At 61.1% G+C, this 57,277-nt stretch carries 49 protein-coding genes and 1 pseudogene (2 of these 50 cut by a window edge); 29 read left to right on the forward strand and 21 right to left on the reverse strand.

What is annotated here, in order from left to right:
• Positions 1-1,229, forward strand: the 3' portion of a protein-coding gene (locus tag PspCFBP13528_RS12925; protein WP_137200351.1) for a mechanosensitive ion channel family protein. It extends 61 nt beyond the left edge of the window; only the last 1,229 of its 1,290 coding nucleotides appear in the window; its start codon lies beyond the left edge, outside the window; its stop codon occupies positions 1,227-1,229.
• A 44-nt stretch (positions 1,230-1,273) separates the two neighbouring features.
• On the opposite strand, the gene PspCFBP13528_RS12930 is transcribed toward PspCFBP13528_RS12925, so the two are convergent.
• The 8 genes from PspCFBP13528_RS12930 to PspCFBP13528_RS12965 form a co-directional block, all read right to left on the reverse strand.
• A complete protein-coding gene (locus PspCFBP13528_RS12930) occupies positions 1,274-1,831 on the reverse strand; it encodes an alpha/beta hydrolase (RefSeq protein WP_065949746.1) in 558 nt (185 codons plus the stop codon).
• A gap of 22 nt (positions 1,832-1,853) precedes the next feature.
• The gene (locus tag PspCFBP13528_RS12935) at positions 1,854-2,180 is read right to left on the reverse strand and encodes an AzlD domain-containing protein (protein ID WP_137200352.1); all 327 of its coding nucleotides are present in this window, start codon (positions 2,178-2,180) and stop codon (positions 1,854-1,856) included.
• A gap of 1 nt (position 2,181) precedes the next feature.
• Positions 2,182-2,967 carry an AzlC family ABC transporter permease gene (locus PspCFBP13528_RS12940; protein ID WP_083217916.1) on the reverse strand — a complete coding sequence of 262 codons (786 nt, stop codon included), beginning with the start codon at positions 2,965-2,967 and terminating at the stop codon, positions 2,182-2,184.
• Positions 2,968-2,976: 9 nt separating this feature from the next.
• The gene (locus PspCFBP13528_RS12945) at positions 2,977-8,046 is read right to left on the reverse strand and encodes a non-ribosomal peptide synthetase (RefSeq protein ID WP_137200353.1); all 5,070 of its coding nucleotides are present in this window, start codon (positions 8,044-8,046) and stop codon (positions 2,977-2,979) included.
• 16 nt (positions 8,047-8,062) lie between these two features.
• Complete coding sequence (locus tag PspCFBP13528_RS12950) at positions 8,063-11,713, reverse strand: non-ribosomal peptide synthetase (protein WP_161594759.1); 3,651 nt, start codon at positions 11,711-11,713, stop codon at positions 8,063-8,065.
• 2 nt (positions 11,714-11,715) lie between these two features.
• Positions 11,716-14,661: an amino acid adenylation domain-containing protein gene (locus PspCFBP13528_RS12955; protein ID WP_206666794.1), complete on the reverse strand. Its 2,946-nt coding sequence runs from the start codon at positions 14,659-14,661 to the stop codon at positions 11,716-11,718.
• Between the two features lie 72 nt (positions 14,662-14,733).
• Positions 14,734-15,558, reverse strand: a complete 825-nt coding sequence (locus PspCFBP13528_RS12960) for an SDR family oxidoreductase (protein WP_065949750.1) — start codon at positions 15,556-15,558, stop codon at positions 14,734-14,736.
• On the reverse strand, positions 15,545-16,276 hold the full coding sequence (locus tag PspCFBP13528_RS12965; RefSeq protein WP_065949751.1) for an alpha/beta fold hydrolase: 732 nt from the start codon (positions 16,274-16,276) through the stop codon (positions 15,545-15,547). The genes PspCFBP13528_RS12960 and PspCFBP13528_RS12965 overlap by 14 nt, the downstream gene beginning before the upstream one ends.
• 645 nt (positions 16,277-16,921) lie before the next feature.
• Between PspCFBP13528_RS12965 and PspCFBP13528_RS12970 the strand changes: the two genes are divergently transcribed.
• From PspCFBP13528_RS12970 to PspCFBP13528_RS12990, 5 genes are read left to right on the forward strand one after another with little or no spacing between them, the layout of a single operon-like run.
• The gene (locus tag PspCFBP13528_RS12970; protein WP_241669085.1) at positions 16,922-18,301 is read left to right on the forward strand and encodes an iron-containing redox enzyme family protein; all 1,380 of its coding nucleotides are present in this window, start codon (positions 16,922-16,924) and stop codon (positions 18,299-18,301) included.
• A gap of 11 nt (positions 18,302-18,312) precedes the next feature.
• The gene (locus tag PspCFBP13528_RS12975) at positions 18,313-18,627 is read left to right on the forward strand and encodes a Rieske 2Fe-2S domain-containing protein (protein WP_065949752.1); all 315 of its coding nucleotides are present in this window, start codon (positions 18,313-18,315) and stop codon (positions 18,625-18,627) included.
• Between the two features lie 5 nt (positions 18,628-18,632).
• A complete protein-coding gene (locus PspCFBP13528_RS12980; RefSeq protein WP_065949753.1) occupies positions 18,633-19,814 on the forward strand; it encodes an MFS transporter in 1,182 nt (393 codons plus the stop codon).
• Positions 19,815-19,817: 3 nt separating this feature from the next.
• Entirely contained in the window at positions 19,818-21,044 is a 1,227-nt protein-coding gene (locus PspCFBP13528_RS12985; protein WP_241669086.1) for an ATP-grasp domain-containing protein, read from the forward strand.
• 4 nt (positions 21,045-21,048) lie between these two features.
• Positions 21,049-21,732 (forward strand): phenylalanine--tRNA ligase beta subunit-related protein, encoded by a 684-nt coding sequence (locus PspCFBP13528_RS12990; RefSeq protein WP_065949755.1) that lies wholly within the window; start codon positions 21,049-21,051, stop codon positions 21,730-21,732.
• Positions 21,733-21,768: 36 nt separating this feature from the next.
• On the opposite strand, the gene PspCFBP13528_RS12995 is transcribed toward PspCFBP13528_RS12990, so the two are convergent.
• From PspCFBP13528_RS12995 to PspCFBP13528_RS13010, 4 genes are all read right to left on the reverse strand, one after another.
• Positions 21,769-22,185, reverse strand: a complete 417-nt coding sequence (locus tag PspCFBP13528_RS12995; protein ID WP_065949756.1) for an Lrp/AsnC family transcriptional regulator — start codon at positions 22,183-22,185, stop codon at positions 21,769-21,771.
• Between the two features lie 81 nt (positions 22,186-22,266).
• A complete protein-coding gene (locus tag PspCFBP13528_RS13000) occupies positions 22,267-23,127 on the reverse strand; it encodes a carboxylate/amino acid/amine transporter (RefSeq protein ID WP_137200355.1) in 861 nt (286 codons plus the stop codon).
• 203 nt (positions 23,128-23,330) lie between these two features.
• A complete protein-coding gene (locus tag PspCFBP13528_RS13005; RefSeq protein ID WP_065949758.1) occupies positions 23,331-23,930 on the reverse strand; it encodes an FMN-dependent NADH-azoreductase in 600 nt (199 codons plus the stop codon).
• 150 nt (positions 23,931-24,080) lie between these two features.
• Complete coding sequence (locus PspCFBP13528_RS13010) at positions 24,081-24,395, reverse strand: 3-phosphoglycerate kinase (protein ID WP_065949759.1); 315 nt, start codon at positions 24,393-24,395, stop codon at positions 24,081-24,083.
• Positions 24,396-24,444: 49 nt separating this feature from the next.
• Here PspCFBP13528_RS13010 and PspCFBP13528_RS13015 point away from each other — a divergent pair, with 49 nt between their 5' ends.
• From PspCFBP13528_RS13015 to PspCFBP13528_RS13030, 4 genes and pseudogenes are all read left to right on the forward strand, one after another.
• Positions 24,445-25,368, forward strand: coding sequence for a LysR family transcriptional regulator (locus PspCFBP13528_RS13015; RefSeq protein ID WP_065949760.1), 924 nt, complete (start codon positions 24,445-24,447; stop codon positions 25,366-25,368).
• A gap of 63 nt (positions 25,369-25,431) precedes the next feature.
• Positions 25,432-25,656 (forward strand): annotated as a pseudogene (locus tag PspCFBP13528_RS13020) (alpha/beta hydrolase); the annotation flags it as partial.
• Between the two features lie 3 nt (positions 25,657-25,659).
• Entirely contained in the window at positions 25,660-26,223 is a 564-nt protein-coding gene (locus PspCFBP13528_RS13025; RefSeq protein ID WP_065949761.1) for a peptidylprolyl isomerase, read from the forward strand.
• A gap of 82 nt (positions 26,224-26,305) precedes the next feature.
• A complete protein-coding gene (locus PspCFBP13528_RS13030) occupies positions 26,306-28,138 on the forward strand; it encodes an ABC transporter ATP-binding protein (protein ID WP_065949762.1) in 1,833 nt (610 codons plus the stop codon).
• Between the two features lie 204 nt (positions 28,139-28,342).
• Here PspCFBP13528_RS13030 and PspCFBP13528_RS13035 read toward each other — a convergent pair whose 3' ends face one another.
• The 3 genes from PspCFBP13528_RS13035 to PspCFBP13528_RS13045 form a co-directional block, all read right to left on the reverse strand.
• The gene (locus PspCFBP13528_RS13035; protein WP_065887908.1) at positions 28,343-28,591 is read right to left on the reverse strand and encodes a BrnA antitoxin family protein; all 249 of its coding nucleotides are present in this window, start codon (positions 28,589-28,591) and stop codon (positions 28,343-28,345) included.
• The gene (locus PspCFBP13528_RS13040; protein ID WP_065949763.1) at positions 28,569-28,847 is read right to left on the reverse strand and encodes a BrnT family toxin; all 279 of its coding nucleotides are present in this window, start codon (positions 28,845-28,847) and stop codon (positions 28,569-28,571) included. Before PspCFBP13528_RS13040 ends, PspCFBP13528_RS13035 begins: the two co-directional genes overlap by 23 nt.
• Before the next feature lie 77 nt (positions 28,848-28,924).
• Positions 28,925-30,049, reverse strand: coding sequence for a GNAT family N-acetyltransferase (locus PspCFBP13528_RS13045; protein WP_137200356.1), 1,125 nt, complete (start codon positions 30,047-30,049; stop codon positions 28,925-28,927).
• A 286-nt stretch (positions 30,050-30,335) separates the two neighbouring features.
• Between PspCFBP13528_RS13045 and PspCFBP13528_RS13050 the strand changes: the two genes are divergently transcribed.
• A complete protein-coding gene (locus PspCFBP13528_RS13050) occupies positions 30,336-31,658 on the forward strand; it encodes a putative porin (protein ID WP_065949765.1) in 1,323 nt (440 codons plus the stop codon).
• A gap of 103 nt (positions 31,659-31,761) precedes the next feature.
• Here the strand turns inward: PspCFBP13528_RS13050 and PspCFBP13528_RS13055 are convergent, their stop codons facing one another.
• The 4 genes from PspCFBP13528_RS13055 to hrpA all read right to left on the reverse strand — a co-directional run bounded on the left by PspCFBP13528_RS13055 (position 31,762) and on the right by hrpA (position 38,262).
• Entirely contained in the window at positions 31,762-31,995 is a 234-nt protein-coding gene (locus PspCFBP13528_RS13055; RefSeq protein ID WP_065949766.1) for a zf-HC2 domain-containing protein, read from the reverse strand.
• A complete protein-coding gene (locus PspCFBP13528_RS13060; RefSeq protein WP_065949767.1) occupies positions 31,989-32,603 on the reverse strand; it encodes an RNA polymerase sigma factor in 615 nt (204 codons plus the stop codon). Before PspCFBP13528_RS13060 ends, PspCFBP13528_RS13055 begins: the two co-directional genes overlap by 7 nt.
• 119 nt (positions 32,604-32,722) lie before the next feature.
• On the reverse strand, positions 32,723-33,844 hold the full coding sequence (locus tag PspCFBP13528_RS13065; RefSeq protein ID WP_065949768.1) for a beta-ketoacyl-ACP synthase III: 1,122 nt from the start codon (positions 33,842-33,844) through the stop codon (positions 32,723-32,725).
• A 506-nt stretch (positions 33,845-34,350) separates the two neighbouring features.
• On the reverse strand, positions 34,351-38,262 hold the full coding sequence (gene hrpA / locus PspCFBP13528_RS13070; RefSeq protein WP_137200357.1) for an ATP-dependent RNA helicase HrpA: 3,912 nt from the start codon (positions 38,260-38,262) through the stop codon (positions 34,351-34,353).
• Between the two features lie 303 nt (positions 38,263-38,565).
• On the opposite strand from hrpA, the gene PspCFBP13528_RS13075 reads away from it, so the two are divergent.
• A complete protein-coding gene (locus PspCFBP13528_RS13075) occupies positions 38,566-39,300 on the forward strand; it encodes a hypothetical protein (protein WP_137200358.1) in 735 nt (244 codons plus the stop codon).
• A gap of 192 nt (positions 39,301-39,492) precedes the next feature.
• Positions 39,493-40,575, forward strand: a complete 1,083-nt coding sequence (locus PspCFBP13528_RS13080) for a hypothetical protein (protein ID WP_137200359.1) — start codon at positions 39,493-39,495, stop codon at positions 40,573-40,575.
• Positions 40,576-40,787: 212 nt separating this feature from the next.
• Here PspCFBP13528_RS13080 and aceK read toward each other — a convergent pair whose 3' ends face one another.
• Positions 40,788-42,503 carry a bifunctional isocitrate dehydrogenase kinase/phosphatase gene (gene aceK, locus PspCFBP13528_RS13085; protein ID WP_065949773.1) on the reverse strand — a complete coding sequence of 572 codons (1,716 nt, stop codon included), beginning with the start codon at positions 42,501-42,503 and terminating at the stop codon, positions 40,788-40,790.
• 153 nt (positions 42,504-42,656) lie between these two features.
• Between aceK and PspCFBP13528_RS13090 the strand changes: the two genes are divergently transcribed.
• The 3 genes from PspCFBP13528_RS13090 to PspCFBP13528_RS13100 all read left to right on the forward strand — a co-directional run bounded on the left by PspCFBP13528_RS13090 (position 42,657) and on the right by PspCFBP13528_RS13100 (position 46,124).
• A complete protein-coding gene (locus PspCFBP13528_RS13090) occupies positions 42,657-43,562 on the forward strand; it encodes a DMT family transporter (RefSeq protein ID WP_065949774.1) in 906 nt (301 codons plus the stop codon).
• A 103-nt stretch (positions 43,563-43,665) separates the two neighbouring features.
• Positions 43,666-44,457: a CPBP family intramembrane glutamic endopeptidase gene (locus PspCFBP13528_RS13095; RefSeq protein ID WP_137200360.1), complete on the forward strand. Its 792-nt coding sequence runs from the start codon at positions 43,666-43,668 to the stop codon at positions 44,455-44,457.
• A 101-nt stretch (positions 44,458-44,558) separates the two neighbouring features.
• Positions 44,559-46,124: a PAS domain-containing methyl-accepting chemotaxis protein gene (locus tag PspCFBP13528_RS13100; protein WP_065949776.1), complete on the forward strand. Its 1,566-nt coding sequence runs from the start codon at positions 44,559-44,561 to the stop codon at positions 46,122-46,124.
• A 95-nt stretch (positions 46,125-46,219) separates the two neighbouring features.
• On the opposite strand, the gene PspCFBP13528_RS13105 is transcribed toward PspCFBP13528_RS13100, so the two are convergent.
• A complete protein-coding gene (locus PspCFBP13528_RS13105; protein WP_137200361.1) occupies positions 46,220-46,912 on the reverse strand; it encodes an alpha/beta family hydrolase in 693 nt (230 codons plus the stop codon).
• Between the two features lie 79 nt (positions 46,913-46,991).
• Here PspCFBP13528_RS13105 and ccoN (PspCFBP13528_RS13110) point away from each other — a divergent pair, with 79 nt between their 5' ends.
• The 13 genes from ccoN (PspCFBP13528_RS13110) to PspCFBP13528_RS13170 all read left to right on the forward strand — a co-directional run.
• The gene (gene ccoN / locus PspCFBP13528_RS13110) at positions 46,992-48,416 is read left to right on the forward strand and encodes a cytochrome-c oxidase, cbb3-type subunit I (protein WP_065949778.1); all 1,425 of its coding nucleotides are present in this window, start codon (positions 46,992-46,994) and stop codon (positions 48,414-48,416) included.
• 10 nt (positions 48,417-48,426) lie between these two features.
• Positions 48,427-49,035 carry a cytochrome-c oxidase, cbb3-type subunit II gene (gene ccoO / locus PspCFBP13528_RS13115; RefSeq protein ID WP_057721245.1) on the forward strand — a complete coding sequence of 203 codons (609 nt, stop codon included), beginning with the start codon at positions 48,427-48,429 and terminating at the stop codon, positions 49,033-49,035.
• A gap of 3 nt (positions 49,036-49,038) precedes the next feature.
• The gene (locus PspCFBP13528_RS13120; protein WP_065949779.1) at positions 49,039-49,239 is read left to right on the forward strand and encodes a cbb3-type cytochrome c oxidase subunit 3; all 201 of its coding nucleotides are present in this window, start codon (positions 49,039-49,041) and stop codon (positions 49,237-49,239) included.
• Positions 49,236-50,147, forward strand: a complete 912-nt coding sequence (ccoP, locus tag PspCFBP13528_RS13125; protein ID WP_065949780.1) for a cytochrome-c oxidase, cbb3-type subunit III — start codon at positions 49,236-49,238, stop codon at positions 50,145-50,147. Before PspCFBP13528_RS13120 ends, ccoP (PspCFBP13528_RS13125) begins: the two co-directional genes overlap by 4 nt.
• Positions 50,148-50,568: 421 nt before the next feature.
• On the forward strand, positions 50,569-52,011 hold the full coding sequence (ccoN, locus tag PspCFBP13528_RS13130) for a cytochrome-c oxidase, cbb3-type subunit I (protein ID WP_101218414.1): 1,443 nt from the start codon (positions 50,569-50,571) through the stop codon (positions 52,009-52,011).
• Positions 52,011-52,619 (forward strand): cytochrome-c oxidase, cbb3-type subunit II, encoded by a 609-nt coding sequence (ccoO, locus tag PspCFBP13528_RS13135; RefSeq protein ID WP_025854274.1) that lies wholly within the window; start codon positions 52,011-52,013, stop codon positions 52,617-52,619. The genes ccoN (PspCFBP13528_RS13130) and ccoO (PspCFBP13528_RS13135) overlap by 1 nt, the downstream gene beginning before the upstream one ends.
• A gap of 5 nt (positions 52,620-52,624) precedes the next feature.
• Positions 52,625-52,810, forward strand: coding sequence for a CcoQ/FixQ family Cbb3-type cytochrome c oxidase assembly chaperone (locus PspCFBP13528_RS13140; RefSeq protein ID WP_003193169.1), 186 nt, complete (start codon positions 52,625-52,627; stop codon positions 52,808-52,810).
• Positions 52,807-53,769 (forward strand): cytochrome-c oxidase, cbb3-type subunit III, encoded by a 963-nt coding sequence (gene ccoP, locus PspCFBP13528_RS13145; protein ID WP_065949782.1) that lies wholly within the window; start codon positions 52,807-52,809, stop codon positions 53,767-53,769. The genes PspCFBP13528_RS13140 and ccoP (PspCFBP13528_RS13145) overlap by 4 nt, the downstream gene beginning before the upstream one ends.
• A gap of 189 nt (positions 53,770-53,958) precedes the next feature.
• Positions 53,959-54,213, forward strand: coding sequence for a type II toxin-antitoxin system Phd/YefM family antitoxin (locus PspCFBP13528_RS13150; RefSeq protein WP_043048997.1), 255 nt, complete (start codon positions 53,959-53,961; stop codon positions 54,211-54,213).
• Entirely contained in the window at positions 54,213-54,623 is a 411-nt protein-coding gene (locus tag PspCFBP13528_RS13155) for a type II toxin-antitoxin system VapC family toxin (protein ID WP_065949783.1), read from the forward strand. Before PspCFBP13528_RS13150 ends, PspCFBP13528_RS13155 begins: the two co-directional genes overlap by 1 nt.
• A 207-nt stretch (positions 54,624-54,830) precedes the next feature.
• Positions 54,831-56,234: a cytochrome c oxidase accessory protein CcoG gene (gene ccoG / locus PspCFBP13528_RS13160; RefSeq protein WP_065949784.1), complete on the forward strand. Its 1,404-nt coding sequence runs from the start codon at positions 54,831-54,833 to the stop codon at positions 56,232-56,234.
• Positions 56,235-56,249: 15 nt separating this feature from the next.
• Positions 56,250-56,789 (forward strand): FixH family protein, encoded by a 540-nt coding sequence (locus tag PspCFBP13528_RS13165; protein ID WP_065949785.1) that lies wholly within the window; start codon positions 56,250-56,252, stop codon positions 56,787-56,789.
• A gap of 112 nt (positions 56,790-56,901) precedes the next feature.
• Positions 56,902-57,277, forward strand: partial view of a heavy metal translocating P-type ATPase gene (locus tag PspCFBP13528_RS13170; protein ID WP_137200362.1) — the 5' end (the start) only. The gene runs 2,069 nt beyond the window's last position; the window shows 376 of its 2,445 coding nt (coding positions 1-376); the start codon lies at positions 56,902-56,904; the stop codon falls past the right edge of the window.

The raw sequence follows: 57,277 nt of genomic DNA on the forward strand, positions 1-57,277 counted from the left end.
CGGTCCTGCATTCCAGCCTCGGCTTGCTGGTACTGCTGGTGGTGGCCTTGGTGGTAGGGCGTGTGGCACGTTACCTTATCCTGCACGCGGTCAAGTTACTCGGCCGGCAACCGGCGCTGCACTGGCTTAACGATCTGCGGCATAACAAAGTCTTCCATCGCCTGGCGCAGATGACGCCGTCCCTGGTGATCCAGTTCGGCCTGTACCTGGTGCCGGACCTGAGCAAGACCGCCATCCTGTTCATCGGCAACGTGGCCCTGGCGATCACCATCCTGTTCATGGTGCTGGCGATAAGTGCCCTGCTCAACGCGCTGCTGGATATCTACGCACGCACCGAACATGCGCGCACCCGCTCGATCAAGGGCTATGTGCAGCTGGCAAAGATGGTGCTGTTCGTGTTTGGTGCAATCATCATCGTCGCCACCCTGATCGACCGTTCGCCGCTGTTGCTGCTATCGGGCCTGGGTGCGATGTCGGCAGTGATCCTGTTGGTGTACAAGGACACGCTGCTGTCGTTCGTCGCCAGTGTGCAATTGACCAGCAACGACATGCTGCGGGTCGGCGACTGGATCGAAATGCCCCAGGTCGGTGCCGACGGGGATGTGGTGGATATCACCCTGCACACGGTCAAGGTGCAGAACTTCGACAAGACCATCGTCTCCATTCCCACCTGGCGCCTGATGTCCGAGTCGTTCAAGAACTGGCGCGGCATGCAGGCCTCCGGCGGCCGGCGCATCAAGCGCAGCCTGTTCATTGACGCCAGCGGCGTGCGCTTTTTGCGCGATGACGAAGAAGAGCGCATGACCCAGGTGCACCTGCTCACCGGCTACATCGGTCGCAAACAGGCCGAACTCAAGGCCTGGAACGAGGCCCAGGGCCACAGCGCGCAACTGTCGGCAAACCGCCGCCGCATGACCAACCTGGGGACCTTTCGCGCCTATGCCCTGGCGTACCTGCAAAGTCACCCGGACATCCAGCCGAACATGACCTGCATGGTGCGCCAGATGCAGACCACCGCCCAGGGCGTGCCGCTGGAAATCTACTGCTTCACCCGCACCACGGCGTGGGCGGACTACGAGCGCATCCAGGGGGATATTTTCGATTATTTATTGGCGGTGTTGCCGGAGTTCGGCTTGAGCCTGTATCAGCAGCCGAGCGGCACGGACCTGCGCGGCGGGCTGTTTGCGATGACGCAAAATGCCAACGCCGCGCAAACCCTGGAGCACTGACAACCTGAGCTGCGAGGGGCTTGACCGGCCCCTCGCAGTGGCCGCTACTTAAGTTGGAACTGCGGGTCACCGGTCAATTGGTAAAGGTACTCCACACCCTTCGGCCAAGGCCCATACCCCGCGTCGCCGCTGATATGGCCGGCGTCCTGCTCCCACACCAGTTCACTGCCCCATGCCTCGCCGAACGCTTTCGCCCGCTCCTGGGTGACGTAGGGATCGTTGGTGCTCGCCACCAGGATCGTGCGAAAAGGCAGGCGCTGCATCGACATCGGCGTAAAACCGGTGGTGCCCGACGGATACGAGTCCGCCTCGGTATCGCTCGGCGCCACCAGCAAGGCGCCCTTCACCTTGTTCGACTGCGGATACTGCGCCGCCCAGCGGGTGATCAGGGTAATCGCCAGGCTGTGCGCGACCAGCACAACGTCGCTGTCGGCCGCCTCTATCGCCTGATTCAGGCGCGCCACCCAATCGGCAGCGACCGGTGTTTCCCAGTCCTGCTGCTCCACCCGCTGCAAACCGTGGAACTGACGCTCCCATTGCGATTGCCAATGGGCTTCACCGGAGTTGAACAGGCCCGGCAGGATCAAAACGTTGACTGTCATCTTCCCTCTCCCTCAAGACCTTTCATACACGACCAAAAAACCACTGCACTGCAAAAAACACCAGCACACCGATAAAACTCGACAACAACATACGCCGAGTCAGGAAAAACAACATAAACACCGCTACAGACCCTAGCAGATAAGGGTTTTGCACACTGAAATCGATGGCCGTCCCGGTGGGCACCAGCATCGCCGGCACCACCAACGCCGCCAGCACCGCCGGAGGCACCGCGCCCAATACCGTCTTGGCCAGCGGTGACAGCTCGCGCTGCCCCCATAGCACCAGGGGCAGGTAGCGTGGCAGGAACGTGCAAAGGCCCAAACCGAAAATCAAGATCCAGGTAGTCATTTCACAGCTCCTTGGCGCGACGTTTTTCCAACACTTCACACAGCACACCCATCGCGGCGCCCGCGACGGTGGCGATCAACAAGCCCAGGTTGTAAGGCAGCGCGACAAACAGCAGCGCCACCACCCCGGCACAGCTCACCGTGGCCCATACCTTCCAGTTGACCAGGGTGGACGCCAGCATGGCGACGAACACTGCGATCATCGGGAAATCCAGCCCGTGCTGAATCAGGTCGGGCAACGAGGCACCGATGGCGATACCGATCACGGTCGCCACCATCCAGTTCACATACATGGCCAGGGAAGCACCCGCATAGAACCATTGCCAACCCGGATAGGCCTCGTGGTGTTTCTTGAATCGATCCAGCATCACGAAGAACACCGCGTCGATCATGCCGAAGGCCAATACCGCACGCCAGCGCTGCGACAAGTGGCGGGTGCTGGAACGCAATACCGTGCTGTAGATCAACAGGCGCAGGCTGAGCACCAGGCCCGTCAGGAGTAACACCGACGCGGCCGCATCCTGCTGCAGCAACTTGATGGCAATGAACTGCACCGTGCCCGAGTTCAGGACCATGGCGAGCGCCAACGTCTTGGCTTCCCCCAGGCCGCTGGTCATGCCGAAGGCACCGCCCAGCAGCCCCATGGGAAATGCCGACACCAGAAACGGAATCATCGCCTTCGCCCCGGCGGTCAACTCTTCCCGGCGATTGGGCATCGGGCCGGCATTGAGCGCGACGGCGCCCGCTGCCACCGCCGCGTCCTGTACAAACGACTCTTTATGGGTCATGTCGATTCCTTATTGATGAGTACGTGGGCTGCTGGTCGGGCAGGCCGCGTTGATCACGGCAGCCACCGCTTCGGGGCGAGTCCGGCAGAAGTAATGCCCACCGTCGTCGATCACCTGCAGCGACACGTCCTGACTGAACAGACTCCAACGCTGATAGCGCTCGGCGAAGTCAGCAGTCATGCCATCGTCACGCGTCACCACCACGGTCAGCGGCGCCACCAGGGTTCGGTCGCGCCACGCCTCCTCGGCATCGGCCAGGTACAGATTGGCCACCGTGGCGTCATGGCGGAAAGCACGGATCAAGGTGGCCGACTGTTGCTCATTCATCTGTGCCAGTTCCTGGTAGCCCGTTTCGCCGACCATCCAGTTCAACACTTGCTCATGGCTCAGCGCCTGGGTTTGCGCGGTGCGCTGGCGCGTCGACTCGGCGTCGTCGAGTAACTTGCCACCAATGAACAGCCGGGAAATCGTGCGCCCCAGCCCTTCAAGCAATCGCGCGGTTTCCAGCATCAGCGCCGCACCGACGCAATGCCCCCAGAACAACAGCGGTACACCCGGCGAAGTCTGCTCAATGGCGCGGGCGATGCGTTGCGCCGCTTCCTGCACATCCAGCAGCGGCTCATCGGCACGGGTGATGTCGTGCCCCGGCAGTTCGACCGCAAAGAGATCCCGCTCAGCGCCATCCGCCGCCAATGCCTGGCCCAGGTCGCGGAAGTTGATGGCGTTGCCGCCCGCATAGGGGAAACACACCACCGCAGCGCTGGCGTGACTGCACGGTGGTGCCAGGCGCTGCAACACGCTCTGTACATCCCCCGCGCCGGCATCGATGGCGTCGGCCAGGGGCTTGAGCGTGGAGTGGCGCATCAGGTTGGGAATCGAGATCAAGCCTTCAGACACCAGCGCGACGCGAATCGCCGCCATCGAGGTACCGCCCAGCTCGAAGAAGTTGTCCTCAAGCTGGATGCTCTCTACCGGCACTCCGAGCACTTGCGCCCACACCTGGGCAATACGCCGCTCGGTGGGTGTGTGCGGGGCCAATGGCGTGGCGCCTGACCCGGCACCCTGGGACTTGCTCGCCCGCGCAAAGGTCATGACCTCGACGGCCCGGGCCTGATTCAACAACTGCGCCTGTTCAGGGCTCGGCAGCGGGATGGCATCGTGGGGCGCCTGACGGTCACGGGTCATCAGTTCGAACGCCTGACGGTAGTAATCCCCCATCTGTTCGACGTATTGCGCACTGAAAACGTGGTCGTGGTAGTGCAGGCTCAGATGGACCTCGTCGGTGGAGAAATGCCGGGAGAATTCGGCACGCAGCACGAACTCGGTTTCAGAGTTGGCGCGCACGTCCAGCAGGTCGAACTCCGGCAGGCTCTCCAGGTCCTTGAGCAGATAGAAGTGGGTGTAGTTGAACGCGGTTTCGAACAGCGGTTGTTGGGTGCCCATGTCTTGCTTGATCTGCGCCATCGGGTAACGGCGGTGCGGCAGCAGGTCGGTTTCGGCGTTGTACACCTGCTGGATCAATTGCGCCCACGACCCCTTGGCGATCTTCACCCGCAGCGGCAGGGTATTGAGGAACAGGCCAATCGCCCGCGTCGCCCCATCCACCTCGGGACGCCCACTGTGCTCATAGCCGACCAGCACGTCATTGTCGGCGGTCAGTTCGCTCAGGACCTTCAGGTGCGCGGCCATCAACACGGTTTTGACCGGCACATTCAGGGCATCGGCCAACGCAATGATGCGCTCCGACAGCCCGGTGTCGATCTTCACTTCATGGAACACCACCGATAAGCCGTCCGTCGGCTGCTCAGCTTGCAGGCGCGGCAGTTGGGTAAACCGCGCCTCCTCCATCAGGTCGTGCCAGAATTGACCGTCGGCAACGCTGGCCAGCGACTGCTGCTCCAGGCCCATGTAGTTGCGCAGGTGGTTATCGACCAGCGGCTTGTCGTACGTGTTGCCCTTGAGCAGGCTGTAGTAGATGTCGAACAACTGCGTGTGTACCAGCGTGATGCTCCAGCCATCCAGGGCCGAGTTGTGCTGGCTGAGCACATAACGATACAGCGTGTCGCTCAGCACATGCACATGCAGGCGCACCAGTCCGGCATTTTCCCAGACAAAACGGTGGGCCTTTTCGTCTTCCAGCCATTGCTGGTACCACTGTTCCTGGGCCTGCTCGTCCATGCCACGCAGGTCCGCCATCGTCAGCGGCAGCTCCACGTCCCGATTGACCATCTGGATGAACTGGTCGAAGCCGGACAAATGATAACTGGTGCGGAAAATCGGATTACGCTGCACCAGAATCCGCACGGCTTGCTCGAATACGGCCAAATCAATTGCGCTTTTGATCGTGTAGCTGATGATGTCGTGATACTGCGCAGTGCCGAAACTGAGTTCGTTCTGGAAGATCAGTCCGGCCTGCAGCATGGACAACGGGTAGGCGTCTTCGGCGCTTTCGGGCAAGCGTTCGCGGTCCGCCGGGCTCAGCAGTTCATAAGGTTCAAACGTATGGCGAACCTGTTCGCCGCCAGTGCCGGACGCCAGCCCCTCCACCAGTTGAGCGACGGTCGGACGGGCAAAGAAGTCCTGGAAGGTGAAGTCCATGCCTTGGGTACGCGCCCGGGCCAGGATAGTCACGAAGTGGATGGAGTCACCCCCCAGTGCGAAGAAGTTGTGATGCACGCCAATCGGGCGCACGCCCAGCACGTCTTCCCAAATGCCCACCAGCAAGGTCTCACTGGCGTTGCGCGGCGCCACGTACTCCGTGTCGTCGGCGTTGGTCAATTGCGGGTCCGGCAGTGCTTTTCGATCCAGCTTGCCGCTGGGTGACAACGCGAAGGCCTCAAGCACGGTCAGGTGGGTGGGCACCATATAGTCGGGCAAAAACTGCCCGAGGAAGCTGCGCAGTTGCGCCAGGTCCAGGGTGTGCGGCGCCTCGACATAGCCGCACAGCGATTGGGTCTCGCCGAGGGTGCGTACCACGACCACCGCCTCACGCACCTGGGGAAAAGCGCGCAGGCGGCTTTCGATTTCACCTAATTCGATGCGCAGGCCGCGCAGTTTGACTTGGTTATCGATACGCCCCAGGTATTCGATTTCCCCGTTCGGCAACCAGCGTGCAAGGTCGCCGGTGCGGTAGATACGCGACTCGCCCGCCACCGGCTGCTCGACAAAACGCTCGGCCGTCAACGCCTCGCGCTGATGATAGCCACGGGCCAAACCGGCACCGGCAATGCACAGCTCGCCGGGCACACCGACCGGCAGGGGCTGAAGGTTCGCCCCCACAATGTGCAGGCGCGTGTTATCGATGGGTTTGCCGATGGGCACCAAGTGACTCAGGTTGCGCCCGCAGCAGTTGAAGTAAGACACATCCACCGTGGCCTCGGTAGGCCCGTACAAGTTGATCAGGGCCGTGGCGTGGGTGTCGAACAGCAGCGTTTCAAACAACCGCACCTGGTGCACGCCAAGCGCTTCGCCACTGGCGAACACCTGGCGCAGGCTCGCCAACCGGGCGCCGGAACGGGCGCTCTGCACATACCCGAGGAACGCGTTCAACATCGACGGCACGAAGTGCAGCGTCGTGACCCGATGGGCCTCAATAGTGCTGACCATCGCCTCCGGGTCACGCTCCGCGCCCGGTGCCAGCAGGCACACCGTCGCGCCCTCGATCATCCACCAGAACAGTTCCCATACCGATACGTCGAAGGCAATCGGGGTCTTCTGCAAAATCACATCGCCAGGGCCGATAGGATAGGCACGCTGCATCCAGGCCAGGCGATTGACCACCGAGTGATGCTCCACCATCACGCCCTTGGGCTGACCGGTAGAACCGGAGGTGTAGATGACGTAGGCGAGGTTGCGCGAATCGCCCACCACCGCCAGCGCCTGGTCGTCGGCCGCGTATACAGCGGCATCGGCCAGGTCGATGACCTGCTGTTCGCGGTCCGCCGACTCGCTCAGCAGGTGCGTCTGCGCCAGAATCAGCAGGGCGCCACTGTCATTGAGTACATAGTCAATCCGCGACTGCGGATAGTTCGGGTCGATGGGCAGGTACGCCCCGCCCGCCTTGAGCACAGCCAGAATCGCCACCAGCATTTCGTTGGAGCGCTGGGCCACCACCGCCACCACCTGGTCACGGCACACGCCGCGCTCGACGAGGGTGCGGGCCAGTTGGTTGGCCCGTTTATCCAGTTCGGCAAAGGTCATTTGCCCAGCGTCAGAGACCACTGCAACAGCCTCGGGGCGCTCCTGCACCTGACGAGCGAACAGCGTTTCGATCCTCACGTTCTGGTCGTAGGCCTGCGCGGTGGCATTGACCGTACTCAGAAAATCCACATCGCGGGCGGTCATCAGGTCGAGGTTCGCCAACGGCGCTTCAGGCGCACTCAAGACCTGCGCCAACAGTTCCTCCAGGTGCATGGCCACCCAGCGCAGCGTGGCGGCCTCATATTTGCGCTGATCGAAGTGGATCGTCAGCTCGACCTGCTCGGCGCCGACGTTAAAGCTGAACAGCGTCGCTACGTCCAGACGCTGTGCGAGGCCGGTCTTTTGCGGATGAGCGATTTCCACGGCCACGTCGAAAAACGGACTCTGGCCTTCGGTTTCCGGCAGTGAGAGTTCGTCGGCAAACAGCGCGAGCGGGTAGTCACTGTGCTCGATGGCGCCCAGTACGCGGCTGCGCACCTGGTCCAGCAATTGTTTGAAGCTGGTGTCGCTGTGCAGGCTGGCGTGCAGGGGGAACGCCAGGTTCTGCGACGCGACAAGGCTCGGTTCGAAGCTGGCCGGCAGACCGACCACCAGCACTTCGTGGCGCGTGTAGACCTGCAGCAGGGCGATCACCGCCGCCGTCAACAACACTTGCTGGCTGGCCTCGTTGCCTCGGGTCACCTTGATGACCTGGGCCGAGACCTCGCCACGCAAGGCGAGCGTCAGCGCGCTCTGGCGCGGTTCACCGGCCAGCGACGTGTCGACCGGAAAACCGGTTCTACTCCAGTCCAGGTTGAACAGTTCGCGCCAGTAAGCGGCTTGTTTCGGGCGCTGGGCCGCAGCGACCTTAAGTTGACCAAGGGTTTCAATCGATTGCATCACAAGCTCCGGGAATTCAGAAACAGAAGTCGATAGTGGGCAGTTCAACGGCCTGTTCGGCCGGCTCGGTGATCAGCAGCGCATCCAGGCGTTGCGATGGGTCGGCCAACAGCGCGTCCAGGATTGCCAGGTAGGTGTCGCGAAAACTGCCGATGGTGGGCGCCAGAAACAGATCGCTGCTGTACATCCAGGCGGCGCTCAGTTGCTGCGGCTGTTCGCTGATCTGCAAATTGAGTTCGAAGATCGTGCTCTGCGTCGCCTCGGGTACCCAGCGGGGCTGGCCACCGAGAAAGTCGAGCGCTTCGAGGTCGGTGTTCTGCAGGGCAAACAAACTGTCGAACAACGGGTTGCGGTTGGGCTCGCGCACCAGCGGCAAGCTTTTCACCAGGGCATCGAAGGGGTAGATCTGATGATCGAACGCCTGGTTGGCATGTGCGGCCACGTCCTGAAGGTACTGGTCAAAGCGCAGCTCCCCGGCAAGTGCCAGGCGCAGGCACACGGTGTTGACGAACATGCCTTGCAGCGCTTGGGTTTGCGCCAGGTTGCGACCCGACACAGGCGTGCCCACGGTCACGTCCCGCGCCATGCTCACCCGCCCCAGGAACAGGCCATAGCCGGCCAGCAGTACCTGAAACAGAGTCACCCTGTGTTCGCGCGCCAGGGTGCGCAACGCCAGGGTGCGCTCGCTGCCGAGCGCGAAATCCAACCGGCCACCGGCAGTGGAACGCTTGTGCGAACGCGGGTGATCACAGGGAATGTCCAGCGGTTTGAACGGCACCTGATACACCTGCTGCCAGTACGCACCGGCGTGCGCCAACAGCGGTGCAACCGTGTCCTGCGCCATCCACTGGGCGTAGTCCTTGTACTGCAATAACGGCTGGGCGACAGGCCGGCCGTCATAGGCCAGGGCCCATTCGCGGAACAACAGCGCCAGGGAGAAACCGTCGGTGATCAGATGGTGGATATCCAACACCAACGCGACGCCGCCACTGTGACGTACCACGGCCACACGCCATAGCGGCGCCTCGCTCATCGCGAACGGCCGCACGAACTGGCCCAGGAAAGCCTCGGCCGTGCCGGCGTAATCATGCACGGGCAGCTCGACCGGCACTCGCGCCTGAATCCGTTGCCAGGTCGTGCCGTCTTCCTGCAGGAACTCCGTGCGCAATATCTCGTGGCGTTGCACAAGCGCCTGCAACGCTTCCGACAATTTCGGCACGTCCGGCATCTGGGCAAGCGGCACGATCATGGGCAGGTGGTAGTGCGTGGCGCGCTCGTCCTTCATTTGTTCGATATAAACGCGCTGCTGTTGGGCTGAGGCCTGATAGCGCGGCTGTTCGTGCGCAACGCTGATGTTCCCGGGCAACAATGCCGCACGCCCAGTGTTGGCATCCAGGTACGCGGCGATCCCGGCCACGGTCGGCGTCGCCAGCAACTGCGCCACCGGGCAGCGCCAGCCCAGGGTTTGTTCAATACGACCGGCCAGCAGGGTCGCCGTCAACGAACTGGCGCCCATGTCGTACAAGCTGGCATGCACCCCTACCGCAGGCATTCCCAATGCATCGGCCCACAGCTGTACCAATGCGCGCTCAGTGGCCGTGTCGGGCGCCGTACTGTCGAGCCCGCCGCCGATGAAGTCCGCGGGTTCGGGCAGCGGCAGTGCCGCTCGGTCGACTTTGCCGTTGGTCGTCAGCGGCAGATTCGCCAACCGGATAAACGCCGCAGGTACCATGTGCGCCGCCAGCTTGCACGCCAGCGCCTGCCGCACGCGATCAACGCAGCCACCCGGTTCCAGCGCCAGATACGCCACCAGGACGCGCTCCTGGGTTACCGCTTGTTTGTGCACCTGTACCAGGGCCTGGCGTACGGATTCGAGTGCCAGCAACTGTTGTTCGATCTCGCTGGTCTCCACCCGGAAACCCCGGATTTTCACCTGATGGTCACGCCGGCCGAGAAATTCGATGCTGCCGTTTTCCTGCCAGCGCGCCATGTCGCCGGTCCGGTAGACCAGGCGCCCGCCGATGCCCGCCTCGCTGCGGAACGCCGCCTGAGTCAGATCCCCTCGATTCAGGTAGCCCAGGCCCAAGCCGTCGCCGCCCACATAGAGTTCGCCCTCGACGCCGATCGGTACGGGGTGACCTGCGCGATCGAGGATGTAGGCCGTCGAGTTGGCGATGGGACGCCCGATGGAAATGTGCAGGCCGTCGGCCTGCGTCACCGTGCACGCCGTGGAAATTACCGCGTTTTCAGTCGGCCCGTAGGCGTTGATCAGGCGCAGCGGCGCACAGGCACTCAACACGCGTTGAACATGCAGAGGGGAAATGACATCCCCTCCAATCACCAACTGCTGCAGGGGCTTGAACAGCGCGGGGTCCTGTGCGGCCAGCTGGTTGAACAGCGACGTGGTGATGAGCGCGCAGGTGGTCTGGTGAGTGGCGAGGAAGCGACCGAGCGCCGTCGCGTCAAGTAACACGTCGCGATCGACAAGTTGCAGGCAGCCACCGTTGAGCAGCGCGCCCCAGACTTCGAACGTCGCGGCATCAAAACCGATGGCGCCCGCCTGGAGCATGCGGGTGTATTGGTCCAAAACCACGTAGTCGGGGTTACACACCAGGCGCATCACGCCTCTGTGCGTAACGATCGCGCCCTTGGGCTGGCCCGTCGTGCCGGAGGTGTACATCACGTAAGCCGCGGCTTCGGCACGTCCAGGCGCCGACATCAGCGAGGCTGCGCACGCTTGGCCGTCGAGTTCGCCCACGTTGAGGGTGCGCCCGCTGAAGACCCCGCCGCCCTGCCGGCGTTGGGCGCTGTCGACCAGCAAGTGCCCGGCGCCGCTGTCTTGCAGCAAGAAATTGATCCGGTCTTCGGGATAGTCCGGATCAATCGGCAGGTAGACAGCGCCGACCTTGAGAATCGCCAGAGTCGCCACCACCATGGCAGGGATACGCGGCATCAGCAGCGCCACCACCTGACCGGCCACCACCCCTTCTGCCCTTAAACGTGTGGCGAGGCGATTGGCCTGCTGCTCCAACTGCAGATAGGTCAGGTGCTGATCACGGTGCATGACCGCACACCGCTCGGGAAACCGCGTGGCAATCGCGGCAAAGCGCTGCTCGATGGTCAGGTCGGACGGGTAGCTGCGGGTCGTGCGATTGAACCCTTCGAGCACTTGCCTCGCCTGCTCGGGCGGCAACGCGTGCAGCTGGCTGATGGGGCGGTCGGGCGCTTGTGGCAGTTGACGATAAACCTGCGCCAGGTGTTCGAGATAACGCTCGAAACTTTGCCCATCGAGCGTCAGGTCGCTGCGCAGGCACAGGTGCTCATCGGCCCAGGTCAGCGTGATTTCCTGCCCGCTGCCGGGCGGCGCATCGGGCGCGGTGGCGACCACATACCGCGCAGTCGCAGGCAAGGCCGCCAGGTGCGCCTCGATCTGCTCGGCCAGGACCGAACACGCCTGAGCGGAATCGAGATCCAGCTCCAGCACCGCTCCCGGCCCGTGCGTCAGCCGCGGATGCAACGTGACCCGCGATTGGCGCGTGTACACCTGAATCAGCACCGACCATCCGGCCAACAGCCACGCCGGGCTGAGGCCGCTTGCACCGATGTCCGCCAGCGCCAGGGTGCGCTTGCAGACGCCGCAGTCATTAAGCTCTGGGGAAGTCGACATCATCACACCCCCGCAGTCGAGGGCTCACCCTCGGCGGCCTGCAGAAACGCCACGAGGTTGCGCACGGTCTGCTGGATGTAGATCTCGCGCATTGGAATCGAAGGCAACTGTTGCTCACGCAACAGAGCATCGATACGCACCGCGTACAGGGAGTTGCCCCCCAGCTCGAAGAAGTTGTCGTCCAGCGCCACCGGAACGCCGAGCACCGTCTCCCAGATCGCCACCAGGGCCTGGGTCACGTCATCCCCCACCACGCCTGCTTTCTTGCTCGGCGCAGCGGCGAGCCCTTGCAGGGCCGGTGCCGGCAAGGCCCGTGCATCGAGCTTGCCATTGGCGGTCAGGGGCAGCACATCCAGCACGGTGAAGGTCGCCGGCAGCATGTACTCCGGCAGGAACTTGCCGGCGTGCTGGCGCACCTCCTGCACGCTGCCGCCGTTGAGCACGATGTAGGCGTCCAGTCGCGCCGATGCCGCATCCCCTGGCTTACCCTGATTGAGCACCACCGCAGCGGCGACCACCGCGTTGACTTGCAGCAGCACCGAGCGGATCTCATCCAGTTCGATACGAAAACCACGCAATTTGATCTGGCTGTCCAGGCGGCCAAGGTGCTCCAGCCGCCCATCCGGACGCAGGCGCCCTTTGTCACCGCTGCGATAGAGTCGGCCAATGTGGGCCGGCCCCTCGATAAAACGCTCGGCGGTCAGTTGCGGCTGGTTCAGGTAGTGCAGCGCTACCCCGGCACCGGCCACACAGATCTCGCCACTCACGCCTGGCGGCAGCAAGCGGCCCGCCTCGTCCATGATGTAAACGTGCCAGCCGTCCACGGGTCGTCCCACCGAGCGGGTGGCCTGGAGCGCCTCGCGACGGGTGATGGTTTGCGCCGTGACATGCACCGTGGTTTCGGTGATACCGAACATGTTCACCATCCGGCATACAGACTCGGGGTGACGGTCGAACCAGCGCACCAGCATCCCGGCGTCCAGAGGTTCGCCGCCAAACACCACCAGGCGCAGGGCCAGGGCCTCGTCGCTGTGCTCGTCGGCGTCGATCAATTGCGAAAAAGCCGACGGGGTCTGATTCAGCACCGTGACCCGCTCACGCACCAATAATTGGTGAAACTCCCGGGCCGACCGGGAGACCCAATACGGCACTACCACCAGATGCCCGCCGGTCAGCAGGCAGCCCCACATTTCCCAGACGGAGAAATCAAACGCACTGGAGTGGAACAGTGTCCAGGTATCGGAGGCGGACAGCTTGAAGTCGTCCTGCGTGCCGATGAGCAGGCTGAGCAGGTTGCAGTGGCGGACCACCACACCTTTGGGCTTGCCGGTGGAACCGGAGGTGTAGATGACATAAGCAGGCGCCTGCGAGTCGCCGGTGTGCACAGGCGCGACGGGCGGATAATCAACGCTGCGCTCGACAATTGCCTGCACAGAGAGCAACCGGACCGGGCCTGGGAACTGCGCCTGGCTGCTGACGACCAGGCCGATGCGTGCATTGTCCACGGTGTAGGCCAGCCTTTCGGCCGGGTACGCCGGGTCCAGCGGTACATAGGTTGCACCGGCCTTGAGCAGCGCGAGCAGCATGACCACCAGCTCCAGGGAGCGCTCCAGGCAGACGCCGACCAGATCCCCCTGCGCGACGCCTTCGGCGCGCAAAACATGGGCCCACTGGCTGCTCTGCTGGTCCAGCATTTCATAGGTGAGGCGCTGCCCTTCAAACGACAGCGCCAGCGCCTGGGGACGCAGACGCGCCTGCTCGGCAAAGCGCTGCTCGATGCGCGGCAGCGGGTCTTCAGCCTGGACGGTGCGGCCCAGTGAACCGACCTGCAGCGCATGGGTGTCGCTGAGCAGGCACAGGCTGTTTACCTGGGCCTCGGGCAGCTCGAGCACTTGCTGATGAACATGCACCAGTGACCGCGCAAAGTGCCGGATAACCTCGTCATTGAACGACTGGCAATGGTAGGCGCACTCAAGATAGGCCTCGCCCTGGGCATTCTGGTCACGCACGAACAGCAGCGAATACAGGCGGCTCAAGGACGACTGATAGTCGCTGAGGGGCGCCAGGTCTGCCTCGGGATCGCGGGCAATCATGGCCGCCACAAAAGCCTTGAGCGGCCCGGCCGGCAAGTCCTCCAGACGCGGCAGGTGCGCCGCGACAGTGGCCTGCAATGCGGCACACGTGCCCTGCGCCTCAATCGGCACATGCACCAGCCGCTCGTAGGCGCCCATGGCGAAAGGTGGGCGCTGGTCGTCCTGCACCAGCGTCGCGATCTCGCAGGGCAACGCCTCGGCGTATTGGCCCAGGGTCACCGCCAACGCCGCCAGCCAACTGCTGGCGCTGCCGGTCTGCTGCGGCGTCAGAGGCAGTTGGAAACGTGACACCAGCGCCGCCTGGCCAGGCTCTCCCAGCGCCCATTCCGGTGCGGCAAAACGCTCTTCCTCCAGGCGTTGCACGTCGGGCAAGCCGGTGGCCTGCGTGAGCGCCAGCGGTTGCAGCGGCTGGTCGCCGCCACACAGCAAGGCATCCCCCAGCAGCAACAACGAGCGCCGGTCCAGTTGGCCGCGACGCGCGATCAGGATCAGGTCGCACACGCTATCCTGGTATTCCAGCAACACTGCCCGCAACGCGGCAGGGCTCGACGGTGAAAGTGGCTGTCGCAACTGCGCCTCGGCCCGGCGCAACGCCACGGCATCCCCGGACTGCGCGGCAACCGTTTCATGCCAGAGGGTGTAGGCCACCGGCGCCTCGTGCGTATTGCCATCGGGCAAATAGCGGGCCACCACACGCGAATAATGCTGTTGAAGCTGCGTCACATCAGAAACGCCGCTGACCCTGTAACGCACACCGTGGCAATAGGCGCCATCGCGGCGCTTGGCGCCCACCAGGACGGAACGCTGAACAGACTGAGGCTCAGTCGCCACCGCAGTGCTAAGTAAACTATCCATTTTGAACCTGCCCTTATTGCTCTGGGGTCTGCACCACCGCGAGCCCTGCAAAGAGATGAAAGACGCCTGCCATCAGCGGGCAGTAAAACCGCCGTCGACCGCAATCACGCTGCCCGTCACCTGGCGCGCGTCGTCGGATGCCAGCCATATCGCTGTCGTGGCGATGCTCTGCGGCTCAATCAAGGCGTTCATCGGCTGGGCCTGGACGAAGATTTCTTCATGCTCGCCGGTGGGCACTTCGAGTGAACGTGCAATCTCCGACAGCATCCGGCCTTCCACCTTGGGATCGTCCCGTACCGAGCCTGGGCAGAGCGCGTTGACCCGCACCTTGAAGGGCGCGAAGTCCAGCGCTGCGGCCTTGGTCAAGCCGACAATGCCGTGCTTGGCACTGACGTAGCCGGCGAAGTTGCGGTACCCCACCAAGCCCGCGGTGGAGGCGATATTGATGATGCTGCCGCTGCGCTGGGCCACCATGCAGTGCCCGACCGCCTTGATCATTCGCCAGGCGCCGGTCAGGTCAACGTCAATCATCAGTTGCCATTGTTCTTCGGAAATCTCATGGATCATCTGCCCGGACGGCGCGGCAATCCCGGCGTTGTTGACCAGCACATCAATCCGCCCAAAACGCTCCAGTGCCGTGGCGATCGCCGCGTCAATTTGCTCACCGCGCCGCACATCGACTTGAGCCGTCAGCACCGAAACGCCGTGGTCGCGGCACAGCTGCGCGGTGTAGTCCAACTGGCTGAGCGTGCCCAACGCATAGGGGACGCCTTCGATATCCGCAGCCACGTCCAGCAACACCAGGTCGGCGCCCTGTTCAGCAAAATGCACCGCACACGCCCGCCCCAGCCCACGGGCCGCGCCGGTGATCACTGCAGTCTTGTCAACCAGCCGCATGAGCCGCCTCCGGTGTGACGCCCGCCAGGACGGTGTGGATCGCCTGCAAGACGGCCTCGGGGTTTTCGCTCAAGTACATGTGCCCACCTTCCACCTCCAGGGCGGTAAAGCCGACGCTGGTGGCGCTGGCCCACTGCGCGGCCTGATCGCGAGTGACCAGGTCATCTTCCACGCCACGTATCGACAGCACAGGCACCGGCAACGGCTGGTCCGATTCCGGCAGGTAACCTTCATGCAGCTCGACGTCGGCGCGCAGGGACGGCAGCAGCATGGCGCGCATGTCCGGGTTGCTGAGCGCCGGATGGTTGTAACCGGCGAACGAGGCAACCTGCGCCAGGAACATGTCATCGCTCAGGCCGGTGGCCTTCGCCTCACGCGGGCACAGGGGGCCGGGCGAGCCGCTGACCACCAGGTGCACAACCTTCACCGACGTGACTGCGCAGAGTTTGCGCGCCATTTCAAACGCCAGCACGGCCCCCATGCTGTGGCCGAAAATGACCACTTCGCTACGCCCTGCCAGCAGTTCGAGCACTTGCGCCAGGCTGCCCTCGATCGCCGCCTTGACCGACCGATAGGCCGGCTCGACGAAACGCCGCTCGCGGCCAGGCAATGTCACCGGTAACACCTCAAACCGCTCACCCGCCAACGCCTTCCAGGGTTGGAAAACAGAAGGACCGGCACCCGCAAACGGAAAACACAACAATGGAACTTTAGACATTTCGCACCTGGGTTATAAAGTTGAACTCAACAATTAAAATGACAACTTGCGGGCGATCTGAACTATCAGCCTTACCGCGCCAATAACTCCCCATCGGCCCTGACAAACAGCAATAACCCACTCGCCGACGACTGACTGTCGGGCACACGTACGTCGACGTGCCTCACGGCCAGCCGATGAATGAGTTAACTAATAACGAAACGACTCGAATGAGCCGTCGAACCTGAAGTCCCAGGCAATGAGCGCGCGAAGTGCACACTCAATGACGGCCTGACCCCAGGTTTTTTTGCGCGTTCAAGGGTCGGTATCAGTACCTGTCGCAGCACGGCGCACGGCGCGGCGCTGACCTTCGGCCTCACCCAAATCAAACACGCCTTCTGTCTTCAACTGGCTGATATACATGACGTTTCTCCTGGATTCCTTTCCTGCTGCCGATTGACGGGTACCCTGGGCGTGCCTGAAAAAAGCCGACGAACATGTGTAGTCGTCGCCCTGAAAAAAATCAACTGACCCAACTGACAAAGAAGACTCCGCCTATGCGTTTAGTGAAATTCACTATCTACGCACCCGATTTTCAATCTGTTTTTAGAAAAACCAAATCTATAGCATCTGGGCATCGAACAAATCAGCCAAAAGGCACTTCTTATGTTATGGACAACTAAGCTGTCAGATGATGCGCCACACTTCGCACTCAGTTCGGATGCCGAGGCGCTTACGCACTACGGTGGTGCCCAGGCTTTTGCCCAGCCGCGCAGCTTTTATACCAACAGCCCTTTCCAGCGCCCTTCTCGGCCGCAGGATATTTCAGATGTAATTATCAGTACTCGCCTGACAAGCGACCAACTTTCAGACAGCCAGCATCTATTGGCGCAACGCTTGTTACTGAATATCTATGAGCAGGACCTGGTATTTCTGCCAAAACCGCCCATGGAACTCGATCTCAAGGCGTTCAAACAGTTCTACGACCCCGAGCATGCTGCCAGCGGCAAGAAGATCCGTCCGTTGCTCGAGCAATATCTGTACGACTGGCTCAAGCAAGAAGTGCATATCAACGGTTCGTGGTGCCTGGAGTCGTTTGTCGCCCACACCGACAAAGTCCTGGAGGAGGTCGCGCACTCCGAGTCCAAGTTGCACAAGGTACTGACCACCAGCCGCAACCCTGAACGTGCCGCGCGTTTCTTCATGACCCAATGCGCCGGCGATTTCCTCAGTGAAGCGTCGGCGATGGCGCGTAATGTGCTGGGCAACTGCGGTGTGTACACCAGCGAGTTGTTCAAGATCCTGATCGATGAATATGGCTACGGCGTCGATAAAAAGAAGCACAGCACCATTTTTGAAGACATGCTCAAAGACATGGGCATGTCTCATCATGTGCACCATTACTGGCAGTTCTACACCGCAGGTTCCTTGTCGCTGACCAACTACTTCCATTATGTGTCCGCCAACCACGGCGAGCTGTTCCGCTACATTGGCGCGATGTATTACACCGAGGCCACCCTGGCGCTCACCACCAAACATCAGTCGAGCGCCATCAAGGCCATTTTCGGCGACAGCGTCTCCACCGACTATTTCGATGAACATTCACACATCGATGTGCATCACGGAAGAATGGCCCTGCAGCGCCTCATCCTGCCCATGATCAAGCAATTTGGCAGCAAGATCATTCCTGACCTCGTCCGCGGTTTCGAAGAGTTCAGGTTGCTGCAGGACATCGCCGACGAAGAGCTTTACGCCCATATCAAATGGCATGACGAGCTGGATGAACACCGTGCACTGGCTGCCGCCCAAAACGGCCTGAAGCCGGTGGACCTGCGCATTACCGAGGCCGAGCACGAACTCTCGGTGCCGCACACCCACCCCAATGACGAGCTGTTCTGGGTTGAAACCGGCGAGCTGGATTTTGTCGCAAGCCCCGAACTCAGCGTGCGCCTGAAGGCCGGGGAAGGCGTGGTGATTCCCAAGGGCATGCTGCATGGCACCCGCGTCGTCAGCCCGTCCTGCACCTATACCGTCACGGCACTTTGAGTAGGCACCCCATGAAAGCTATCCGCCTGAACCTTACCGACGCCAACTACGTGGCCGTGGAAAACACCACCTATTTTCTCAAGCGTCACACCTATTCGACGCAACTGCTGCCGACCACTTGCCCCCATCGCGGCGGCCCTTTGCACATGGGTGAAACCACAGGCGACGGGCAAAGTGTGATCTGCCCGTGGCACGACAACGCTTACAAGGTGTGCAACCTGGAAAAGAAGTCGCCACCCACCGTTCGCGTCAGGAACCAGTTCAGTACCGTCGTGGGTGACACCGAGCGGTGTGTGCCTTTACTCAAACTTTCTCGTTACGACTGACCCCTATGACCACTAAATCAACACTGACAGCGTTTTATTCGATCGTGACCCTGTTTACCGGCCTGGACATGGCGATTGTGATTGCCATGGTCTGGTTCGGCCTGGAAACCACCGGCTCGACATTCCTGGTGGGGGCCACGCTGTGCGTGGCGACCGTAGTGCCGTATGTGTGCGAACAATACATCGGCAAGTTTTTCACCATTGAACTGAGCATGAAACGCCTGCTGTACATCCGCCTGACCGCGTTCGCCGCCGTGCTTGGCCTGTCGTTCACGAACGCCGCCGTGTTGCCCATCGGCTTCCTGGCCATCGCGTTTGTGGTCGGTGTCACTGACTATTTCACCATCAGCACCCTCGAGTCGAAAAATACCAAGCTGGTGTTGGCCGGTGCGACCGACAGCGACACCTCGGCGCGGCTGATGCAAACGTCCATCCAGATCGGTGCCTTTGGCGGCGCGCTGCTGGGCGGGGTGATCGTGGACGTGTTTTCGGTCAGCCAGACCCTTCAGATCATCAGCCTGGCGGCGATTGTCTCGCTGGCGGCGATCCTTTTCGTGCAGGCCACGCCCAGCGCCGACACCGCCGAGCAGGCCAGCGACAGCCCTGTCGCCCAGGCACTGAACCTGCCGCGAAACCTTTACGTGCTGATCATCGTGTTAAGCATGATCGGGTTCCATATCGGCGCCTTCAACAGCCTGGTGCCGATCGTGTTCCAAAAGCTCAATGAGTGGAACGCCACCCTGTTCGGCGTGGCCAGCGGCCTGGCGGGCCTGGGTGCCTTCAGTGCGGCGGTGCTGCCACGTATCAAGCTCAACAGCTACAGCGCCATCGTGCTGGTGCTGCTGGCCGATGTGGCAATCGTGTATTTCCAGAACCTCTACGTGATGATGGCGGCCGCGTTCCTGCTGGGCTTTTGCATCAACAGCCTGCGCATCCAATTGCGTAAAAACCTGATCGAGTCGGCGCCCAACGCTCGGGTGGCCGACGTGATCGCTGCAAAAAGTTCGCTCTATTACCTGCTGGTCAGTGGTTCGGCGCCCATGATCCTGACGTTTTTTACCACCGCAGGATTTCTCGGGCTGGAAGGTGCGCGCGTGTTGATGATCGTCTCCGCCGGCCTGTTGGCCGCCGCCGTGCTGGCGTGGAACCTCACACCGGCGGTCCCGGCCACCGCGACCCTTGAATAAGGAATGCCTCAATTGCAAACCGTACTGATCGTCGACCCGTTCTCCACCGGCAAACTCTACGCCCCGTTGTTCAAGGCCCAGGGCGTGAAGTGTATCGCGGTGATATCCGCCGACACCTTGCCCAGGCACTTCACCGATGACCTGATCAGGGAAGATTTCGAACAGGTCTACCACTGGGAAGAGAGCCTGCTGGAAACCCTCGAGACGCTGTCATTGAGCGCGGTGATCGCAGGCTGCGAGACCGCGATCTATCTCACCGATTACCTCACCGAAGTGCTGCGTATTGCGGGCAACAGCCGCATCACCAGCGACCTGCGGCGCAACAAGTTTTCCATGCAGCAAGCGCTCAAGAAACACGGATTGGCAAACATTGCGTCGCAACTGTTGAGTTCGCCAACCCGCATCCGGGAAGTCGTCGACTCGTTGGAGGACGCGGCCACCTACGTGGTCAAGCCATTGAATTCGGCCGCCACCGAAGGCGTGGTATTCGCCCAGGGCAAGCACGAAGTGGAAACCGCCTTGAACAACGCGGCCTGGCGGCAGAAAAACGACCTTGGGGAGTTCAACCTCGGGTTTATCGTACAGCCGTTCGTGTCGGGCCCGGAGTACGTGGTGGACATGGTCGCCTTTGATGGCGAGTACACCATCGCCACGGTGTGCAAATACACCAAGATCCACAAAAACGGCAGCAAGTTTGTCTATGAAAGCCTGGACACCCTCGATCCGCAGGCGCAAGAGCTGCAACCTCTGATCGACTACGCGCGTCAGGCAGCGGCGGCCCTGAGCATCGAGATCGGCCCGATTCACATGGAAATCATCTGGTCCGACACCGGTCCGGTGATGATTGAAGCGGGCGGGCGTTTGCATGGCGGTATCGCCCCGCTGCTGTTCCAACAGGTGTACCAGCCGGACCTGTTATCGCTGGCCATCGACAGCTACCTCGGCCGGCCTCGCCCGCCGGCCGGTGCCGCACGCGAGATCAGCCATGGTCGTATCGGCTTTTTCTGTTCCGACGAACGCCGCACCTTTACCGCGCCTTCACCACAGGCGCTGCAGAGCGCAATGCTGGATGAAACCTATTGCGGTCATCGCTTCTTCCTCAGCCCGGGCGATACCACGCCGGTCACGATCGACTTCGCCACCTGCCCGGGGCTGTTCTGGTTGCAGCACCCAAGCCTGCAACAGCTGGATGCCAGCACGCAACTTCTGCGCAATAAGCTATGGAGCTAAGGGCATGAAAAGTCGTTTGATCATTCAACAGTCAGCCCTGGACCTGGGCCTCAATAACGCGTGCGCCGCCGTTGTCGAAAACATCAGCGTGTCTGACGACCAGAGCTTCGTCAGTCTCTTGCAGAGCAACTTGAATCATGTGGCCTCACACCTCAATGAACTGGACGCCAATCCCGTTTACGAAGGGTTTGCCCGGCAGCTTGAAAAGCTCGGCTACACCAACACGGTCAGCGCCAACGAAAAACTGCTGCGGCGCTTCATCGCCAACGGTGTGCGCCCCATCAATAACGTCGTCGATGCCTATAACGCCGTGGCGATCCGACACGGCGTCAGCATAGGTGTACACACCTATCATCAGCGGGACGATATCCATGTCATGCGCTCGCCGGCACCGCGGGCCTTCCGCCCGTTGTTTGCCAAGAAGGACGTCATGATCCCCGCGGGCGACATCGTCTATACCTGCGGCGACGTGCCCTTGGCGAGCATCGGCAAAGTCGATGCCGATGCCCATGACTTCAGACTGACGAACGCATCGTCCAGCCTGCTGGTGGTGGTACTGGGGCATGACGACACCACGTTCGAATTCAACCAGACGGTCATCGCAGAATTCGTGGACACCCTGCGCCAGACAATGCCGGCCCTGAATCACTACTTTCTCGAAACCTTCCACGACCACGCGTCAGCCTGATCGGGCGCAGCTGCTGCCGTCGCGGACGGCAGCGGCCTAGCGCCAGGCCTTGAGCACCGGATTGACCACCACCTCATTCACATGCTCGATCTTGAGCAGGCTCTCCTTGAACACCATCAACTCTTCAAAATTGCGGTAGCGCACCTCGAGCATCATGTCCACGTCGCCAAACAATGAATAGGCCTGCACTACCTCGCGATACTGGTAGATCTTCGGAAACACCAAGTGGCAGCTGCTACCGTTGAGCTTGAGCATCAAAAATGCCGATTGCTGGGTCTCATCACCCTCAGCGACGTTGATGGTGAAGCGCAGGATGATGCCCTTTTCGATCAGTTTTTGAACCCGCGACTCCACGGCGGTTCGAGACTTGTGAACCTGGCGCGCCAGTTCCGCAAGGCTGACTCGGGAGTCGTCCTTCAAGGCAGCAATTATCAGCTCATCGACCTTGTCCACTCTGCCACCCCCACACTGTTCCTTTCGATAACACACTTTCATTACCGCTCACACATCACTGGCACCTTCAGGTCGCAGACTCTACGCCAGACGCGGCTTAATACCCAATCGACTGACCCACACCGCCCCCAGAATCACCAAACCGCCCAGGGCCAGCCTTCCCAGCGGCTCATGCTGGTTCCAGATCAGCAAGTTCAGCAGCAGCCCCACCGGCACATGCAGGTTGTTCATCACCGCGAGGGTGCCGCCATTGACCAGGCACGCCCCCTTGTTCCACCAGTACATGCCCAGCGCGGTACTGATCACCCCCAGGAACACCAGCACACCCCATTGCAGCGGCGCCTGGGGCAGGAAATCCGCCTTGCCGAACAGCAGGAACGCGGGCAACACCACCAGCAAGGCGCCCAGGTAGAAATAACCGAAGCGTCGGTAGTGCGGCTGATCGCTCGGATAGCGTGCCACCAGATGCTTGTACAGGAGTTGCCCGGCGGCGTAGGTGAAATTGGCCAGTTGCAGCAGCACAAAGCCCATCAGGAAGTTCGGGGTGATCTGGTCGAAGCGAATCACCGCCGCCCCCGCCACCGCCACCAGTGCCGCGACCAGTGCCCAGGGATTGAACCGCCGGTTGAGCGCGTCTTCGATCAGGGTCACGTGCAACGGTGTAAGGATCGTGAACAGCAACACCTCCGGCACCGTCAGTACGCGAAAGCTCAGATACAGGCACACGTAGGTCACGCCGAACTGCAGCGCACCGATGACCAGCATGCCGCGCATGAATGCCGGTGCCACCGAGCGCCAGCGGGTCAGTGGAATAAAGATCAACCCGGCCAGTACCACACGCACCAGTACTGCGAAGTAGCTGTCGACGTGACCGGCGAGGTATTCGCCGATCAAGCTGAAGGAAAATGCCTGAATCAGGGTGACAACCAGTAGATAGCCCATGTGCGCCTCGTTTCGAATGGGCGCGACATTAAAGCTTTTCGATGCTTGAAGAAACTCGAGACAAAAAAAACCCGACCTCGCTGAAGCGGCAGTCGGGCAGGAGCACTCAGGAGCAAAAAGTGCAAAGGGAGGTTCGGTACGCGTACTTGAAGGGATTGCGTGGGGCTAGATAAACACCGGGGGATTATCTGGCGATTAAAGGATCAAGCCACCTGCGCGAGCAGGGCTTTGGCATGGTTGATACCTTTTTCCTGGAAATCACCGCTCAGGTTCACCCCTTCGGCATGAATGAAGGTGACGTCATGAATCCCGATAAAGGCCATGACCTGGCGCAGATACGGTTCCTGATGGTCCGAGGCAGCACCGGTGTGAATGCCGCCACGGGCGGTGAGCACGATGGCGCGCTTGCCGGTCAGCAAACCCTGCGGCCCGGTGGCGGTGTATTTGAAGGTCACCCCGGCGCGCAACACATGGTCCAGCCAGGCCTTGAGGGTGCTGGGGATGGCGAAGTTGTACATCGGCGCCGCCATCACCAGCACGTCGGCGGCGAGCAGTTCGTCGGTCAATTCGTTGGAGCGGTCCAGGGAAGCCTGTTCGACCGGGCTGCGCTGTTCGGCAGGTTTCATCCAGCCGCCCAGCAGGTTCGCGTCCAGGTGAGGTACCGGGTTGAGCGCCACGTCGCGCACGCTGATCTGATCGCCTGGGTGAATAGCCTGCCACTGGCTGATGAACTGCTGGGTGAGTTGGCGGGAAATCGAATCCTGCTGGCGGGCGCTGCTTTCGATGATCAGAACGTTGGACATGGCTATGTAGGCTCCATCGGTAAATGCTGTGAGTCGATGGAAAAAAGATTAACCATGGCCACTTCGATTAAAAAGCGCAAAAAACTGCTATAACCCATCTATAAATTTGTTTATAAGCGGAGTATGCCTACAGTGCGCTCCGCGCTCGCTTTATTTCGGTGCGCACGCCAGGGCGATTCGCATCTTGATGATCGCGCGGTTGAACTTGACCGTGGTGTGGGTGCTTTTGCCTGCGGGTACGGTGACGGTGCGACGACGCGGCGCTTCCGGGCCGTTGGTAAAGATGACAGAACACAGCGCATCCTGGGTACCGTAGTTATTGAGCTGAATCGAGCTGATATCGCCGTCCACATCGGACGCGGTGTAGTCGATGCTTACACCGTCGATCTTTTTCGTCACGTCGATGGGGTAGGCAAATGCGCTCATCGGCAGCAGCGCCAGCAACACACAACACAATTTTCTCATTCGGCAGTCTCCAATAAGGACCGCCAGCTTAGGACAAGAGGAGCTCATCTTGAAAGCGCCCCGCGTGACCCTTGATCAATGGCGCACGTTGCAGGCCGTGGTCGACCATGGCGGCTTCGCCCAGGCGGCCGAAGCGCTGCACCGTTCGCAGTCCTCGGTGAGCTACACCGTGGCGCGCATGCAGGACCAACTCGGCGTGCCGCTGCTGCGCATCGACGGACGCAAGGCGGTACTCACCGATGCGGGTGAAGTGCTGCTGCGCCGCTCGCGGCAACTGGTGAAGAATGCCAGTCAACTGGAAGATCTGGCCCACCATATGGAACAAGGCTGGGAGGCCGAAGTGCGGCTGGTCGTGGATGCGGCCTACCCCAACGCGCGCCTGGTACGCGCCCTGACCGCCTTCATGCCGCAGAGCCGAGGCTGCCGGGTACGCTTGCGCGAGGAGGTGTTGTCCGGGGTCGAGGAGCTCTTGATAGAAGGCGTGGCTGACCTGGCGATCTGCGGCTTCAGCATTCCCGGTTACCTGGGCACCGAAATGAGCGATGTGGAATTCATCGCCGTGGCCCATCCCGAGCATGCGCTGCACCGCATGAACCGCGAGTTGAGCTTCCAGGACCTGGAAAGCCAGATGCAGGTGGTCATCCGCGACTCCGGCCGCCAGCAACCGCGCGACGTGGGTTGGCTCGGCGCCGAACAGCGCTGGACCGTCGGCAGCCTGGCCACCGCCGCCGCGTTCGTGGGCAGCGGCCTGGGGTTTGCCTGGTTGCCCCGGCACATGATCGAACGCGAACTCGCCGAAGGCCTGCTCAAGCAACTGCCGCTGGAACAGGGCGGCAGCCGCCACCCCACGTTCTATTTGTATTCGAACAAGGACAAACCCCTGGGGCCGGCGACGCAGATTCTCGTGGAATTGCTGCGCACCTTTGATACCGCTGCGCTGGACGCACCCTTCGCGGCCCCTCGGCAAGCCTGAAACGGAGTCCACCCATGAGCGGCGTTCAATCGCGCAAGCTCGACGCAATGTGGGCTGTGGCGACAGGAACAACGTTCCAGAATCACCTGTCCAACCCAGGTCATCAACGCCGACCACGACGACTCACCCGTGGCGCAGAAAGAAAACTATGTAAAACTGCTGCCCAACGCGCGACTGGTGGTGTTTGAAAATGTCCACCACGCCACGCCCTTGGATCAACCCGAAGTCTTTGACGCCACCCTGCTCGATTTTCCAAAGACCGTCAACACCACTACCCAGGATCACTGACCCATGCTGAAAAAAATCGCCTTCCTTGCCGGTTCCGTTCTGTTCGCTGCCAACCTGATGGCGGCCGAGCCCGCCAAGGCGCCCCACGTATTGATCTCCACCACCAATGGCGACATTGAAATCGAACTCGACCCGGTCAAGGCGCCGATCAGCACGAAGAATTTCCTCGCCTATGTCGACAAGGGCTTCTACACCAACACGATTTTTCACCGTGTGATCCCGGGCTTCATGGTCCAGGGCGGCGGGTTTACCCAGCAAATGTCGCAAAAGCCGACCGAAGCACCGATCAAGAACGAAGCCAGCAACGGCCTGCATAACGTGCGCGGCACCTTGTCCATGGCCCGCACCAATGACCCGAACTCGGCCACCAGCCAGTTCTTCATCAACGTGGCCGACAATGCCTTCCTCGACCCGGGTCGCGATGCCGGTTACGCGGTATTCGCCAAGGTGGTCAAGGGCATGGACGTGGTCGATATCATCGTCAATTCCCAGACCACCACCAAGCAAGGCATGCAGAACGTGCCAATCGATCCTGTCCTGATCAAGTCGGCCAAGCGCATCGACTGAGGTCTGCAGGAACTTCCGCACGTTGCCCACAAGGCGACGTGCGCATTTGAAAGGAGAGCCCGCACGGCGGGCGTCAAGCCTAATGCTCTATCGTCGTTTTGAAAAACTGATCGATATTTTTCGCGCCCCCCCAAGCGAAGCCCCGCCCGACAACGTCCTGCCCTTCTACCTCTACTACCTGCGCCAGGTGTGGCCGTGTTTTGCCGCGCTGTTGGTGGTGGGCCTGATCGGTGCGCTGATCGAGGTCGCGCTGTTCAGCTACCTGAGCCGCATCATCGACCTGGCCCAGGGCACGCCGCCCGCGAATTTCTTCCAGGTGCACAGCACCGAGCTGATCTGGATGGCAGTGGTCGCCCTGCTGCTGCGGCCGATTTTCAACAGCCTGCATGACTTGCTGGTGCACCAGACCATCAACCCCGGCATGACCAGCCTGATCCGCTGGCAGAACCACAGCTATGTGCTCAAGCAGAGCCTGAATTTCTTCCAGAATGATTTCGCCGGGCGGATTGCCCAACGCATCATGCAAACCGGCAACTCGTTGCGTGACTCTGCGGTGGCAACAGCGGAAGCCATCTGGCACGTGTCGATCTATGCCATCACCTCGCTGGTGTTGTTTGCCGAGGCCGACTGGCGGCTGATGATTCCGTTGATCATCTGGATCGTCTGCTACTGCCTGGCATTGCGTTACTTCGTGCCGCGGGTCAAGGAGCGTTCGGTGATCTCTTCCGAAGCGCGCTCCAAACTCATGGGGCGCATCGTCGACGGCTACACCAACATCACCACCTTGAAGCTGTTTGCCCATACGCAGAATGAGCAGGAATACGCCAAGGAAGCGATTGTCGAGCAAACCGAGAAAACCCAACTGGCGGCGCGCGTGCTCACCAGCATGGACGCGGTCATCACCGTCCTGAACGGCCTGCTGATCGTCACCACCACCGGCCTGGCCCTGTGGCTGTGGACGCAGTCGCTGATTTCCGTCGGCGCCATTGCCCTGGCCACCGGCCTGGTGATTCGCATCGTCAATATGTCCGGCTGGATCATGTGGGTGGTCAACGGCATTTTCGAAAACATCGGTATCGTGCAGGATGGCCTCAAGACCATCGCCCAGCCGCTTGCGGTGGTCGACCGCGCCGACGCCCCGCGCCTGACAGTGCCCCATGGCCTGGTGCGCTTCGAGCAGGTGGATTTCCACTACGGCAAGCGGAGCGGGATCATTGGCGGCCTGAACCTCGAGATCAGGGCCGGGGAAAAGATCGGCCTGATCGGCCCGTCCGGTGCGGGCAAGTCGACGCTGGTCAACCTGCTGCTGCGCCTCTACGACCTGCAGGGCGGGCGCATCCTGATCGACGGCCAGGACATCGCCGAAGTCGCCCAGGAAAGCCTGCGCGCGCAGATCGGCATGATCACCCAGGACACCTCGCTGCTGCACCGCTCGATCCGCGACAACTTGCTGTATGGCAAGCCGCAGGCCTGCGACGAAGAACTCTGGGCCGCCGTGCACAAGGCGCGCGCCGACGAGTTTATCCCGCTGCTGTCGGACTCCGAAGGCCGTACCGGGCTGGATGCCCATGTGGGCGAGCGTGGGGTGAAACTCTCCGGCGGCCAGCGCCAACGGATCGCCATCGCCCGCGTGCTGCTCAAGGATGCGCCGATCCTGATCATGGACGAAGCCACCTCGGCACTCGACTCCGAAGTGGAAGCCGCGATCCAGGAGAGCCTGGAAACCCTGATGCAGGGCAAGACCGTGATTGCGATCGCGCATCGACTCTCGACCATCGCGCGGATGGACCGTCTGGTCGTACTGGAGAAAGGCCAGATCGCCGAAAGCGGCAGCCACGCCCAATTGCTGGCCCATGGCGGGCTGTATGCGCGGTTGTGGCAGCACCAGACGGGTGGGTTTGTTGGCATCGATTGAAGGTATCGAGACCCACACGACTCAAAATAAGAGCGGGCCTTGATCGTTCCCCCGCTCCGCGTGGGAATGCATCCTGTGACGCTCTGCGTCACGACTTCAAAAGCGGACGCAGAGCGTCCAAGGCGGCATTCCCACGCAGAGCGTGGGAACGATCTTACGGTCAGGCCTGCCGATAGGGCAGCGCCGACCTTTTTAACGTGTTGATCAGCCTTGATGAGCCTGCATGTATTGGCGCAAAAGCTGGTTAATACGGGTCTGGTAGCCAGTGCCTTGACCTTTGAACCACTCTAAAACATCGGCATCAAGTCGAATGGTGACCGCCTGCTTCACAGGAACACGCAGTTCAGCACGTCGAAAAAACTCAGCATCCAGTTCAGGAATTTCACTGGTATCAATATCTTTATCACTCATCTTGGCCAGGCGCTCCCAATCAGTTTTCGATGTTTGCGTCATAATATTTGGCCTCCTTCTTGGTTGCTTTTCGGGCGGAAATGATACGGATAACATCGCCACGCCGTTCGGTGTATACGACAACACCAATCAATAATTTGATCCAGCCAATACTGATCCAACGCTCTTCGTCATAATCCGCTCGATCATCGCGCAAGGCCAGCATTGGATGTCTGAAGATATCCGGAACGTCGTTGAAATCGATGCCGTGCTTAGCAATGTTGGCCTTATTTTTTGAATCATCCCACTCAAAATGCATGGCACGCTCTGTATGTACTTTTGTACATACAGGATAGCGATTTCAGCTTCTTTGACCAGTTCTGCCAGACCGGTGGCTCAGGCCTGCCGATAGGGCAGCGCCGACCTCGCCTCTTCGGCATACGCCAGAATGCCCACCCGCTCGCGCTCGAGGAAATCCTCCACGGCGTTTTTCAAGCCCGGATGGCGCAGGTAATGCCACGAACGGGTAATCACCGGCTCAAAGCCACGAATCAATTTGTGCTCGCCTTGAGCGCCGGCATCGAAGCGTTGCAGGCCGTGGGCGATGGCGTAGTCCATGCCCTGGTAGAAACAGGTCTCGAAATGCAGCCGGTCGAACTCCGCCAGACAGCCCCAATAGCGGCCGTAGAAGCTGTCACCGCCGATCAGGCTGAACGCCATGGCCACCGGGCGTGAGCCCTGTTTGGCCAGGACCACGCGAATCGCCTCGGGCATACGCTCGGCCAGCAGGCTGAAAAACGCCCGGGTCAGGTAGGGCGACTGGCGGCGTACCGCGTAGGTGTTGGCGTAACAGGCGTAGACAAAATCCCACTGGGCTTCGCTCAACTGATGGCCCTGTAACCACTCGAACTCAATGCCCTGCCCCGCCACCTGTTCGCGCTCTTTGCGCATCTGTTTACGCTTGCGTGAACTCAGGGCATCGAGAAAGTCCTGGAAGTCGCGGTAGCCCCGATTCTGCCAATGGAATTGGCAGCCCAGGCGCTGCAACCAGCCGGGTTGCCGGGCCAGTGCGTCATCGGCCAGCGCGTCGGTGAAATTGATATGGGCGCTCGACAGCCCTTCGATTTCCAGGTAACCGGGCAGGCTGTTCAGCAGTTCGAAGCCGTCCTCGGCATTGGCGGCCAACAACCTCGGACCGCTGACCGGACTGAACGGCACGGCCGTCAGCAGCTTGGGGTAGTAGTCGATGCCGGCGCGCGCGCAGGCGTCGGCCCAGCCGTGATCGAACACGTACTCGCCGTAGGAATGCCACTTGCGATAACCGGGCAATGCCGCCACCAGCCGCTCACCTTCCCAATGCAGCAAGTGCTCCGGTCGCCAGCCCGAATGGGGCCCCAGGCTGGCACTGTCTTCCAGTGCGCTCAGGAACGCATGCCGCACGAACGGCTGGGCCTGCGGCGCCAGGGCATCCCAGGCCTGCGGGGTGATGTCGGACAGGCTGTCCAGGCGTTGCAGCGGCATTGGCATCTTCTCTGTGTCTTGGGCGTGAAAGCCTGGCGAGTATCGCCTATCACAGCCGTGTGCACACCCCGAAAAAACCCACGACACAACTCGAAATCAATAGTTCCGTGGGCAAACGAATTGTCATGGAGATGAAATCACTTGGCCACTACTCCGTCATAAACCGTCGCGATACTGACGCCTGTTTTTAGAGCACCCGGGTTTGCCAGGTGGCCTTTTTTCCGTCCGTCATCGGTCGGTTGTGTCCTGGAGGGTTTGTTACCCCTCCTCACTTTCGGAGATTGATATGCGTCTTGCTTCCACTAAAACTGCGGCGGTCCTGTGCGGCGGCCTGTTGCTGGCCCTGAGCGTTCCGGCCAGCGCTGCAGTCGACGCTAAGTTGCTCGACATGCTCAAGGCCAACGGCCAGATCACCGCTTCGCAGTACACCGAATTGCAGAACGAGTTGGCCAAGGACCAGAAAGAACAGCAGATCGCACGCCAGGCCCAACAGGAAACCAACGAACAGATCGCGGCCACCGCGAAAAAGACCAACGAGCTGAGCAGCTTCGACCAGAAGCTGGCGTGGGCCGCCAAGACTCAGTTCAAGGGCGATGTGCGCTTTCGCCAGGAAACCATCAAGATCGATGGCGAGCCCAACAACGGCGGGCGTGACAAGGACCGTCAACGTATCCGCGCGCGCCTGGGTGCCTACACCGAGATCAACCCGCAAGTGGACACCGGTATCCGTATCGCCACCGGCGGCGGCGACGATGCGCGTTCCACCAACCAGGACCAGGATGGTTACTTCGATAAGAAATCGATCTGGCTGGACCTCGGCTATATCGACTACCACCCGGACCAGATCAAGAACCTGCACGTGATCGGCGGCAAGATGCTGCAACCGTGGGTGAGCATGGGCGATGTGATCTGGGACAGCGACATCAACCCGGAAGGCCTGGCCGTCACCTACAAATACCCATTGGGCAGCAGTGCCGAATTGTTCGGCAGCCTGGGCAACTACAACCTCAAGGACAACGTCGACGGCGACGGCGTGCAATTTCGCCACGACCTGCGTCTGACATCCGGCCAGTTGGGCACGCGTTTCTCGCTGACCGACAACCTGAAAATGACCCTGGGCGGCAGTGTCTACGCCTACCAGAACGACAAGGACAGCCGCTGCACGACCACCACCACGCCTTGCGCACTGGCGGTCAACGGCAACTCGGCCAACGGTGAATTCCGTCTGTACGAAGGGTTTGCCCAAGCCGACATCGGCGGCCTGGCAGTGCCGTTGGCCTTCTACGGCCAATACGTGAAAAACAACGATGCCGTGACCGACCAGGACACCGCCTGGTTGGTGGGTGCCAAGTCCAAGGTGTTCGGCTTCAACCTGGACTACAACTACCGCGATACGCAACGTGACGCAGTGGTAGGCGCCTTCACCGATTCGGACTTCGCCAACGGCACCACCGGTTCGCGCGGTCACAAGATGAAGGTCAGCTACGACATCGACAAGAACTTCGCCCTGGGCGCCACGTACTTCCTGACCAAGGCTGACTACGCCAGCCGTACCCAGCGTGATGCCAACACCAACACCCTGCAGCTGGATGCTGAAGCCAAGTTCTAACCTCACCCTGTAGGCGCGAGCTGGCTCGCGAAGGACGAACAGGCAGCGCGGTTATCCAGGCTACCCGCGCTATCGTTGACGTCTTTCGCGAGCCAGCTCGCGCCTACACATCTTTACGCCGCTGGGCCGCGAGTCGCTCGGCCAGCGCATCCGCATCCTGCACCGGCTCGTCCGGCATGATCCGCAACGTAGCCTGCATCAGGCGCATCTGACGGATAAATCGTCGGCAGTTGGGGCAGAACATCAAGTGATGACGCACCAGCAGACGCTCACGAAAGGTCAATTGCCCATCGAGGTAGTCACTGGAACGTGCCACTTGTTCCTTACACGTCAACATTCGCCCGTTTCCTCAAAGTGCTCCACTGTGGCAAAGACTTTAAGCCGTGCCCGGTGCAACAACACACGCACATTGGAGAGCGAGAGCGTCAGAAGATTACAGATTTCTTCCAGCTCCAGGCCCTGGCGCTCACGCAGCACCAGCACGCTGCTTTGCAATTGGGACAGGCTCAGAAGCGTGTGCTCCAGGCAGTCGCGCAATTCCTCTTCGGTCAGCAAGGCTTCCGGGGTGTCCTGGTGCCAGGCATACGGCGCTACGGCCCAGTGTCCATCGTCAGGCGTAAAGCGTTCATCACCGATGGTTCCATGGGGAGAAGGCAAGTCGTCAAGCAACACTTCCCGACGATTTTGCTTGTAGCGGCCCTTGGCGGCGTTCGCGGTGATGGTCAGCAACCAGGTCTTCAGGCTGGAGCGCCCTTCGAACCTGGCGAGGCTGCGTACCACTGACAGCCAGGCATCCTGCACCACTTCATCGGCATGCCGCTGGCCGACGATGGCATAGGCCACCGCCCGCATCGCACTCTGGTACGTGGTGACCAACTCCTTGTAGGCCCGCTGCTCGCCCTTGAGCAGGCGTTCAAGCAGATGCGTGTCGTCCGCTGCCGCCATCGTTTACCTCAATCTCGCCTTGGAAATACGCTCAACGCAGGAGCGATGATTAAGGCACACCGAGCCGATGCCTTCGCAGGCAAGCCAGCTCCCACATTTCCCCGCGTCCGGCCGCGCAATCAGCGTTTACGCAGGATCACACTGCCAATCGAATACCCGGCGCCGAAAGAGCTGAGTACGGCAACAGCGCCCTTGGGCAGGTCATCCTGATAGGTGTGAAACGCAATCACCGAGCCTGCCGAACTGGTATTGGCGTAGGTATCGAGGATCACCGGCGCTTCTTCCACCGAAGCCTCGCGCCCCAGCAGTTTCTTCACGATCAAGTGGTTCATGCTCAGGTTGGCCTGGTGCAGCCAGAAGCGCTTCACATCCGTGACGCCCAGCTGGTTTTCTGCCAGGTGCGCGCCAATCAATTCGGCCACCATCGGGCAGACATCGCGGAACACCTTGCGGCCTTCCTGCACGAACAGTTTGTCCGGCGCGCCGACGCCCTCTTCCGCGGTGCGGTTGAGGAAACCGAAGTTGTTGCGGATGTTGTTGGAGAACTGGGTCAGCAGCTTGGTGCTCACCACGTCGAACTGGTGCTCGGAGGTCGCCAGGTCGGCACGCTCGAGGATCACCGCCGTGGCGGCATCGCCGAAGATGAAGTGGCTGTCGCGGTCACGGAAATTCAGGTGGCCGGTGCAGACTTCCGGGTTGACCATCAGGATCGCCCGGGCCTGGCCCAGCTGGATGCTGTTGGCGGCATTCTGGATACCGAAGGTGGCCGAGGAACACGCCACGTTCATGTCAAACCCGAAGCCCTGGATACCCAGGGCTTCCTGCACCTCGATGGCGATGGCCGGGTAGGCACGCTGCAGGTTGGAACAGGCGACGATCACGCCATCGATGTCGGCGGCGGTCTTGCCGGCGCGTTGCAGGGCCTGTTCGGCCGCGCCGACGGCCATCTGGCAGAGCACCGACCATTCGTCGTTGCTGCGCTCGGGCAAGCGTGGGGCCATGCGCTGCGGGTCAAGAATGCCATCCTTGTCCATCACGAAGCGGCTCTTGATGCCCGAGGCTTTTTCAATGAATGCCGCACTGGACTCCGTCAGCGCCTGCACGTCGCCGCGCTCGATGGCCGCGGCGTTTTCGCTGTTGAACTGCTGCACATAGGTATTGAAAGACTGCACCAGCTCTTCGTTGGAGATGCTGTTGGCCGGGGTGTACAGGCCAGTGCCGCTGATGACGACGTTATGCACGGTCGTTCCTCTAAATCTGTCAGGCAGAAGATATTGGTACCGTCGTACCAAACTGTAGGTCGTTTGATTCCATCCAGCGGGCATCAAACTGGCAATGCTTTATTCCATCACGTCGCTGCTACGACGATTCCGGCATTTATGGGCGCGAAGTTTGCCACAAACACTGGGGTTTGGCGCCACTTCCCGGACAGACACCCTTAAATGTGGGAGGAGGCTTGCTCCCGATGGCGGTGTATCAGTCAAGGCATCAGTGGCTGACACTCAGTCATCGGGGGCAAGCCCCCTCCCACAGTGGGACCGTGTTACCAGTTGCTTGCTGCGGTACTGGACCCAAATCCTTGTCGGAAATTTCCTCGATAGTCCGGCTGCACACAGCTCACAATGTGGGAGGGGGCTTGCCCCCGATGGCGGTGTATCAGTCAAGACATCAGTGGCTGACACTCAGTCATCGGGGGCAGGCCCCCTCCCACCTTTGATCGCTGCTCACTTGGGAAACTGGGCAGCCCTCAAGGCTCTACCTGGCTCCATTGCTTGCTCAATCGCTTGTCGGATATGGGCACCTTGGTACCCAACTGCTGGCCGAACAGCGACACCCGATATTCCTCCAGCCACCAGCGATACAGTTCCAGCTGAGGATCGCGCTTGCCTTCCTGGGCGTGCTTGTTCAGGCGGTTCTGGTACTGGGCCCACAGGCCGCTCAGTTCGGTGCTCCACACACGGTCCTTCTGCACCTGGCTCGGCAGTTTTTCCAGGCGCAACTCAATGGCCTTGAGGTAACGCGGCAGCTCCTTGAACCACTGCGCCGGAGTTTCGCGCACAAAACCCGGGTACACCAGATGACTCAACTGCTGCTTGATATCGTTCAAGGCCACTGCCTGGGCCAGGTCGATCTTGCCTTTGAAGCGTTTTTGCAGGCCATGCCAGAGTTTCAGCACTTCCAGGGTCAGGCGCGCCAGACGCTCGGCGTGCTCGGTCCAGCCGCCACGCTTGCGCTCGGCCAGCGCGGCCAGCCCGGCGCCATCGCGCGGTAGATTGGTTTCGCCTTCCAGTACGCAGGTGTCGAGACTGGCGAGCAGGATATCTTCGACCAGTGCATCGATGCGCCCCAGTTCGCGATACATCAGGCCCAACTCGGTCAGCCCCGGCAATTTGCCGCGCAGGAATTTCGCCGGTTCCGCCAGTTGCTGCATGAGCAGGCGTTGCAAGGCACGGCGGTGCTGGAATTCGGCCTCGGCGGCCGTGGAGAAACGCCCCTCCTTGACCGTGCCGTTTTCTTCCACCAGCGCCGGGTAGACCGTCATCGACAGGCCGGCGATGTTTTGCTGGGTCTTCTCCGCCACGGGTGCGAACACCTTGGCTTCTACCGGTTGCTGGCTTTTTGCGGTTTGCGGTACCGCCAGCGCCGCCTGGCTGGCCTCGGCGAAACGCGCCGTCAGCTGCGCCAGGTCACGGCCTTCGCCGAGGAATTTGCCCTGGCCATCAACCACTTCCAGGTTCATCTTCAGATGGTTTTCCACCTGCTGCGCCGCCTCGGCCCAGGCTTCATCGCTGACCCGCGCACCGGTCATGCGCAGCAATTCGCGGCCCAGCGCCTGGGGCAGCGAGCCCTGGCCAAACTCGATGCGCTGCAGCGCCGCCTTGACGAAATCCGGCACCGGCACAAAGTTCTTGCGCAGCGCCTTGGGCAAGTTGCGCACCAGCGCGATGCACTTGGCTTCGATCACCCCCGGCACCAGCCATTCCAGGCGCTCGGCCGGCAATGCCGGCAACAGCGGCGCCGGCACACGCAGGGTGACGCCGTCACGCGGGTGGTTGGGCTCGAAGTGGTAACTCAAGGCCAGGGCCAGGTCGCCCAGGTGCAAGGTGTCCGGGTAATGCGCGGCGGTGACTTCACTGGCTTCGCGGGCCAGTACGTCTTCCTCGCGCATGATCAGCAGTTGCGGGTCTTTCTGGCTGTTGACCTTGTACCAGCTGTCGAAGGTCGCCGTCTGGTGGATCTCTGCCGGCAGGCGCGCATCGTAGAAGGCATAGAGGGTTTCCTCATCGGCCAGGATGTCACGTCGGCGCGCCTTGGCTTCCAGTTCGTCGAGCTGCTCCAGCAGTTGCTGGTTGGCCGCAAGGCACTTGGCGCGGGACTGGATTTCCCCACGCACCAGGCCTTCACGGATAAACAGCTCGCGCGACACCGCCGGATCGATCGGCCCGTAATGCACCGGCCGGCGTCCGACCACGATCAGCCCGAACAAGGTGATCTGTTCAAACGCCACCACCTGGCCGCGCTTTTTCTCCCAATGCGGTTCGAAATGGTTTTTCTTGATCAAGTGCCCGGCCAGCGGTTCGATCCAGTCGGCGTCGATCTTGGCCACCATGCGCGCATACAGCTTGGTGGTTTCCACCAGTTCAGCAGTCATCAGCCATTGCGGACGTTTCTTGCCGATGCCCGAGGAGGGATGAATCCAGAAGCGCCGCTGACGCGCGCCCAGGTAGTCGCCGTCCTCGGTCTTCTGGCCGATCTGGCTGAGCAAGCCGGACAGCACCGCCTTGTGCAATTTCGGGAAGTCGGCCGGTTCCTTGTTGATCGTCAACTGCATGTCGCGGCAGATCAGGCTCAACTGGCGATGGGAGTCGCGCCATTCGCGCAGGCGCAGGTAGTTGAGGAAGTTCTTTCGACACCAGTTGCGCAGCGGGCTGGCGGTCAGTGCCTGGCGCTGCTCTTCAAAGCCGCGCCACAGATTGACCAGCCCGGCGAAGTCCGAATCCGGGTCTTTCCACTGCGCATGGGCCTGGTCGGCGGCCTGCTGGCGCTCCGGCGGACGCTCGCGCGGGTCCTGGATCGACATGGCGCTGGCCACGATCAGCACTTCCTGCAAGCTGCCCAGTTTGGCGGCTTCGAGCAGCATGCGGCCCATGCGCGGGTCCACCGGCAGGCGCGCCAGCTGGCGGCCCAACGGTGTGAGCTGGCTGTTGCGGTCCACCGCCGACAGCTCTTGCAGCAGGTTGAAACCGTCGCTGATGGCCTTGCCATCCGGCGGTTCGATAAACGGAAAGTCGGTGATTTCGCCCAGGCGCAGGTGCAGCATCTGCAGGATCACCGCCGCCAGGTTGGTGCGCAGGATTTCAGGGTCGGTAAATTCCGGGCGCCCGATAAAGTCTTCTTCGCTGTACAACCGAATGCAGATGCCCGGCTCGACCCGGCCGCAACGGCCTTTACGCTGGTTGGCGCTGGCCTGGGAGATCGCTTCGATCGGCAAGCGCTGCACCTTGGCGCGGTAGCTGTAGCGGCTGATGCGCGCGGTGCCGCTGTCGATCACATAACGAATGCCCGGCACCGTCAACGAGGTTTCCGCGACGTTGGTCGCCAGTACCACGCGGCGGCCCGGGTGCGATTGGAAAATGCGCTGTTGCTCGGCCGGTGACAGGCGTGCATACAGCGGCAGGATTTCAGTGTGCTTGAGCTGGGCCTTGCGCAGCATCTCGGCGGCGTCGCGAATCTCGCGTTCGCCGGGCAGGAACACCAGCACATCGCCGGGGCTGCGCCGTTCGCTGCGCTCATAGGCGGCGATTTCATCGAGGGTGGCGAGGATTGCCTGGTCGACGGTGAGGTCGTCCTCGACGCGGTTGCCCTCCTCATCCTGCTCCAGCGTCAGCGGGCGGTACCAGGTGTCGACCGGGAACGTGCGGCCCGAGACCTCGACAATCGGCGCATCGTCGAAGTGTTTGGAGAAACGTTCAAGGTCGATGGTGGCCGAGGTAATGATGACTTTCAGGTCGGGCCGGCGCGGCAACAGCGTCTTGAGGTAACCGAGCAGGAAGTCGATGTTCAGGCTGCGCTCATGGGCTTCGTCGACGATGATCGTGTCATAGCGTTCCAGGTACCGGTCGTTCTGGGTTTCCGCCAGCAGGATACCGTCGGTCATCAGCTTGATCAGCGTATTGGAATCGCTCTGGTCCTCGAAGCGCACCTGATAGCCGACCAACGCGCCGAGCGGCGTGGCCAATTCTTCGGCGACACGGCTGGCAACGCTGCGCGCGGCGATCCGGCGTGGCTGGGTATGGCCGATCAGGCCGTATTGGCCACGGCCGATTTCCAGGCAGATTTTCGGCAACTGGGTGGTTTTACCCGAGCCGGTTTCGCCGGCAATGATCAGCACCTGATGCTTGTTCAGCGCAGCCTTGATCTCGTCACGCTTGGCCGCAATCGGCAGGCTGTCGTCGTAACGAATCACCGGCAGGCTCGCACGCCGCGCCGTGACCTGGGCGCAGGACGCCTGCATGCGCGCCACCCACTGCGCCAGCTTTTGCTCGTCGGGCTTTTTGCGCAGCTCAAGCAACTGCCGGCGCAAACGGTGGCGGTCGGCGAGCATGGCGTGATCGAGGGTGTCGAGCAGTTGGTCGAGGGTGGGGGCTTGGTCAGTCATCAGGTACGCAAAGGTCTTTATAGTGAGGCAGGTGAGCCTGCGGTGACATGATCGTAAGGCGGCAATTGTCGCAGATTTCTGACCTTGTGAACGAACCAGGCTCTTTCATCACCGTAACAAGGCCGTTTCCTAGGCGTGCAGCAGGCTATTCTGAGCCCGACGAGCACGCCCCAGCCCACTCCCTCATCAGACTCTTCATACAGGGCTATCAGAGCTCTTCATATGGCTTGGCCACAGTCCGGCGCGCTTTACTGCGACAACACCTGCACTCCCACTCTCCGCTGCTCGCCAAGGAAAAACCTGATGCCCACACCCATTGCGGAATCGCCCACTTTCCCGACGACATGGACCTTGCACACGGTCCCCGCTTATACGGAGGAGCAGGACCCCGCCCTGGAACAGCGTGCTCGCAGCGCTCAGGCCTATTTCAACACGCTGCAAATGTACGCCGAAGATACGCACCCGGACTCGGTCAGGCAGCTCGAATCACAACGACCTGCATCGCTCCCGCCCAGCTACTGGCAGGCCACGAACAGCATCAGCCCTCAGCCCGCACGTGACGCAAACGACGAGCAAGACACAGCCAACCCCTCCCCCCATCAGGATGCAACACAGTTTTCTCCCCATTTGTCAGGAAGAGCGCTGTCCCAGGCAGTCAAACATGTGCACCGCCTCGACCGCCTGCTCGAGCGGGCTGAACAACTGGGCGCATTGTTGATGAGCCATGGCCAGGAGCAGGGAACATCGATTGATCTGGAAACCGTCGGGAATCTCTGGCGCAAGATAGGTAGCCTCAAAAATTCCTGGGCCAACGGCGCTTTCGCTGGGTCATCGCAGCTGGTCACTCAATTGGCCGGCCAGTGCCTCACTGTTCCGCGAGCATTGAAGGAGAACGACCTGAAAGCAGCGATAGACAACCTGTGGAATATTGCGCAAGCCGAATACCGAGACGTTTACCTGCCCGACCCGCTGAGCGCATCTCCAATCCTGGCACAGGTCTACAGATTGGCTGAAGAACTGAAGAACGCAGACATTTGAGGCCCACTACCACTCAACCGTAGCGCAGATGCCATTATGACCAGACCCGAAGTATTTCCCTCCAACCCACTTGGTTCCACCGTGGGCCAGCTGTTCCAGCAGACCCGCGCTATCCATGAAGCGGTGGTCAACAGTCTGGTAGGGCAAGGGCACCGACACATACTCGACAACGCCCGGCGGCTTGAACAGACGTTGTTCAGCCCTGTCAGCTCCATGCCGGAGAGTGTACCGCAGGACAGAGGCCATCAGCTTCAAGCCTGGATGCATATTTCAAGGATTAATGACGCGCTTGCAACCTTCGACCAGCAAAGCCGCAGCCATTTCGCCGTGCAACCAGATGACAGGACAAGCCTGCAAGTCCTCCAGCAACGCTACGCGCAACTAACGGCTCGCGTGGAGCAACGCACTGCCCTGCTGGATCGACGCGCAGCGTGGGCCACCGCCGCCCCGCCACCGCCCTGCGAGCTGGACCCGATAACGGTTGCCGTCCTGCAGCCTGCACCACTGAGCAAGCAGTTGAGTGGGCACGGCCTGGAACAGGCGGTCAAACATATCAACGTCCTGGACAAAGAGATTGCGCTGCTGGATAGCCACATCAAGCAACAGCCGCTCCCCCTCTCTCACGCCGAGGAAGACCTCTTTCTCAAACAACGCAACGCCATGACCGATTATCGCAATGCATGGGCGATGGGCCGTTTGAAAGGCAGCAGCCAGTTCAAATCCTCCATCGGCCTGGTTCCGGAGCGCAAACGCCTGGAGCAGAATCTCGAGCGGCACAAGCAACTGGCATCGGTGGAACTGACACTCCACCGACTGGACCGCACCGTCGATACCGCACAGCGCAACGGCCTGGGGGATAAACTCTCGTCCCAGGCGGTCGATGCCGCACGGGGCGCCTTGGTGAATTTGCGCGATGCCTGGCGCAACGGCAATCTTGATGGCAGCTCGATCGAGGGCATGAACCCCGCGCTGCTGCTGACTGCGCCAAACAACCGCCGAATCAAACTGGAACTGGCCGTCATCGAAAAGGGCTTTGTACAACTGAACGCAGTGCCCCGCACGGAACAAGCTGACAGCGCCCAGGAGCGCGCGCAGTTCAAGTCACTGGTTCATTCCAATACCAGCATGCACGTCAAGCAGGCGGCTATCAGTCAACTTAAAGAAAGCAATAAACAGCGAGCGCTGGTGGCTGAACTGAACACCGACTTGCGCAATATTTATACAGATCTGGCAAACAATCTGGCCCTTCACGGCATGACCGCTTCACATCAATAACGCGATAGAGAAAATGCCTGATACACCCCAGGCCCGCCTGGATCGATTGAAGGGGAACAGGTTGGCGCAGACGTCGTGCGGCCTTGAGACGGTCAATCAAATGGGGCCGCACGGCGTTATCCGCCTTGTCGAATGGGCAAAAAAATCAGTCCCCCCATGCGGACTGTTTGGGCCACGCCGTAGCGCTGGCTCAATCGCGCAGACCCGGTGACTCAAGACATGCCTTCCCACTTGCGCCGATATGGAAACACATCAATCACCTTCCCAGCCCGAATGGCCTCCTGCAGGCCCTTCCAGTAATCGGCGTTGTACAACTCGCCATGCAACTCATCGAACAACCTGCGCTGGCCAGCATCGGCAAACAGGAACGGCGGGAATTCTTCAGGGAACACGTCCAGCGGGCCGATGGAGTACCAGGGTTCCGATGCCATTTCATCCTCGGGAGTGCGCGGCGCGGGGATGTGGCGGAAGTTGGCTTCGGTGAGAAAGCAGATTTCATCGTAGTCGTAGAACACCACCCGGCCGTGACGGGTGACGCCGAAGTTCTTGAGCAGCATATCGCCAGGGAAGATATTCGCCGCCGCCAACTGCTTGATCGCCAGGCCGTAGTCTTCCAGGGCTTCGCGCACCTGGGCGGGGTTGGCGTTGTCGAGGTAGAGGTTGAGCGGGGTCATGCGCCGTTCGGTCCAGCAGTGGCGAATGAGCACCGTGTCGCCGTCTACCTGGACCGTGCCGGCGGCGACTTCCAGCAACTCGGCCAGGCACTCGGGCTCGAACTTGCTCAAGGGAAAGCGGAAGTCGGCGAACTCCTGGGTATCGGCCATGCGCCCTACCCGGTCGACGCTTTTCACCAAGCGATACTTTTCGATCACCGTGGCGCGGTTGACGTTTTTCGACGGCGAAAAGCGATCCTTGATGATCTTGAACACGGTGTTGAAGCCCGGCAGGGTGAACACGCTCATGACCATGCCGCGCACACCCGGGGCCATGATGAACTGGTCATCGGTGGTAGCCAGGTGGTTGATCAGGGCGCGATAGAACTCCGACTTGCCGTGTTTATAAAAACCGATGGAGGTGTATAGCTCGGCAATGTGCTTGCCGGGCAGGATGCGTTTGAGAAAGCCGATGAACTCCGCAGGTACCGGCACATCGACCATGAAGTACGACCGGGTGAAGGAGAAGATGATCGACACGTCGGCTTCATCAGTGATCAACGCATCGATCTGGATGCCCCGTTCTTCGCGGTGCAGCAAGGGGATCACCAACGGCCACTGTTCGTCGCGGGTGTAGATACGTCCGACGAGGTAGGCGCCTTTATTACGGTAGAGCACCGAGGAAAACAGCTCGACGTTCAGGTCCGGGTCTTTGCACACCCAGTCCGGCAGGTTTTCCCGCAGTTGCGCTTCCAGGCGTCGCAGGTCGGCAGGCAAGTCGGCGTAGGGCTCACTGAAGCTGTAGTCCGAGAAAATCTGCGCGAGCATCTCGGTTATATTGCCGACAGGCGTGTAGGAGCGGGTTTGCGCTGCCCGCGCCCGCCGCTGGCTGGGCCGCGTGGTATGAATGAACATGCAGCCGTCGCTGATCAGGTCATGACTGAACAGGCCGCAGAACACCGAGTTGTACCAGGTTTCGGACAGCTCATCGTCAAAGCGCAGGTCGATCAGGCCGATGTAGGCACTTTTCACCAGGGGCCACAGGTCGATGTCCTGCAACGTGCCCGCATCGAAAGCGGCGCGCAGACGCGCCGTGACCTCCCCCACCTTATCTTCGTAGAGGTTGATGCGCGCCGCCGAAGCGGCCTGCCCTTGCTGCCACTGGGCTTTTTCGAAGCGTTCGCGCGCGCCATCGGTAATTTGGCGAAAGTGCTCACGGTAGTCGTCGAAACCGTCGAGGATCATCCGGGCGATAGCGAGGGCGGGCTGCGACATACGGAAAACCTCGAACGGGTTGCGGGAAGCCCTGAGCTTAGCCAGTGAAGCGCGGCAGGAGAAGGCCGATTTTTCATCGGCGACGCTACTTAGCGATTGTGTCGACCGGGACGCTGGGCAACACTCCCCCGCCTGATTGCGTAGGAGTTTTCCGTGAAACCTGTCGACACCCTCTACTTGCTGGGACTGGCCGCCATCTGGGGTGCGAGTTTCCTGTTCATGCGCATCATCGCGCCGGAAATCGGCACCGTGCCGACCGCGTTTTTTCGCGTATCGATCGCTGCCGCCGGCCTGTTGGTGATTCTTGCACTGATGCGCGTGAGCTGGGATTTCCAGGGCAAGTTCAAGACCGTCCTGCTGTTGGGCGTGATCAACTCCGGAATTCCGGCAACCATGTACTCGGTGGCGGCCCAGGTATTGCCGGCGGGTTATTCAGCGATCTTCAACGCCACCACCCCCTTGATGGGCGTGCTGATTGGCGGGCTGTTCTTCAGTGAACGCCTGACACCGTCGAAAATCGCGGGTGTAGCCTTGGGGCTGTTTGGCGTAGCCGTGCTCACGCGTGCGGGGCCGGTGGCATTTGACATGGAATTGTTGATGGGCGCGATGGCGTGCCTACTGGCGACCACCTGCTATGGCTTTGCCGGTTTTCTGGCACGGCGCTGGCTGGATCAACGCGGCGGTTTGGACAGCCGCCTGTCGGCCTTGGGCAGCATGCTCGGCGCCACCTTGTTCTTGCTGCCGTTGTTTGCCTACAGCGCCATCAGCCAGCCACCGGTGAGCTGGGGTGGGTGGCAGGTGTGGATGTCGTTGCTGGGGTTGGGCCTGGTGTGTACGGCCTTTGCCTACATTCTGTACTTTCGCCTGCTGTCATCCATCGGGCCGGTCAAATCGATGACCGTGACCTTCATGATCCCGCCGTTCGGCGTGTTGTGGGGCGCGCTGTGGCTGGATGAGCCGCTGTCCATGGCTCACCTCTACGGTGGGGTGCTGATTGCAGGGGCGCTGTGGCTGGTGCTGCGGCCACACAACAGTAGGCGCGAGCCACGAGCAGCCTGAATGCACGCGCGGCTCCCGGATACTTAAGGCCATGGAGGCGTTTTCATTCCGTCGAGCCGGACCGCTCGCTATAATGCCGGCCGTTTTTTTCGAAGGACTTCACATGACTGCTCTGCCCTGGCTGTACCTCACGCTGCTTTCCATTGGCTATGTCCTGGCCTTGAGCTACGGCCAACTGGGCGTGCTGGCGGCGGTCTCAGTGGCGCTGTTGCTGGTGGCCGGGTATGCCGTACGCCAGCAACGCAACCCTTGGGCACGCTACCTGGGTCACGGCTTGTTTATCGTCCTGGCCCTGGGCCTGGCGATGCATTGGCTGCCGGGTTTCCATAATGGCCGCGGCATTGCGCCCCAGCGCTTCACTCCGGACGCCGTGCCGTTCTCGATGTACCTGAACCAGGACAAACCCCTGATCGGCTTCTGGTTATTGCTGGCCTGCCCATGGACCGTGGCGCGGCGTTCATTGCGCCTGTCGATCTGCGTCACGGCCCTGGCACTCACCCTGACCGCCATCGCCGCGCTGGGTGGCGCAGCCCTGCTTGGGATAATCAGTTGGGCGCCGAAGTGGCCGGACCAGGCGTGGTTATGGGTGTTGAACAACCTGCTGCTGGTGACGCTGGTGGAAGAGGCGCTGTTTCGTGGCTATATCCAGGGTGGCCTGAGCCAACGCTTCAAACACCTGCCCTACGGCGACAACCTCGCGCTGCTGCTGGCCTCGCTTATATTCGGCCTCGTGCATTATGGCGCCGGTTGGCACTGGGTGCTGCTGGCGAGCATTGCCGGTGTCGGTTACGGCCTGGCGTATCGGTTTGGCGGGCTCGGCGCAGCGATTGCCACGCACTTTGGCTTGAATCTGCTTCACTTCGGCCTGTTCACCTACCCGATGCTGGCCAGCTGAACCTTCCTGACGGTAGGAGGGAGCTGGATTGTTGCAAAAATAAGTTAAATAAACGCCCGCCATGGCCGATAACCCGTGAAAGCCTTGCGGATTGAACAATCATGCGTAATAACCAACCCGTTACCCAGCGCGAACGTACCTTCCCCGCTCAGCAACGGTTGATCTCCACCACAGACGCCAAGGGCGTGATTACCTACTGCAACGACGCCTTTGTCGAAATCAGTGGGTTCACCCGCGACGAACTGACCCGTGCCCCGCACAACCTGGTGCGTCACCCGGATGTTCCGGCGGCGGTGTTCGCGCATATGTGGTCGACGCTCAAACAAGGCTTGCCATGGATGGGCATTGTCAAGAATCGCTGCAAGACCGGTGATCACTACTGGGTTAACGCCTATGTGACGCCGGTTTTCGACGGCAACCAGGTGATCGGTTACGAATCGGTGCGCATCAAGCCCACCGCCGAGCAGATCCGCCGGGCCGAAGCGCTCTATCAACGCATCAACCAGGGCAAGTCGGCCGTTCCCCAGCGGGACAAGTGGCTGCCGGTGCTGCAAGACTGGCTGCCGTTTATCCTGGTCAGCCAGTTGAGTTTCATGATCGGCGCCACCCTCACGTCCCAATGGGGCTTTGCCTTGGCGGCAGGGCTGTCGGTGCCGTTGGGCCTGCTCGGCCTGAGCTGGCAGCAGCGCGGCCTCAAGCGTTTGCTGCGCCTGGCCGAGCAGACCACCTCCGACCCGCTGATCGCGCAGATGTACACCGACAGCCGTGGCGCCCAGGCGCGCCTGGAGATGTCGATCCTCAGCCAGGAAGCGCGTCTGAAGACCTGCCTCACCCGCCTGCAGGACACCGCCGAACACCTCAACGACCAGGCGGCGCAATCCAACACCCTGGCGCACAACAGCTCCAGCGGCCTGGAGCGCCAACGCGTGGAGACCGAACAAGTGGCCACGGCGGTCAACCAGATGGCGGCGACCACCCAGGAAGTCGCAAGCCACGTGCAGCGCACGGCGGATGCCACCCAGGAAGCCAATCGCCTGACCGGTCGCGGCCGCGATATCGCCGGGGAAACCCGCGAGGCGATCCAGCGCCTGTCGGTGGCGGTGGGCGAGACCGGTGTCACCGTCACGCAATTGGCCAAGGACAGCGATGAAATCGGCGGCGTGGTGGATGTGATCAAGGGCATTGCCGACCAGACCAACCTGCTGGCGCTCAATGCCGCTATCGAAGCCGCGCGTGCCGGTGAGATGGGCCGTGGGTTTGCGGTGGTGGCCGATGAAGTGCGCCAGTTGGCGCAACGCACCGCCGAGTCGACCGGACAGATTCATACCCTGATCGCCAAGCTGCAAAGCACCGCGGCCGCAGCCGTGCAAACCATGGACGCCGGGCATCGCCAGGCCGAAGAGGGTGTAGCGCGGGTGATGGAAGCGGATCAGGCGCTGGTGGGCATCAGTGAGGCGGTAGCCAATATTACCGACATGACCACTCAGATCGCCGCCGCCACCGAAGAGCAAAGCGCGGTTGCAGAAGAGATCAGCCGCAATATCAGCACCATTGCGCTGTTGGCGGACCAGACCTCGGAGCAGGCGATGAACTCGGCGCAGTTGAGTGAAGAGCTGACGCATACCGCCAATACCCAGTACTCGCTGGTGGAGCGTTTCAACCGCTAGACCGCTATCGGGGGCAAGCCCCCTCCCACACTCGACCGAGTTCCAAGGTTGGAATGAGGTCAACATGTGGGAGGGGGCTTGCCCCCGATAGGTCCCTAACAGGCACCCAGAAACTCAGCCACGCGCACCGCAGCCGCCTCCAGATGCTGCTCATGGGTAAACCCCGACGCCTTCAGCGGCTTCAAGTCATGATCCCCCGCCACCAACCACATCACCTCGATGCTCGGCGACAACGCATACCCCTCCACCGCCGCCCGATTACCCAATGCATCCCGCTCGCCCTGCACAATCAGCGTCGGCGTCGTAAGCGCAGCCAAATGCTCGACCCTGGGCTTCTCCGGCTTACCCGCCGCATAGAACGGATACCCCAGGCACACCAACCCGGCGGCGCCCAGCTCATCGGCCAATAGACTGGCCATGCGCCCGCCCATGGATTTGCCGCCAATCGCCAGTTTCCCAGCGACATGACGTCGCACCTCTGCATACACCTCACGCCAGCATTCCAACAGTTTCGGCGCCGGATTCGGCGGTCGCTTGCCGCCGTCCGCGCGGCGCTGGGCCATGTAGGGAAACTCGAAGCGCACCACGTTCACACCATGCCCGGCAAGGCGCGCAGCCATGTCGTTCATGAATGCCGAGTCCATCGGCGCACCGGCGCCGTGGGCCAGGATCAAGGTGACAGGCTGGCCCGAGCGGGTGCCCGTGGCGACATCCCACAGCCAGCCGCGTTCACGCACACAGTGCGCCCATTGATCCCCGTCAATACTGGCCTTGTGCTCTTTGCCCATGCTTGCCTCGCTTTTTAGTCTGCCTATAACTCCAGCCCAAGTGCCGCATCTGCTTGGGTTGAACCGTGGATGGGGAACCATGAACACTACTTTAAGTACCGCCTATAACTACAAGGTGGTCCGCCAATTCGCCATTATGACGGTGGTGTGGGGCATCGTCGGCATGGGGCTCGGGGTTTTTCTCGCGGCCCAATTGGTTTGGCCTGCGCTCAACTTCGATTTGCCCTGGACCAGCTTCGGTCGCCTGCGCCCGCTGCACACCAACGCGGTCATCTTCGCCTTCGGCGGCTGCGCGCTGTTCGCCAGCTCCTTCTACTCGGTGCAGCGCACCTGCCAGACAACGCTGTTCGCACCGAAAATCGCCGCGTTTTGCTTCTGGGGCTGGCAACTGGTCATCCTGCTGGCTGCAATCTCCCTGCCGCTGGGCTACACCAGTTCCAAGGAATACGCCGAGCTGGAATGGCCGATCGACATCCTGATCACCATCGTCTGGGTCGCCTATGCCGTCGTGTTCTTCGGCACGATCATGAAGCGCAACACCAAGCATATCTATGTGGGCAACTGGTTTTTCGGTGCATTCATCATCACCGTGGCGATCCTGCATATCGTCAACAACCTGGAAATCCCGGTCAGCCTGACCAAGTCCTACTCGCTGTACGGCGGGGCGACGGATGCCATGGTGCAGTGGTGGTACGGCCATAACGCTGTGGGCTTTTTCCTCACCGCAGGCTTTCTCGGGATGATGTACTACTTCGTGCCCAAGCAGGCCGAACGCCCGGTGTATTCCTATCGCTTGTCCATCGTGCACTTCTGGGCGCTGATCACCCTGTATATCTGGGCCGGCCCTCATCACTTGCACTACACCGCGCTGCCGGATTGGGCGCAGTCGTTGGGCATGGTGATGTCATTGGTGCTGCTGGCCCCGAGCTGGGGCGGCATGATCAACGGCATGATGACGCTGTCGGGCGCCTGGCATAAGTTGCGCAGCGACCCGATCCTGCGCTTTCTGGTGGTGTCCCTGGCGTTCTACGGCATGTCGACCTTCGAGGGCCCGATGATGGCGATCAAGACCGTCAACGCCCTCTCCCACTACACCGACTGGACCATCGGCCACGTACACGCCGGCGCACTCGGTTGGGTGGCGATGATTTCCATCGGCGCGCTGTACCACATGATCCCGAAAGTCTTCGGTCGCGAGCAGATGTACAGCCTCGGCCTGATCAACGCGCACTTCTGGCTGGCCACCATCGGCACCGTGCTCTACATCGCCTCGATGTGGGTCAACGGCATTGCCCAGGGCCTGATGTGGCGTGCGGTCAACGAAGACGGCACCTTGACCTACTCCTTCGTCGAAACCCTGGTGGCCAGTCACCCAGGCTTCATCGTGCGGCTGGTGGGCGGTGCGGTGTTCCTCAGCGGCATGTTGCTGATGGCTTACAACACCTGGCGCACCGTGCGTTCGGTGCAGCCTGTCGAAGCTGTCCCTGTCGCGCAGCTGGCCTGAGGAGTCTGTGATGAAACACGAAACGATTGAAAAGAACGTTGGCCTGCTGATGCTGCTGATGGTGCTCGCCGTGAGCATCGGTGGCCTGACCCAGATCGTCCCGCTGTTCTTCCAGGACGTGACCAACAAGCCGGTCGAAGGCATGAAGCCCTACACCGCGTTGCAACTGGAGGGCCGCGACATCTACATCCGTGAAGGCTGCGTGCAGTGTCACTCGCAGATGATCCGCCCGTTCCGCGCCGAGACCGAGCGCTACGGTCACTACTCGGTGGCGGGCGAAAGCGTGTGGGACCACCCGTTCCTGTGGGGTTCCAAGCGCACCGGGCCGGACTTGGCCCGCGTCGGCGCACGCTACTCGGACGATTGGCACCGCGCGCACCTGTACAACCCGCGCAACGTGGTACCGGAGTCGAAAATGCCGGCTTATCCGTGGCTGGTCACCGCCGCCGTCGACAGCAGCCACACCGAGACCAAGTTGAAGGTGATGCGCACCCTCGGCGTGCCGTACACCGACGATGACATCACGGGCGCGGTCGCCAGCCTCAAGGGCAAGACCGAGATGGACGCACTGGTTTCCTACCTGCAAGTACTCGGTACTGCCATCAAGAGCAAGAGGTGAGCCATGGGATTTGAATTCGATGCGGGCACCATCCGCGGCCTCGGCACGCTGGTGGTCGCCATCGCCTTTATCGGCCTGTCGCTGTGGGTGTTCAACAACCGGCGCACTGCGGAATTCGAGCAGGCGCGCCTGCTGCCCTTCGCCGATGAACCTTCTCCATCCGACGCTCAAGAAGAGCCTGCAATAAGGAGCACTCGGCCATGACCCTGTTTTGGAGTACATGGATCTGCGTACTGACCCTCGGCAGCCTGATCGGCCTGACCTGGCTCTTGATCGGTACCCGCAAGGGCGAGACCAAGGGCAGCGTCGACCAGACCATGGGCCACGCCTTCGACGGTATCGAGGAATACGACAACCCGCTGCCCCAGTGGTGGTTCATGCTGTTCGCCGGCACCCTGGTGTTTGCGGTCGGCTACCTGATCCTCTACCCGGGCCTGGGCAACTGGAAAGGCGTGTTGCCGGGCTATGAAGACGGCTGGACGTCGGCCAAGGAGTGGGACAAGGAGATGGCCAAGGCCGACACCAAGTTCGGGCCGATCTTCGCCAAATTCTCGGCCATGCCGGTGGAAGAAGTGGCGAAGGATCCGCAAGCCTTGAAGATGGGCGGTCGCCTGTTCGCGTCCAACTGCGCGGTGTGCCACGGCTCGGATGCCAAGGGCGCGTATGGCTTCCCCAACCTGGCGGACAACAATTGGCGCTGGGGCGGTTCGGCCGAAGCGATCAAGGCCACCATCATGGGCGGTCGTCACGCGGCGATGCCGGCCTGGGGTGAAGTACTGGGCGAGGATGGGGTGAAGAATGTCGCCGCCTATGTACGCCACGACCTGGCCAAGCTGCCCTTGCCCGCCGACAGCACTGCCGACCTCGTGGCGGGCCAGGCCACGTTCAACACCACCTGCGTGGCCTGTCACGGTCCGCAAGGCCACGGCGTGGAAGCCATGGGTGCGCCAAACCTGACCGAGCCAGCCGGGTTTATCTACGGCACCAGCCTGGCGCAATTGCAGCAGACCATTCGCCATGGCCGTCAGGGCCAGATGCCGGCGCAGGAAGCGCTGCAAGGCAATGACAAAGTGCATCTGCTGGCGGCCTATGTGTATAGCCTGACCCATTAGCACTTGTAGGAGCGAGCTTGCTCGCGAAGCACGTAAACACAACGCGATAGACCAGACTGACCGCGTTACCGTTGACGTTTTTCGCGAGCAAGCTCGCTCCTACAGTGTTGCGACATTCGCGACCAAGTGTCACACCCCTTCAAAACCCAACTGTCCCCTCCTCGCTTTCGGGTCTACGCTTGTTCCTGCAGTGGGCCAATCCTGGCGTACGCGACGGTATCCGTTGCGCCCTCGAAAATTCCTGTCCACTCGATCAGCTTTCGATTTCTGACTTTATCCTTACACACAACATGGAAAGGGCGCAGAATCTGGCGTGGAACGCCTTGATACAGGTCAGTCATTGCGTTGCAATGGCCCCTCGCTTTCTACATACTTGCGGCCGATTTTACCTATAAAAATACTTAAACCGTGGAACCTTAGAATGAGCACAGCAATCAGTCCGACTGCTTATAACTATAAGGTGGTTCGCCAGTTCGCCATCATGACGGTGGTCTGGGGGATCCTTGGCATGGGGCTCGGGGTGTTCATCGCCTCGCAACTGGTCTGGCCGCAATTGAATTTCGACCTGCCCTGGACGACCTTCGGCCGCCTGCGCCCGCTGCACACCAACCTGGTGATCTTCGCCTTCGGTGGCTGTGCGTTGTTTGCCACCTCCTATTACGTCGTGCAGCGTACCTGCCAGACGCGCCTGATCTCCGATGGCCTCGCCGCCTTCACCTTCTGGGGCTGGCAGGCGGTCATCGTCGGCGCCATCATCAGCCTGCCCCTGGGCTACACCACCACCAAGGAATACGCCGAGCTGGAATGGCCGATCGCCATTTTGCTCGCCATTGTGTGGGTGACCTATGCCGTGGTGTTCTTTGGCACCATCGTCAAGCGCAAGACCAAGCACATCTATGTCGGCAACTGGTTCTACGGGGCGTTTATCCTGGTCACGGCGATGCTGCACATCGTCAACCACGCGTCTTTGCCGGTGAACCTGTTCAAGTCCTATTCGGCCTACTCCGGCGCGACCGATGCGATGATTCAATGGTGGTACGGGCATAACGCCGTCGGCTTTTTCCTGACCACCGGTTTCCTCGGAATGATGTATTACTTCGTGCCGAAACAGGCCGAACGTCCGATCTACTCCTATCGCCTGTCCATCGTGCACTTCTGGGCGCTGATCACCCTGTACATCTGGGCCGGTCCTCACCACCTGCACTACACCGCGCTGCCGGACTGGGCACAGTCCCTGGGCATGGCGATGTCGATCATCCTGCTGGCGCCGAGCTGGGGCGGCATGATCAACGGCATGATGACCCTCTCGGGCGCCTGGCATAAGCTGCGCACCGACCCGATCCTGCGCTTTCTGGTGGTATCGCTGGCGTTCTACGGCATGTCGACCTTCGAAGGCCCGATGATGGCGATCAAGACCGTCAACTCGCTGTCCCACTACACCGACTGGACCATCGGCCACGTACACGCAGGGGCTCTGGGCTGGGTGGCGATGATTTCCATCGGCGCGCTGTATCACATGATCCCCAAGCTGTTCGGCCGCGCACAGATGCACAGCGTCGGGCTGATCAACACCCACTTCTGGCTGGCCACTATCGGCACCGTGCTCTACATCGCCTCGATGTGGGTCAACGGCATCACCCAGGGCCTGATGTGGCGTGCGATCAATGATGACGGCACCCTCACGTATTCCTTCGTCGAAGCGCTGCAAGCCAGCCATCCGGGCTATATCGTCCGTGCCCTGGGCGGTGCGTTCTTTGCCGCCGGCATGCTGTTCATGGCCTACAACGTCTGGCGCACCGTGCGTGCTTCGGACCCTGTAGAAGCCGAAGCCGCCGCCAAGATCGCCGTTGTGGGAGCCCACTGATGAAGCATGAAGTCGTCGAGAAGAATATCGGCCTGCTGGCCTTCTTCATGGTCATCGCCGTGAGCATCGGCGGCCTGACCCAGATCGTCCCGCTGTTTTTCCAGGACGTGACCAACAAGCCGGTCGAAGGCATGAAGCCGCGCACCGCCCTCGAACTGGAAGGCCGCGACGTCTACATCGCCAACGGTTGCGTGGGCTGCCATTCGCAGATGATCCGCCCGTTCCGTGCCGAAACCGAACGCTATGGCCATTACTCGGTTGCCGGGGAAAGCGTGTGGGACCACCCGTTCCTGTGGGGTTCCAAACGTACCGGCCCGGATTTGGCCCGTGTCGGCGGGCGTTACTCCGATGACTGGCAGCGCGCGCACCTGTACAACCCGCGCAACGTGGTGCCCGAGTCGAAAATGCCGGCGTACCCGTTCCTCGTGGAAAACAAGCTCGACGGCAAGGACACCGCGAAGAAGATGGAAGTCTTGCGCACCCTGGGCGTGCCCTACACCGACGAAGACATCGCCGGAGCAGCCGCAGCCGTGAAGGGCAAGACCGAAATGGACGCATTGGTGGCCTACCTGCAAGGCCTTGGCACCCTCATCAAAAGCAAACGGTGACCGGCATGGATATCGGGATGATTCGCGGCCTGGGCACCGTTGTGGTGATGGTGGCCTTTATAGGCCTGGCGCTGTGGGTGTTCAGCCCACGGCGCAAATCGGAATTCGACGACGCGACCATGCTGCCCTTTGCAGATGATCCCGAAGCCATCAAGCACGTCGAGCAAGCGTCTAGGAGTAACAAAGAATGACTACGTTCTGGAGTCTGTACGTCACAGTCCTCAGTCTGGGTACCATCTTCGCCCTGACCTGGCTGCTGCTGTCGACCCGCAAGGGCCAGCGCGCCGAGCAGACGGACGAGACCGTTGGCCACTCGTTCGACGGTATCGAGGAATACGACAACCCGCTGCCCAAATGGTGGTTCATGCTGTTTGTCGGCACCATCGTCTTCGCCCTCGGCTACCTGGTGCTGTACCCGGGCCTGGGCAACTGGAAAGGCCTGCTGCCGGGCTACAACTACCTCGACAACGACAAGCAAACCGCGTTTGCCAATGGCCAGACCGGCTGGACCGGCGTGCACGAATGGGAAAAGGAAATGGCCAGGTCAGAGGCCAAGTTCGGGCCGATCTTCGCCAAATTCGCGTCGATGCCGATTGAAGAGGTCGCCAAGGACCCGCAAGCCTTGAAGATGGGCGGCCGGCTGTTTGCCTCCAACTGCTCGGTGTGCCACGGCTCCGACGCCAAGGGCGCCTACGGCTTCCCCAACCTGACCGACGCCGACTGGCGCTGGGGCGGCGAACCGGAAACCATCAAGCAAACCATCATGCAAGGCCGCCACGCGGTGATGCCAGGCTGGGCCGAAGTCATCGGCGAGCAAGGTGTGGCTGACGTAGCGGGTTTTGTCGTGACCCAGCTTGACGGCCGAAAACTGCCCGAAGGCGCCAAGGCCGACGTAGCCAACGGTGAGAAACTCTTCGCCGCCAACTGCGTGGCCTGCCACGGCCCGGCCGGTAAAGGCACTCCCGCCATGGGCGCGCCGGACCTGACGCATCCGGGTGCGTTCATCTACGGCTCGAGCTATGCCCAGTTGCAGCAGACCATTCGCTATGGTCGCCAGGGCCAGATGCCCGCGCAGGAGCAACTGCAAGGCAATGACAAGGTGCATTTGCTGGCGGCGTACGTGTACAGCTTGTCGCAGAAGCAGGACTAGGTTTCAAGCGGCAAGCGGCAAGAGAAAAGCCCCGTCTGCGTTCGCTGACGGGGCTTTTTTCGTTCCAGATGCACAGACAAGCGAATGACGCCCCCCCCTTGTAGCTTGCAGCTTGCAGCTTGTAGCTTGCAGCTTGCAACCACGACGTAGTAACGTAACTACATTAACACCATTCATTGGGAGGCGCCCATGACCATCACGACCATTTCCAGCCGCGAATTCAACCAGGACACAAGTGGTGCCAAAAAAGCCGCGCGCAACGGCCCGGTTTTTATCACCGATCGCGGCAAGCCCGCCCATGTGCTGCTAAGCATTGAGGACTACCAGAAACTCACAGGTCTGAATGCCGACATCGTTGACCTGCTGGTGATGCCGGAAGCGGCCGATATCGACTTCGAAACCGAACGTGCCGTGATCATTCATCGACCCGTGGACCTTTCTTGATGTATCTACTCGACACCAACGTTATTTCCGAACTTCGTAAACCCCAGGCGGATGCAAACGTAGTCGCCTGGGCCAAAAGCGTGATAGCGCCGCGTATGTTTATCTCGGCGATCACGCTGAAGGAACTGGAAACCGGCGTTCTGCGCATTGAGCGGCGAGACCCGGCCCAGGGGAGGGTATTGCGTACCTGGCTCAAACGTCATGTGATGCCCGCTTTCGACGCCAGAATCCTACCCGTAGACGCTGCAGTTGCACTGCGCTGTGCCCACTTACATGTTCCAGACCGAGCCAATGAAAGTGATGCGCTGATCGCCGCTACTGCGCTGGTTCATGGCCTTACTGTGGTCACCCGCAACGTCAGCGACTTCAAATCCAGCGGCGTTGCGCTGATCAATCCATGGGACGAATGACCGTCCTGCGAGCAAAAACCGGCCATACTTAACAAGTCAATTGATCCAGGTCACTTACACCATCAATTGATTTGCCCCAACGCGACCAAAGGTCGCACCCTTTGCGCAGCATCGGGGGCGTATCATTAGGCCACTGCAACACCCTTAATTTGACCGCGGTTGGCACGTACTGGCCGAGGCAAATCTCCACCGCCGTGGGATGCAATGATGAGCAACCAGATACCGGTACATGACGTTACCCCGCCTGCCAAAAGCGTCGACCTCTATGCTTCGCGAGAGAAAATCTACACCCGCGCCTTCACCGGGCTGTTCCGCAATCTGCGCATGCTCGGTGGCGCCGGCCTGTTCCTGCTTTACTTCGGCACCGTGTGGCTGAACTGGGGCGGCCACCAGGCGGTGTGGTGGAACCTGCCGGAGCGTAAGTTCTTCATTTTTGGCGCAACGTTCTGGCCCCAGGATTTCATCCTGCTCTCGGGCATTCTCATCGTTGCAGCCTTTGGGCTGTTTTTCATTACCGTGTACGCCGGCCGCGTGTGGTGCGGTTATACCTGCCCGCAAAGCGTGTGGACGTGGATCTTCATGTGGTGCGAAAAGGTCACCGAAGGCGACCGCAACCAGCGCATCAAGCTCGACAAGGCGCCCATGGGCGCCAACAAATTCCTGCGCAAGTTCAGCAAGCACACGCTGTGGCTGCTGATCGGTTTTGTCACCGGTATGACCTTCGTCGGCTACTTCTCGCCGATCCGCGAACTGGTATTGGACTTCTTCACCGGCCAGGCCGACGGCTGGTCGTACTTCTGGGTGGGCTTCTTCACCCTCGCCACCTATGGCAACGCCGGCTGGCTGCGCGAACAGGTGTGCATCTACATGTGCCCGTATGCGCGTTTCCAGAGTGTGATGTTCGACAAGGACACCCTGATCGTTTCCTATGACCCGCGGCGTGGCGAAGTGCGCGGCCCGCGTAAAAAGGGCGTCGACTACAAGGCCCAGGGCCTGGGCGACTGCATCGATTGCACCATGTGCGTGCAGGTATGCCCCACCGGTATCGATATCCGCGACGGCCTGCAGATCGAGTGCATCGGCTGCGCCGCCTGTATCGATGCCTGCGATAACATCATGGACAAGATGGACTACCCACGCGGCCTGATCAGCTACACCACCGAGCACAATCTGTCCGGCCAGAAGACCCATAAGTTGCGCCCACGGCTGATCGGCTACGCGCTGGTGCTGCTGGCGATGATCGGCTTGCTGGTTGGCGCATTCTTCATGCGCTCACTGGTGGGCTTCGACGTCAGCAAGGACCGCGTGCTGTACCGCGAGAACGCTGAAGGCCGCATCGAAAACGTCTACAGCCTGAAGATCATGAACAAGGACCAGCACGACCACACCTACGTGCTCGACGCCGCCGGCCTGCCCGACCTCAAGCTGCAAGGCCGGCGCGAAATCAAGGTGGCCGCCGGCGATATCGTCAGCATGCCGGTGGAGTTGTCGAGTGCGCCGGAGCAACTGCCGTCAAGCACCAACGAGGTGACTTTCATCCTCGAAGACGCCGACGACACCAGCGTTCATATTGAAGCCAAGAGCCGATTCATCGGCCCACAAGTTCGTTAGACAGGGAACACAAGAATGCCCGCAACCACTGCTGCAAGCCCCTGGTACAAGCACCTCTGGCCCTGGATCATCATCGCGATCCTGGCCTGCTCGGTGACGCTGACCTTGTCCATGGTGACCATCGCGGTCAACAACCCGGACAACCTGGTCAACGACAACTACTACGAGGCCGGCAAAGGCATCAACCGCTCCCTGGACCGTGAACGCCTGGCCCAGGCCCTCCAATTGCGCGGCAAGCTGCACCTGGATGAATTGACCGGTGAAGTCGAACTGCGCCTGACCGGCAACAGCAACCCGAACACGCTGGAACTGAACCTGATCTCCCCGACCCAGCCAGAGAAGGATCGCAAGATCAACCTGACTCGCAGCGACAACGAACCCGGTCGCTACATCGGCCAGGTCACCGACCAGGTCGAGGGCCGCCGCTTCGTCGAATTGCTCGGCGTGGAAGGCGACAAGACCTGGCGTCTGTTCGAAGAAGAAGAGGTCAGCCACGACAAGGACTTGCTGCTCGGAGACGAACCGTTGCAGGGTGCCGAAGACCTGAAGAAGTAAAAGATCGCGCTTCGCGCATCGCGGGCAAGCCCGCTCCCCCATTGGAACGCGTACTCCTGTGGGAACGTGCTTGCCCGCGATGAGGCCCTTCCAGCCACCAAAGATCCCGAACATGACCACCCCCTGCTACCACTGCGCCCTGCCCGTCCCCGCCGGCAGCCGGTTCACCAGCGAAATCCTCGGCGAACGTCGCGAGCTCTGCTGTCCGGGTTGCCAGGCGGTGGCCGAGGCGATTGTGGCCGGCGGGCTGGAAAGCTATTACCGGCACCGCAGCGAAGCCTCGGCCAACCCCGAGGCGCTTCCGGTGCAACTGATCGATGAATTGGCGCTGTACGACCGCGCCGATGTGCAAAAGCCATTCGTGCGCCACACGGGCGAACTCGCTGAAATCACCTTGCTCATGGAAGGCATCAGCTGCGCGGCCTGTGGCTGGTTGATCGAGAAACATCTGCGCGGCCTGCCCGCCGTGGCCGAGGCACGGCTGAACC

It is taken from the genome of Pseudomonas sp. CFBP13528, assembly GCF_005233615.1.
Taxonomy (GTDB): Bacteria; Pseudomonadota; Gammaproteobacteria; order Pseudomonadales; family Pseudomonadaceae; genus Aquipseudomonas; species Aquipseudomonas fluorescens_AM.

Bases quoted from the DNA above. Each gene is read 5' to 3' on its own strand.
- PspCFBP13528_RS13035 (WP_065887908.1), bottom strand. From the start codon at position 28,591: ATGACGCAAACATCGAAAACTGATTGGGAGCGCCTGGCCAAGATGAGT.
- PspCFBP13528_RS12935 (WP_137200352.1), bottom strand. From the start codon at position 2,180: ATGACTACCTGGATCTTGATTTTCGGTTTGGGCCTTTGCACGTTCCTG.
- PspCFBP13528_RS12965 (WP_065949751.1), bottom strand. From the start codon at position 16,276: ATGTCTAAAGTTCCATTGTTGTGTTTTCCGTTTGCGGGTGCCGGTCCT.
- PspCFBP13528_RS12955 (WP_206666794.1), bottom strand. From the start codon at position 14,661: ATGGATAGTTTACTTAGCACTGCGGTGGCGACTGAGCCTCAGTCTGTT.
- PspCFBP13528_RS12960 (WP_065949750.1), bottom strand. From the start codon at position 15,558: ATGCGGCTGGTTGACAAGACTGCAGTGATCACCGGCGCGGCCCGTGGG.
- aceK (WP_065949773.1), bottom strand. From the start codon at position 42,503: ATGTCGCAGCCCGCCCTCGCTATCGCCCGGATGATCCTCGACGGTTTC.
- PspCFBP13528_RS13120 (WP_065949779.1), top strand. From the start codon at position 49,039: ATGGGATTTGAATTCGATGCGGGCACCATCCGCGGCCTCGGCACGCTG.
- ccoG (WP_065949784.1), top strand. From the start codon at position 54,831: ATGAGCAACCAGATACCGGTACATGACGTTACCCCGCCTGCCAAAAGC.
- ccoO (WP_057721245.1), top strand. From the start codon at position 48,427: ATGAAACACGAAACGATTGAAAAGAACGTTGGCCTGCTGATGCTGCTG.
- PspCFBP13528_RS12990 (WP_065949755.1), top strand. From the start codon at position 21,049: ATGAAAAGTCGTTTGATCATTCAACAGTCAGCCCTGGACCTGGGCCTC.
- PspCFBP13528_RS13050 (WP_065949765.1), top strand. From the start codon at position 30,336: ATGCGTCTTGCTTCCACTAAAACTGCGGCGGTCCTGTGCGGCGGCCTG.
- PspCFBP13528_RS13060 (WP_065949767.1), bottom strand. From the start codon at position 32,603: ATGGCGGCAGCGGACGACACGCATCTGCTTGAACGCCTGCTCAAGGGC.
- PspCFBP13528_RS13010 (WP_065949759.1), bottom strand. From the start codon at position 24,395: ATGAGAAAATTGTGTTGTGTGTTGCTGGCGCTGCTGCCGATGAGCGCA.
- PspCFBP13528_RS12940 (WP_083217916.1), bottom strand. From the start codon at position 2,967: ATGACCCATAAAGAGTCGTTTGTACAGGACGCGGCGGTGGCAGCGGGC.
- PspCFBP13528_RS13140 (WP_003193169.1), top strand. From the start codon at position 52,625: ATGGATATCGGGATGATTCGCGGCCTGGGCACCGTTGTGGTGATGGTG.
- PspCFBP13528_RS13030 (WP_065949762.1), top strand. From the start codon at position 26,306: ATGCTCTATCGTCGTTTTGAAAAACTGATCGATATTTTTCGCGCCCCC.
- PspCFBP13528_RS13100 (WP_065949776.1), top strand. From the start codon at position 44,559: ATGCGTAATAACCAACCCGTTACCCAGCGCGAACGTACCTTCCCCGCT.
- ccoP (WP_065949780.1), top strand. From the start codon at position 49,236: ATGACCCTGTTTTGGAGTACATGGATCTGCGTACTGACCCTCGGCAGC.
- PspCFBP13528_RS12930 (WP_065949746.1), bottom strand. From the start codon at position 1,831: ATGACAGTCAACGTTTTGATCCTGCCGGGCCTGTTCAACTCCGGTGAA.
- ccoP (WP_065949782.1), top strand. From the start codon at position 52,807: ATGACTACGTTCTGGAGTCTGTACGTCACAGTCCTCAGTCTGGGTACC.
- hrpA (WP_137200357.1), bottom strand. From the start codon at position 38,262: ATGACTGACCAAGCCCCCACCCTCGACCAACTGCTCGACACCCTCGAT.
- PspCFBP13528_RS13075 (WP_137200358.1), top strand. From the start codon at position 38,566: ATGCCCACACCCATTGCGGAATCGCCCACTTTCCCGACGACATGGACC.
- PspCFBP13528_RS13000 (WP_137200355.1), bottom strand. From the start codon at position 23,127: ATGGGCTATCTACTGGTTGTCACCCTGATTCAGGCATTTTCCTTCAGC.
- PspCFBP13528_RS12945 (WP_137200353.1), bottom strand. From the start codon at position 8,046: ATGCAATCGATTGAAACCCTTGGTCAACTTAAGGTCGCTGCGGCCCAG.
- PspCFBP13528_RS13155 (WP_065949783.1), top strand. From the start codon at position 54,213: ATGTATCTACTCGACACCAACGTTATTTCCGAACTTCGTAAACCCCAG.
- PspCFBP13528_RS12950 (WP_161594759.1), bottom strand. From the start codon at position 11,713: ATGTCGACTTCCCCAGAGCTTAATGACTGCGGCGTCTGCAAGCGCACC.
- ccoN (WP_065949778.1), top strand. From the start codon at position 46,992: ATGAACACTACTTTAAGTACCGCCTATAACTACAAGGTGGTCCGCCAA.
- PspCFBP13528_RS13045 (WP_137200356.1), bottom strand. From the start codon at position 30,049: ATGCCGCTGCAACGCCTGGACAGCCTGTCCGACATCACCCCGCAGGCC.
- PspCFBP13528_RS13165 (WP_065949785.1), top strand. From the start codon at position 56,250: ATGCCCGCAACCACTGCTGCAAGCCCCTGGTACAAGCACCTCTGGCCC.
- PspCFBP13528_RS13040 (WP_065949763.1), bottom strand. From the start codon at position 28,847: ATGCATTTTGAGTGGGATGATTCAAAAAATAAGGCCAACATTGCTAAG.
- PspCFBP13528_RS13105 (WP_137200361.1), bottom strand. From the start codon at position 46,912: ATGGGCAAAGAGCACAAGGCCAGTATTGACGGGGATCAATGGGCGCAC.
- PspCFBP13528_RS12970 (WP_241669085.1), top strand. From the start codon at position 16,922: ATGTTATGGACAACTAAGCTGTCAGATGATGCGCCACACTTCGCACTC.
- PspCFBP13528_RS13005 (WP_065949758.1), bottom strand. From the start codon at position 23,930: ATGTCCAACGTTCTGATCATCGAAAGCAGCGCCCGCCAGCAGGATTCG.
- PspCFBP13528_RS12975 (WP_065949752.1), top strand. From the start codon at position 18,313: ATGAAAGCTATCCGCCTGAACCTTACCGACGCCAACTACGTGGCCGTG.
- PspCFBP13528_RS13095 (WP_137200360.1), top strand. From the start codon at position 43,666: ATGACTGCTCTGCCCTGGCTGTACCTCACGCTGCTTTCCATTGGCTAT.
- ccoN (WP_101218414.1), top strand. From the start codon at position 50,569: ATGAGCACAGCAATCAGTCCGACTGCTTATAACTATAAGGTGGTTCGC.
- PspCFBP13528_RS12985 (WP_241669086.1), top strand. From the start codon at position 19,818: ATGCCTCAATTGCAAACCGTACTGATCGTCGACCCGTTCTCCACCGGC.
- PspCFBP13528_RS12980 (WP_065949753.1), top strand. From the start codon at position 18,633: ATGACCACTAAATCAACACTGACAGCGTTTTATTCGATCGTGACCCTG.
- PspCFBP13528_RS13025 (WP_065949761.1), top strand. From the start codon at position 25,660: ATGCTGAAAAAAATCGCCTTCCTTGCCGGTTCCGTTCTGTTCGCTGCC.
- PspCFBP13528_RS13150 (WP_043048997.1), top strand. From the start codon at position 53,959: ATGACCATCACGACCATTTCCAGCCGCGAATTCAACCAGGACACAAGT.
- ccoO (WP_025854274.1), top strand. From the start codon at position 52,011: ATGAAGCATGAAGTCGTCGAGAAGAATATCGGCCTGCTGGCCTTCTTC.
- PspCFBP13528_RS13055 (WP_065949766.1), bottom strand. From the start codon at position 31,995: ATGTTGACGTGTAAGGAACAAGTGGCACGTTCCAGTGACTACCTCGAT.